Source organism: Cedecea sp. VD22, assembly GCF_037150195.1.
Classification (GTDB): domain Bacteria; phylum Pseudomonadota; class Gammaproteobacteria; order Enterobacterales; family Enterobacteriaceae; genus Cedecea.
On the sequence record NZ_JBBCPX010000006.1, the window covers coordinates 1 to 57671 of the forward strand.

General features: G+C 54.4%; 51 protein-coding genes and 10 tRNA genes (1 of these 61 running past the window's edge). 26 read left to right on the forward strand and 35 right to left on the reverse strand.

Features of this window, described 5'->3' with window-relative positions; genetic code table 11:
- Nucleotides 1-109: 109 nt before the first annotated feature.
- The 22 genes from WFK85_RS12910 to sdhC form a co-directional block, all read right to left on the reverse strand.
- Nucleotides 110-185: transfer RNA gene (locus WFK85_RS12910), tRNA-Lys, on the reverse strand.
- A 57-nt stretch (nt 186-242) separates the two neighbouring features.
- Nucleotides 243-318: transfer RNA gene (locus WFK85_RS12915), tRNA-Lys, on the reverse strand.
- Between the two features lie 46 nt (nt 319-364).
- Nucleotides 365-440 (reverse strand) — tRNA-Lys (locus WFK85_RS12920).
- A 164-nt stretch (nt 441-604) separates the two neighbouring features.
- Nucleotides 605-1390, reverse strand: coding sequence for a cell division protein CpoB (cpoB, locus tag WFK85_RS12925; protein ID WP_166994568.1), 786 nt, complete (start codon nt 1388-1390; stop codon nt 605-607).
- A 9-nt stretch (nt 1391-1399) separates the two neighbouring features.
- The gene (gene pal, locus WFK85_RS12930) at nt 1400-1921 is read right to left on the reverse strand and encodes a peptidoglycan-associated lipoprotein Pal (RefSeq protein ID WP_008456172.1); all 522 of its coding nucleotides are present in this window, start codon (nt 1919-1921) and stop codon (nt 1400-1402) included.
- Nucleotides 1922-1952: 31 nt separating this feature from the next.
- Nucleotides 1953-3245 (reverse strand): Tol-Pal system beta propeller repeat protein TolB, encoded by a 1293-nt coding sequence (gene tolB, locus WFK85_RS12935; RefSeq protein ID WP_008456170.1) that lies wholly within the window; start codon nt 3243-3245, stop codon nt 1953-1955.
- 131 nt (nt 3246-3376) lie between these two features.
- Complete coding sequence (gene tolA, locus WFK85_RS12940; protein WP_166875776.1) at nt 3377-4672, reverse strand: cell envelope integrity protein TolA; 1296 nt, start codon at nt 4670-4672, stop codon at nt 3377-3379.
- 32 nt (nt 4673-4704) lie between these two features.
- Nucleotides 4705-5130, reverse strand: coding sequence for a colicin uptake protein TolR (gene tolR, locus WFK85_RS12945; RefSeq protein WP_008456166.1), 426 nt, complete (start codon nt 5128-5130; stop codon nt 4705-4707).
- Between the two features lie 13 nt (nt 5131-5143).
- Nucleotides 5144-5830, reverse strand: coding sequence for a Tol-Pal system protein TolQ (gene tolQ, locus WFK85_RS12950; protein ID WP_008456164.1), 687 nt, complete (start codon nt 5828-5830; stop codon nt 5144-5146).
- Complete coding sequence (ybgC, locus tag WFK85_RS12955; protein ID WP_008456156.1) at nt 5827-6231, reverse strand: tol-pal system-associated acyl-CoA thioesterase; 405 nt, start codon at nt 6229-6231, stop codon at nt 5827-5829. The genes tolQ and ybgC overlap by 4 nt, the downstream gene beginning before the upstream one ends.
- A 148-nt stretch (nt 6232-6379) precedes the next feature.
- Nucleotides 6380-6673 (reverse strand): cyd operon protein YbgE, encoded by a 294-nt coding sequence (gene ybgE, locus WFK85_RS12960; RefSeq protein WP_008456154.1) that lies wholly within the window; start codon nt 6671-6673, stop codon nt 6380-6382.
- Nucleotides 6673-6786: a cytochrome bd-I oxidase subunit CydX gene (gene cydX / locus WFK85_RS12965; RefSeq protein ID WP_008456153.1), complete on the reverse strand. Its 114-nt coding sequence runs from the start codon at nt 6784-6786 to the stop codon at nt 6673-6675. The genes ybgE and cydX overlap by 1 nt, the downstream gene beginning before the upstream one ends.
- A gap of 13 nt (nt 6787-6799) precedes the next feature.
- Complete coding sequence (gene cydB / locus WFK85_RS12970; protein WP_008456151.1) at nt 6800-7939, reverse strand: cytochrome d ubiquinol oxidase subunit II; 1140 nt, start codon at nt 7937-7939, stop codon at nt 6800-6802.
- A gap of 15 nt (nt 7940-7954) precedes the next feature.
- Nucleotides 7955-9523 (reverse strand): cytochrome ubiquinol oxidase subunit I, encoded by a 1569-nt coding sequence (gene cydA, locus WFK85_RS12975; RefSeq protein ID WP_008456148.1) that lies wholly within the window; start codon nt 9521-9523, stop codon nt 7955-7957.
- 820 nt (nt 9524-10343) lie between these two features.
- Nucleotides 10344-11216 carry a succinate--CoA ligase subunit alpha gene (gene sucD / locus WFK85_RS12980; protein WP_008456147.1) on the reverse strand — a complete coding sequence of 291 codons (873 nt, stop codon included), beginning with the start codon at nt 11214-11216 and terminating at the stop codon, nt 10344-10346.
- Nucleotides 11216-12382 carry an ADP-forming succinate--CoA ligase subunit beta gene (gene sucC / locus WFK85_RS12985; RefSeq protein WP_008456146.1) on the reverse strand — a complete coding sequence of 389 codons (1167 nt, stop codon included), beginning with the start codon at nt 12380-12382 and terminating at the stop codon, nt 11216-11218. Before sucC ends, sucD begins: the two co-directional genes overlap by 1 nt.
- Nucleotides 12383-12480: 98 nt before the next feature.
- Nucleotides 12481-13707 carry a 2-oxoglutarate dehydrogenase complex dihydrolipoyllysine-residue succinyltransferase gene (odhB, locus tag WFK85_RS12990; RefSeq protein ID WP_336708442.1) on the reverse strand — a complete coding sequence of 409 codons (1227 nt, stop codon included), beginning with the start codon at nt 13705-13707 and terminating at the stop codon, nt 12481-12483.
- A 15-nt stretch (nt 13708-13722) separates the two neighbouring features.
- Nucleotides 13723-16530, reverse strand: a complete 2808-nt coding sequence (gene sucA / locus WFK85_RS12995; protein ID WP_166875785.1) for a 2-oxoglutarate dehydrogenase E1 component — start codon at nt 16528-16530, stop codon at nt 13723-13725.
- Nucleotides 16531-16791: 261 nt separating this feature from the next.
- Nucleotides 16792-17508 carry a succinate dehydrogenase iron-sulfur subunit SdhB gene (gene sdhB, locus WFK85_RS13000; RefSeq protein WP_085541216.1) on the reverse strand — a complete coding sequence of 239 codons (717 nt, stop codon included), beginning with the start codon at nt 17506-17508 and terminating at the stop codon, nt 16792-16794.
- A gap of 15 nt (nt 17509-17523) precedes the next feature.
- A complete protein-coding gene (gene sdhA / locus WFK85_RS13005; protein ID WP_008456142.1) occupies nt 17524-19290 on the reverse strand; it encodes a succinate dehydrogenase flavoprotein subunit in 1767 nt (588 codons plus the stop codon).
- A complete protein-coding gene (sdhD, locus tag WFK85_RS13010; RefSeq protein WP_008456141.1) occupies nt 19290-19637 on the reverse strand; it encodes a succinate dehydrogenase membrane anchor subunit in 348 nt (115 codons plus the stop codon). Before sdhD ends, sdhA begins: the two co-directional genes overlap by 1 nt.
- The gene (gene sdhC, locus WFK85_RS13015; protein ID WP_034808195.1) at nt 19631-20035 is read right to left on the reverse strand and encodes a succinate dehydrogenase cytochrome b556 subunit; all 405 of its coding nucleotides are present in this window, start codon (nt 20033-20035) and stop codon (nt 19631-19633) included. The genes sdhD and sdhC overlap by 7 nt, the downstream gene beginning before the upstream one ends.
- Before the next feature lie 645 nt (nt 20036-20680).
- On the opposite strand from sdhC, the gene WFK85_RS13020 reads away from it, so the two are divergent.
- Nucleotides 20681-21967, forward strand: a complete 1287-nt coding sequence (locus WFK85_RS13020; protein WP_008456139.1) for a citrate synthase — start codon at nt 20681-20683, stop codon at nt 21965-21967.
- A gap of 46 nt (nt 21968-22013) precedes the next feature.
- Here WFK85_RS13020 and nei read toward each other — a convergent pair whose 3' ends face one another.
- The 6 genes from nei to WFK85_RS13050 form a co-directional block, all read right to left on the reverse strand.
- A complete protein-coding gene (nei, locus tag WFK85_RS13025) occupies nt 22014-22805 on the reverse strand; it encodes an endonuclease VIII (protein WP_008456138.1) in 792 nt (263 codons plus the stop codon).
- A gap of 18 nt (nt 22806-22823) precedes the next feature.
- A complete protein-coding gene (gene pxpC / locus WFK85_RS13030; protein ID WP_336708439.1) occupies nt 22824-23756 on the reverse strand; it encodes a 5-oxoprolinase subunit PxpC in 933 nt (310 codons plus the stop codon).
- Nucleotides 23750-24406 (reverse strand): 5-oxoprolinase subunit PxpB, encoded by a 657-nt coding sequence (pxpB, locus tag WFK85_RS13035; RefSeq protein WP_336708437.1) that lies wholly within the window; start codon nt 24404-24406, stop codon nt 23750-23752. Before pxpB ends, pxpC begins: the two co-directional genes overlap by 7 nt.
- 13 nt (nt 24407-24419) lie before the next feature.
- Nucleotides 24420-25163 carry a type 2 GTP cyclohydrolase I gene (locus WFK85_RS13040; protein ID WP_166994592.1) on the reverse strand — a complete coding sequence of 248 codons (744 nt, stop codon included), beginning with the start codon at nt 25161-25163 and terminating at the stop codon, nt 24420-24422.
- Between the two features lie 15 nt (nt 25164-25178).
- Complete coding sequence (phrB, locus tag WFK85_RS13045) at nt 25179-26588, reverse strand: deoxyribodipyrimidine photo-lyase (RefSeq protein WP_166994555.1); 1410 nt, start codon at nt 26586-26588, stop codon at nt 25179-25181.
- A gap of 207 nt (nt 26589-26795) precedes the next feature.
- Entirely contained in the window at nt 26796-27002 is a 207-nt protein-coding gene (locus tag WFK85_RS13050; RefSeq protein ID WP_008456133.1) for a YbfA family protein, read from the reverse strand.
- Nucleotides 27003-27314: 312 nt separating this feature from the next.
- Between WFK85_RS13050 and kdpF the strand changes: the two genes are divergently transcribed.
- The 7 genes from kdpF to WFK85_RS13085 are packed head-to-tail and all read left to right on the forward strand — an operon-like array spanning nt 27315 to nt 35578.
- Nucleotides 27315-27404 (forward strand): K(+)-transporting ATPase subunit F, encoded by a 90-nt coding sequence (kdpF, locus tag WFK85_RS13055; RefSeq protein ID WP_008456132.1) that lies wholly within the window; start codon nt 27315-27317, stop codon nt 27402-27404.
- The gene (gene kdpA, locus WFK85_RS13060) at nt 27404-29089 is read left to right on the forward strand and encodes a potassium-transporting ATPase subunit KdpA (RefSeq protein ID WP_166994553.1); all 1686 of its coding nucleotides are present in this window, start codon (nt 27404-27406) and stop codon (nt 29087-29089) included. Before kdpF ends, kdpA begins: the two co-directional genes overlap by 1 nt.
- Nucleotides 29090-29102: 13 nt before the next feature.
- The gene (kdpB, locus tag WFK85_RS13065; protein ID WP_336708433.1) at nt 29103-31151 is read left to right on the forward strand and encodes a potassium-transporting ATPase subunit KdpB; all 2049 of its coding nucleotides are present in this window, start codon (nt 29103-29105) and stop codon (nt 31149-31151) included.
- A gap of 12 nt (nt 31152-31163) precedes the next feature.
- Entirely contained in the window at nt 31164-31739 is a 576-nt protein-coding gene (gene kdpC / locus WFK85_RS13070; RefSeq protein ID WP_166994551.1) for a potassium-transporting ATPase subunit KdpC, read from the forward strand.
- A gap of 12 nt (nt 31740-31751) precedes the next feature.
- The gene (gene kdpD, locus WFK85_RS13075; RefSeq protein ID WP_008456121.1) at nt 31752-34439 is read left to right on the forward strand and encodes a two-component system sensor histidine kinase KdpD; all 2688 of its coding nucleotides are present in this window, start codon (nt 31752-31754) and stop codon (nt 34437-34439) included.
- Nucleotides 34436-35113 carry a two-component system response regulator KdpE gene (kdpE, locus tag WFK85_RS13080; RefSeq protein ID WP_008456119.1) on the forward strand — a complete coding sequence of 226 codons (678 nt, stop codon included), beginning with the start codon at nt 34436-34438 and terminating at the stop codon, nt 35111-35113. Before kdpD ends, kdpE begins: the two co-directional genes overlap by 4 nt.
- A 36-nt stretch (nt 35114-35149) precedes the next feature.
- Nucleotides 35150-35578, forward strand: coding sequence for an EamA family transporter (locus WFK85_RS13085; protein WP_008456117.1), 429 nt, complete (start codon nt 35150-35152; stop codon nt 35576-35578).
- Between the two features lie 34 nt (nt 35579-35612).
- Here the strand turns inward: WFK85_RS13085 and pgm are convergent, their stop codons facing one another.
- On the reverse strand, nt 35613-37256 hold the full coding sequence (gene pgm, locus WFK85_RS13090; protein ID WP_336708429.1) for a phosphoglucomutase (alpha-D-glucose-1,6-bisphosphate-dependent): 1644 nt from the start codon (nt 37254-37256) through the stop codon (nt 35613-35615).
- Between the two features lie 27 nt (nt 37257-37283).
- Entirely contained in the window at nt 37284-37832 is a 549-nt protein-coding gene (seqA, locus tag WFK85_RS13095; RefSeq protein WP_166994547.1) for a replication initiation negative regulator SeqA, read from the reverse strand.
- 174 nt (nt 37833-38006) lie between these two features.
- On the opposite strand from seqA, the gene ybfF reads away from it, so the two are divergent.
- From ybfF to fur, 4 genes are all read left to right on the forward strand, one after another.
- Nucleotides 38007-38774, forward strand: coding sequence for an esterase (ybfF, locus tag WFK85_RS13100; protein ID WP_166994545.1), 768 nt, complete (start codon nt 38007-38009; stop codon nt 38772-38774).
- A gap of 141 nt (nt 38775-38915) precedes the next feature.
- A complete protein-coding gene (gene ybfE, locus WFK85_RS13105; protein ID WP_008456110.1) occupies nt 38916-39194 on the forward strand; it encodes a LexA regulated protein in 279 nt (92 codons plus the stop codon).
- 179 nt (nt 39195-39373) lie between these two features.
- Nucleotides 39374-39904, forward strand: a complete 531-nt coding sequence (fldA, locus tag WFK85_RS13110) for a flavodoxin FldA (protein WP_039291198.1) — start codon at nt 39374-39376, stop codon at nt 39902-39904.
- A 279-nt stretch (nt 39905-40183) separates the two neighbouring features.
- Nucleotides 40184-40630: a ferric iron uptake transcriptional regulator gene (fur, locus tag WFK85_RS13115; protein ID WP_008456106.1), complete on the forward strand. Its 447-nt coding sequence runs from the start codon at nt 40184-40186 to the stop codon at nt 40628-40630.
- Nucleotides 40631-40724: 94 nt separating this feature from the next.
- Here the strand turns inward: fur and chiQ are convergent, their stop codons facing one another.
- From chiQ to nagE, 4 genes are all read right to left on the reverse strand, one after another.
- Nucleotides 40725-41051, reverse strand: coding sequence for a ChiQ/YbfN family lipoprotein (chiQ, locus tag WFK85_RS13120; RefSeq protein WP_008456104.1), 327 nt, complete (start codon nt 41049-41051; stop codon nt 40725-40727).
- A gap of 47 nt (nt 41052-41098) precedes the next feature.
- Nucleotides 41099-42505, reverse strand: coding sequence for a chitoporin ChiP (gene chiP / locus WFK85_RS13125; protein WP_008456102.1), 1407 nt, complete (start codon nt 42503-42505; stop codon nt 41099-41101).
- A 464-nt stretch (nt 42506-42969) separates the two neighbouring features.
- Nucleotides 42970-44637 (reverse strand): glutamine--tRNA ligase, encoded by a 1668-nt coding sequence (glnS, locus tag WFK85_RS13130; RefSeq protein ID WP_273968824.1) that lies wholly within the window; start codon nt 44635-44637, stop codon nt 42970-42972.
- A gap of 177 nt (nt 44638-44814) precedes the next feature.
- Entirely contained in the window at nt 44815-46839 is a 2025-nt protein-coding gene (nagE, locus tag WFK85_RS13135; protein WP_336708424.1) for an N-acetylglucosamine-specific PTS transporter subunit IIBC, read from the reverse strand.
- A 334-nt stretch (nt 46840-47173) separates the two neighbouring features.
- On the opposite strand from nagE, the gene nagB reads away from it, so the two are divergent.
- The 12 genes from nagB (at nt 47174) to WFK85_RS13195 (ending at nt 54273) form a co-directional block, all read left to right on the forward strand.
- Complete coding sequence (nagB, locus tag WFK85_RS13140) at nt 47174-47974, forward strand: glucosamine-6-phosphate deaminase (RefSeq protein WP_008456097.1); 801 nt, start codon at nt 47174-47176, stop codon at nt 47972-47974.
- A 175-nt stretch (nt 47975-48149) separates the two neighbouring features.
- A complete protein-coding gene (gene nagA / locus WFK85_RS13145) occupies nt 48150-49298 on the forward strand; it encodes an N-acetylglucosamine-6-phosphate deacetylase (RefSeq protein ID WP_166994541.1) in 1149 nt (382 codons plus the stop codon).
- A 5-nt stretch (nt 49299-49303) separates the two neighbouring features.
- Nucleotides 49304-50524 (forward strand): DNA-binding transcriptional regulator NagC, encoded by a 1221-nt coding sequence (gene nagC / locus WFK85_RS13150; RefSeq protein ID WP_008456092.1) that lies wholly within the window; start codon nt 49304-49306, stop codon nt 50522-50524.
- A gap of 62 nt (nt 50525-50586) precedes the next feature.
- Nucleotides 50587-51342, forward strand: coding sequence for an HAD-IIA family hydrolase (locus WFK85_RS13155; RefSeq protein ID WP_008456091.1), 756 nt, complete (start codon nt 50587-50589; stop codon nt 51340-51342).
- A 307-nt stretch (nt 51343-51649) separates the two neighbouring features.
- Nucleotides 51650-53311 (forward strand): asparagine synthase B, encoded by a 1662-nt coding sequence (asnB, locus tag WFK85_RS13160; RefSeq protein ID WP_166994537.1) that lies wholly within the window; start codon nt 51650-51652, stop codon nt 53309-53311.
- Between the two features lie 252 nt (nt 53312-53563).
- Nucleotides 53564-53640: transfer RNA gene (locus WFK85_RS13165), tRNA-Met, on the forward strand.
- Nucleotides 53641-53650: 10 nt separating this feature from the next.
- Nucleotides 53651-53735: transfer RNA gene (locus tag WFK85_RS13170), tRNA-Leu, on the forward strand.
- Nucleotides 53736-53757: 22 nt separating this feature from the next.
- A tRNA-Gln gene (locus WFK85_RS13175) sits at nt 53758-53832 on the forward strand.
- Nucleotides 53833-53869: 37 nt separating this feature from the next.
- A tRNA-Gln gene (locus WFK85_RS13180) sits at nt 53870-53944 on the forward strand.
- A gap of 21 nt (nt 53945-53965) precedes the next feature.
- A tRNA-Met gene (locus tag WFK85_RS13185) sits at nt 53966-54042 on the forward strand.
- A gap of 45 nt (nt 54043-54087) precedes the next feature.
- Nucleotides 54088-54162: transfer RNA gene (locus tag WFK85_RS13190), tRNA-Gln, on the forward strand.
- Nucleotides 54163-54198: 36 nt separating this feature from the next.
- Nucleotides 54199-54273 (forward strand) — tRNA-Gln (locus WFK85_RS13195).
- An 88-nt stretch (nt 54274-54361) separates the two neighbouring features.
- Here WFK85_RS13195 and ubiF read toward each other — a convergent pair.
- On the reverse strand, nt 54362-55537 hold the full coding sequence (ubiF, locus tag WFK85_RS13200) for a 3-demethoxyubiquinol 3-hydroxylase (RefSeq protein ID WP_336708421.1): 1176 nt from the start codon (nt 55535-55537) through the stop codon (nt 54362-54364).
- A gap of 123 nt (nt 55538-55660) precedes the next feature.
- Between ubiF and miaB the strand changes: the two genes are divergently transcribed.
- Entirely contained in the window at nt 55661-57085 is a 1425-nt protein-coding gene (miaB, locus tag WFK85_RS13205; RefSeq protein ID WP_008456083.1) for a tRNA (N6-isopentenyl adenosine(37)-C2)-methylthiotransferase MiaB, read from the forward strand.
- A 210-nt stretch (nt 57086-57295) separates the two neighbouring features.
- Nucleotides 57296-57671, forward strand: partial view of a PhoH family protein gene (locus WFK85_RS13210; protein ID WP_008456082.1) — the beginning only. Its footprint extends 686 nt past the window's final position; the window shows 376 of its 1062 coding nt (coding positions 1-376); its start codon is at nt 57296-57298; its stop codon lies off the right edge, out of view.

Sequence of the window (57671 nt, forward strand, 5' to 3'; positions counted from 1 at the left end):
CGCAAGCGACGGGCAAAATCAAAAAGCGATTTTGTCGAACCTGCTGCAGGCTCGAACCCTGCCCGAATTCAGAATAGCAAAAAGGCGCCTTTAGGGCGCCTTTCTACACTGGTGGGTCGTGCAGGATTCGAACCTGCGACCAATTGATTAAAAGTCAACTGCTCTACCAACTGAGCTAACGACCCGCTGTATGCGGTTACTACTAACTTCTTTACTGCTTACTACTGCTTACTACTTTAAACTGGTGGGTCGTGCAGGATTCGAACCTGCGACCAATTGATTAAAAGTCAACTGCTCTACCAACTGAGCTAACGACCCACTGTGCGGTTTACTGCAAACTTCTTTACTGCTTACTACTTTAAAGTGGTGGGTCGTGCAGGATTCGAACCTGCGACCAATTGATTAAAAGTCAACTGCTCTACCAACTGAGCTAACGACCCACTTTTGCGTCACTTTGGGTTTGTTTAGTATCCCTTGGCAACGGCGGCATATATTACTGATTTAAGATTTTGACGCAACAATAATTTTGACGCAGATCGCTCAACTGCTTATGTTTCGCACGGCAAGACCAGAAAAGCGACGATATCTGGTCAGGCCGCACGCATTATTGCGCATTCAGACGTTTTTGAGCCTGCTTTGCACCGTCAGTATTGGGATACTGTTTAACGACCTGCTGGTAGACGGCTTTCGCTTTTGCAGCGTCGCCTTTGTCCTGCATGATCACGCCAACCTTAAACATGGCGTCCGGCGCTTTAGGGGATTTCGGGTAGTTTTTCACCACGGAGGCAAAATAAAACGCCGCATCGTCCTTTTTGCCTTTGTTGTAATTCAACTGACCCAGCCAGTAATTGGCGTTAGGCAGATAAGTTGAATCCGGATACTTCTTCACAAAGGACTGAAACGCATTGATAGCATCGTCCTGCCGCGATTTATCCTGCACCAGCGCGATAGCAGCGTTGTAATCGCTATTAGCATCACCGCCTTGCACTGGGGCAGCAGGCGCCGCGTTAGCGGCCCCTGCGTCCGGAGTGGCAGTCTGGGATGCACCGGCAGCAGGCTGTTGCCCTGCTCCCGCCGCAGCGCCGCTAAGGCTATCCATCTGCAGCAAAATTTGCTTTTGACGTTCCACAACCTGATTCAGCTGATACTGACTTTCCTGGATCTGACCACGCAGGGAATCAATGTCATTCTGGTTATCGGAGAGTTGCTGCTGGAGTTGGGTCAAAAGCTGACTGTGAGCGTTAGAAATACGCTCGAGTTGAGTGACACGGTCTTCGACCGAGCCTGAGCCGACACTACTGATTGGCGCCTGAGCAGTAGCGGCCCAGGGGGCCGCTATGCCAACCAGTAACGACAGACTCAACAAGTGATGTCTGAAGTTACTGCTCATGCGATTCTCTTAGTAAACCAGTACGGCACGACGGTTTTTAGCGTAAGCCGCTTCGTCATGACCCAGTACTGCAGGTTTTTCTTTACCGTAAGAAACGATGGAGATCTGGTCTGCAGAAACGCCTTTACCTTGCAGGTACATTTTAACAGCGTTAGCACGACGTTCGCCCAGTGCGATGTTGTACTCTGGGGTACCGCGCTCATCCGCATGACCTTCTACGGTCACTTTGTAAGACGGGTTGCTACGCAGGAAGTTAGCGTGTGCATCCAGCATTGCAGCGAATTCAGAGCTAACATCGTATTTGTCCAGACCGAAGTAAACGATGTTGTTCTGCTGCAGCTGTTGCATCTGCAGACGAGCCTGCTCTTCAGAAGACATGTTGCCGTGGCCGTTAGCGTCCATACCAGTGCCGGCACCCAGCATACCTTCACCGCTCTGACCATTGTTGGCGCTCTTGTTAGAAGAACACGCCGCGATAGCCATAACCGGCAGAGCAATCATCAGCCCTTTCAGCACTTTGTTCAGTTGCATTTCTTTGATCCTTTAATAATCAATATTGTTATCACAGATACGGCGACCAGGCAGGGAATTTGACCTGTCCATCAGTTGCCGGAAGACGCGCTTTGAAACGCCCATCTGTTGAAACCAAATTCAGCACGGATCCCATCCCCTGAGAAGAGCTGTAGATTACCATAGTGCCGTTAGGTGCCAGACTTGGCGTTTCATCCAGGAACGTTGACGATAAAGTTGTTACGCCACCCGCTACCAGATCCTGTTTGGCAATGTGCTGCTGACCGCTTGCGGAGCTGACCATTACCATAATTTTACCGTCGGCACTGACATCGGCATCCTGGTTCTGAGAACCTTCCCAGGACAGACGCTGCGGAGCACCGCCACTAATACTGACTTTATAAATCTGTGGACGACCCGCCTGGTCAGAGGTATAGGCCAGGGTTTGGTTGTCCGGGAACCAGGTCGGTTCGGTGTTGTTGCTGCGACCTTCAGTTACCTGACGAATCTGGCCAGAGCCCAGGTCCATCACGTACAGCTGCAGACTGCCGGTTTTAGACAGCGCGAACGCCAGCTTAGAACCGTCCGGAGAGAACGCCGGTGCACCGTTGTGCTGCGGGAACGAAGCAATCTGACGTACTGCACCGTTAGCCAGCGTCTGCACAACCAGCGCAGAACGGCCGCTTTCGAAGGTCACATAAGCCAGTTTACTGCCGTCCGGAGACCAGGCTGGAGACATCAGCGGCTGCGGAGAACGGTGTACCACAAACTGGTTGTAGCCATCGTAATCAGACACGCGAAGCTCATACGGGAACTGGCCGCCATTGGTCTGTACAACGTAAGCAATACGGGTACGGAATGCGCCTTTAATGCCGGTCAGCTTCTCAAACACTTCATCGCTGGCGGTATGGCCGGCATAGCGCAGCCACTGTTTGTTCACTTTATAGGAGTTCTGCGCCAGCACCGTGCCCGGTGCACCAGAGGTGTCAACCAGCTGGTAAGCCACGGTGTAACTGCCGTCGCCGTTTGGCGTAACCTGACCTACCACGACGGCGTCAATACCGAGCGCGGTCCAGGCAGCAGGCTGAACTTCCTGAGCAGAACCCGGCTGCTGTGGCAGGCGAGATCTGTCGAGCGGGTTGAATTTACCGCTGTTACGCAGGTCAGCGGCAACAATACCGCCGATATCTTCAGGCGCGGCGCCAGGGCCTGCCCAGGTGAACGGAACCACACCGATTGGACGAGCAGAATCCACGCCCTGGGTGATCTCGATACGAACTTCTGCGTGCAGCACTGCTGCCCACAGCATTAAGAAACTTAACGCTACACGAAATGCCTGCTTCATCATATCTCCCTTATCCGGGCGAAAAGCCCACGATAATTTAGCAGAATGTTAACAAACCCAAATACACAAAACTACCAAAACCCTGTAACTCAGCTTAGTGTGCTTTCCCCGTCGTGACGGGGAAAACCGCGTTAAGGCTTAAAGTCGATCGGTGCGTTCTTGAAGACTTCATAAACAGCTTCACTTGGCGGCTTCGGAATCTTCGCCAGACGCGCTGCCGCAACGGCAGCCTGACAAAGTGCTGGATCACCGCCTTCTGGCTTGATATCAAGCAGAAGGCCGTCTGGTGCCAACTTGATCCGCAGCGAACAGGTCTTACCGGCAAACGAAGGATCGTTATAGAACTTACTCTCGATCGCTGCCTTTATCTGACCAGCATAGCCGTTGATCTCCGCGCCACTAGCGCCGTTGTTCTTATTATTCCCTTTTCCAGCGGCAGCTGCGGCATTACCTTTCGCCCCACCGCCCGTTTTCGGTGCATTCTTACCTGAGCTTAAATCACCGAATAAATCGTCGACGCCCTGCGCTGCGGCCTTGTCAGAAGCAGCTTTCTCAGCAGCAGCCTTTTTCTTCGCGTCGGCGGCCGCTTTCTTATCTGCGGCGGCTTTCGCTGCGGCAGCCTTGTCAGCAGCGGCCTTCTCGGCAGCTTTTTCTGCCGCTGCCTTTTCTGCAGCAGCCTGTTTCGCAGCTTCAGCTTTTTCAGCAGCAGCCTGCTTAGCTGCTTCAGCGGCGGCTTTCTTCTCCGCATCCTGCGCAGCCTTCTTAGCGGCAGCATCTGCAGCTTTCTTCTCAGCATCCTGCTGAGCTTTTTTCGCTGCAGCAGCAGCGTCAGCGGCGGCTTTTTTCTCAGCGTCAGCTGCTTTCTTAGCAGCTTCTTCAGTGGCTTTCTTCTGAGCATCCGCAGCCGCTTTCTTCGCGGCTTCTTCCGCAGCTTTTGCCTGCGCGTCAGCCTGGGCTTTCGCCTGAGCGTCCGCTTTTGCCTTCGCCGCTGCGGCCGCAGCTTCGGCCTGTTTTTGCTGCTCTTGAGCCTGCTTCGCGGCCGCTTCAGCCTGTTTCTGCTGTTCGGCCTGCGCTTTTGCCTGCTCCTGGGCGGCTAAACGCTCCTTCTCCAGCTCTTTCAGGCGCTGTTGCTCCGCCGCCTGTTTTTGCTGAAGCTCTTCTGCCTGCTGCTGCGCCTGTTTTTCACGCTGTTCAGCGGCGCGCTTGCTGCTTGCCTGCTGCTGCTGTTGGCGATTGTAGTTTTCCACTACCGCACCCGGGTCAACCATCACCGCGTCAATAGAAGAACCACCGCCACCGCCAGCGGATGCATCAATGTGCTCATCAAACGAGCTCCAGATCAGGATGGCAATCAAAATGATATGCAGCACCACTGAAACGATGATCGCCCGTTTTAATTTAGCGTTCTCTTCGGTTGCCTTTGACACTCTCGGTTCCCAAACGGTTTAAGCGAAATGGATCAGATTGGCTGTGTCATCAAACCAACGGACTTCACGCCCGCCTGATGCAACAGATTCAGCGCCTTGATGATCTCGTCATACGGAACATCTTTTGCGCCGCCGATCAAAAAGACCGTTTTTGGATTCGCCTGCAGACGGCGCTGCGCTTCGGCAACAACCTGCTCTGACGGCAACTGATCCATGCGATCTTTTTCAACCACTACGCTGTACTGCCCTACCCCGGACACTTCAATAATGACCGGCGGTTCATCGTTACTGCTGACGGTCTGAGAATCTGTCGCATCCGGCAGATCCACCTCGACGCTCTGGGTGATGATCGGCGCTGTTGCCATAAAGATCAGCAGCAGCACCAGCAGCACGTCCAGCAATGGAACGATGTTAATTTCTGACTTCAGCTCACGACGACCACGTCCGCGTCTGGCCATGACTTACCCCTTGTTACTGCTTTTCGCTGCTGGTAAAAGCCTGACGGTGCAGGATAGCCGTGAACTCTTCCATGAAGTTGTCGTAATTCAATTCCAGTTTGTTCACGCGTTGGTTAAGGCGGTTGTACGCCATAACGGCCGGAATAGCAGCAAACAGACCAATCGCAGTCGCGATCAGCGCTTCGGCAATCCCTGGCGCAACCATCTGCAGCGTCGCCTGCTTCACCGCGCCCAGGGCGATAAACGCATGCATGATCCCCCACACCGTACCAAACAGGCCGATATACGGGCTGATGGAACCAACGGTGCCGAGGAAAGGAATATGGGTTTCCAGCGTTTCCAGCTCGCGGCTCATCGAGATACGCATCGCACGAGATGCCCCCTCAACCACAGCTTCTGGCGCATGGGTATTGGCGCGATGCAGTCGCGCGAACTCTTTAAAACCGGAATAGAAGATCTGCTCAGAACCGCTCAAGCTGTCGCGGCGGCCCTGGCTCTCCTGATACAGGCGAGACAGTTCGATACCGGACCAGAACTTGTCTTCAAACGCCTCAGCTTCACGGCTGGCGGCATTAAGGATACGCGTTCGCTGAATGATGATTGCCCATGATGCGATGGAAAAACCAATCAAAATCAACATGATAAATTTGACCAGAAGGCTTGCCTTCAGGAACAAATCAAGGATATTCATGTCAGTCACTGCTTGAACTCCGCGACAATAGACTTGGGAAGCGCACGAGGCTTCATTAGGTGTGGATCAACGCAAACAATCAGCACTTCAGCTTGGTTAAGCAACTGATTTTCAGCGTTGACTATTCGCTGCGTAAACACCATAGAAGTGCCGCGCATCGATGTAATTTCACTTTGGATTTCGAGTAAATCGTCGAGTCGGGCAGGCGCAAGATAATCAACCGTCATCCTGCGTACGACAAAGGCGACACGCTCCGCCAACAAGGAATGCTGATTAAAGTTGTGCTGGCGCAGCATCTCTGTGCGTGCTCTTTCATAAAAAGCAACATAACTGGCATGGTAAACCATACCACCGGCGTCTGTGTCTTCGTAGTAAACACGGACCGGCCATCGAAACAGCGTTGTACTCACTTTACATCCCGGTAATGCAATTAAACGCTGCTTACTATACGCAAGAGAATGAGGGTTTGGAATGGATTGTTTTAAACGTTAAGTAAATTTTTATGGGCTTGTTAAAGCCCATAATTTCTGCTTCAGGCGGGGGAATGTACGCAGACATTCAGAAGAAGAAAAACAGCAGGCCAGCGATGAGCACTAAATCGGCAACCAGCGGGCAGAAAATGCCCTGCCAGAGCACTTTGGTTGGGCGGAAACCCACGCCGTGAATGATCCCAGCACAAACGCCCCACATCAGCAGGAAGCCATGCCAAATCTCCAGCTCACTCGTTTTGGCGGCAAAACGAGACGGGTCCCAAAAAATACACCCAGCCAGCACCAGCGCCATCACTAAGGAAAGAGCCCGCAAGGGGCTCTTGTCCATTACCGCGTACAGTTTCGCGATAACGTATTCCATCAGTGCTCTTCTTTTCCGGCTTTGCTCGCCTCAACGTGCTCGAGAGCCAGCGCGGTAATAATCCCGAATGCACACGCCAGAAGCGTGCCCAGAATCCATGCAAAGTACCACATAATCAGCTCCTTATTAGTACAGAGAGGTGGAGTTGCTTTCGATGTGCTCTTTCGTGATACGACCGAACATTTTCCAGTAACACCAGGTGGTGTAGAGAAGAATGATTGGCACGAACACGATGGCAACATAGGTCATCACATTCAGCGTCAGCTGGCTGGATGTCGCATCCCACATGGTCAGGCTAGCGTTCATCATGGTGCTGGAAGGCATCACGAACGGGAACATCGCGATACCGGCCGTCAGGATCACACAGGCCAACGTCAGCGAAGAGAAGATAAACGCCAGAGCGCCTTTCTCCAGACGAGACATGAGGATGGTGAGCAGCGGCAGCACAACACCCAGAGCAGGAATCAACCACAGCGCTGGCGTATTGTTGAAGTTCACCAGCCAGGCACCCGCCTGACGCGCGACTTCTTTGGTCAGCGGGTTAGATGCAGCATGATGATCCAGAGCAGAAGTCACCACATAGCCATCAATGCCGTAGATCACCCAGACACCGGCCAGCGCGAAGCAAACCATCATCACCAGCGCAGCAATCTGAGCCGCCGCTTTAGCACGCAGATGTAACTCACCTACGGTACGCATCTGCAGATAGGTTGCGCCCTGGGCCACGATCATCGACACGCTAACAACGCCTGCCAACAGGCCAAACGGATTTAGCAGTTGGAAGAAGTTACCGGTGTAGTAAAGGCGCAGGTAGTCATCAACGTGGAACGGAACGCCCTGCAGCAGGTTGCCGAAAGCGACACCTATCACCAGAGGTGGTACGAAGCTACCAATGAAAATGCCCCAGTCCCACATGTTGCGCCAGCGGGTATCTTCGATCTTCGAGCGGTAGTCGAACCCTACCGGACGGAAGAACAAAGAAGCCAGCACCAGAATCATCGCGACATAGAAGCCGGAGAAGGCAGCGGCATAAACCATTGGCCAGGCAGCAAACAGAGCCCCGCCCGCGGTGATCAGCCAAACCTGGTTCCCGTCCCAGTGCGGCGCGATGGAGTTAACCATGATGCGGCGTTCAACGTCAGTACGGCCAATCACGCGCGACAGCATGCCCACGCCCATATCGAAGCCGTCGGTGACGGCAAAGCCAATCAGCAGAACGCCGACCAGCAGCCACCAGATAAAACGCAATACTTCATAATCGATCATTTGACGACTCCTGTCTTAGCGTGCCGGCTGAGAAGCCACGTTGGACTGCTCAAAGTGATAGCGCCCTGTTTTCAGACTGCTCGGCCCAAGGCGAGCAAATTTGAACATCAGGAACAGTTCCGCCACCATAAACAGCGTGTAAAGGCCGCAAATCAGTATCATGGAGAACAGCAGGTCGCCCACGCTCAATGACGAGTTTGCCACTGCCGTCGGCAGAACCTCACCCACCGCCCAAGGCTGACGCCCGTATTCCGCGACAAACCAGCCGGATTCGATAGCGATCCAAGGCAGTGGAATACCGTACAGCGCGGCACGCAGCAGCCATTTTTTCGAACCAATGGCGTTACGGGTCACGGTCCAGAAGGACACAGCGATAATGAACAGCATCAGGAAGCCACAGGCCACCATAATGCGGAACGCGAAGTACAGCGGTGCTACGCGAGGAATAGAGTCTTTGGTTGCTTTCTGAATCTGCTCTTCGGTCGCGTCAGTGACGTTTTCCGTGTAGCGCTTCAGCAACAGACCATAGCCCAGGTCTTTTTTCACGTAGTTGAAGCTATCACGCACGCTTTGATCGGTTGAACCACTGCGCAGTTGCTCCAGCAGGCTGTAAGCCTTCATCCCGTTACGGATACGCTCTTCGTGCTGCACCATCAGCTCTTTCAGGCCCGTGACCGGCTTATCTACCGAGCGGGTAGCAATGATGCCCAACGCGTAAGGAATTTGAATGGCGAAACGGTTTTCTTGTTTATCCTGGTCAGGAATACCAAACAGGGTAAACGCCGCCGGCGCTGGCTGAGTTTCCCATTCGGCTTCAATCGCGGCCAGTTTGGTTTTCTGCACGTCACCCATTTCGTAGCCAGACTCATCGCCCAGTACGATAACGGAGAGAATAGCGGCCATACCGAAGCTCGCGGCAATCGCGAAGGAACGCTTCGCAAAAGCGACATCGCGGCCTTTCAGCAGGTAGTAGGAGCTGATACCGAGCACGAACATCGCGCCACAAACATAGCCGGACGCTACGGTGTGTACGAATTTAACCTGCGCAACCGGGTTCAGGACCAGCTCGGCAAAGCTGACCATTTCCATACGCATGGTTTCGAAGTTGAAATCGGAAGCGATAGGGTTTTGCATCCAGCCGTTAGCGACCAGAATCCACAGCGCGGAGAGGTTGGAGCCCAATGCCACCAGCCAGGTGACGGCCATATGTTGAACTTTGCCGAGGCGATCCCAGCCAAAGAAGAACAGACCAACAAAGGTAGATTCGAGGAAGAATGCCATCAGGCCTTCGATCGCCAGCGGCGCACCGAAGATATCCCCTACATAGTGAGAATAGTAAGACCAGTTAGTCCCGAACTGGAACTCCATGGTCAAACCGGTTGCCACCCCCAGCGCAAAGTTGATTGCAAACAACTTGCCCCAGAATTTGGTCATATCTTTATAAATCTGCTTACCTGACAGCACATAGACCGTTTCCATGATGGCCAGCAAGAACGCCATACCTAGCGTCAGCGGCACAAACAGGAAGTGGTACATCGCGGTCAAGGCAAACTGTAAGCGCGACAGTTCGACAATATCAAACATCTTGACTCCTTGCTCTTCGCATGAAGACTTCGACTGTGGTTCACCGGGAGGTTCACCACAAGCATGCCCTAATACAAATACATTCGCTTCCAGTCCCCTTTTTCTCGCCCACTTTATTCAAATGTGAAATCAAAAGGTGAAAGGTTACAAACACGTTAATTAAATCAAAAATAACCCGTAATTATATTACCCTGCAATTCCCTTACAATAAACAGGTCTTTGCTTAATGTTTTTTACGTTTTACGACGGCGATCAATTTATAGCTAAAACACCGTTATTCAGCCAGTTTGATCTGCAGCAATTTTGCCCCTTTATACCCCGCAACGCCAGCTTTAAACATTGATCCAAAACAATTTACATTGGCAATGTTAATTATTTTTCAATAGAGAATTAATCGTGAATTTGTTGTTAATGATATGTTCCAACGCTTCGTTTGAGGTTAATTTCATGACGCTTATTCTCAACATAAAGCCGATATTTAAAGCTGAAGCTTAAATTTCTCCCATGCACGCCAGGTCATCTTTACACTATTTATCGGGCATCTTTTTCCGTAGTTTTGGCTCCCTCCTTTTAATATTCACAAATAATTCACTTTTGATATAAATTAAATTAACAAATCATTATTTTTTATAAGGTTACATCGAGAAAATATTGCAGAGAGAAATTATTCAGGAAAAGAATAAGTGCGTGGGCATGCGCGATACAACGTAAGAAGAGGCAGGGTTATCAAAGCCGAAACATAAAAAAAGGCCACCCAGGGTGGCCAACCATGTCGAACACTTATTATTACTGTTTCCCCCGCTTGCGCAGGGGCATCTGCTTACTGCGGCAGAATAGCTTTCAGCGCATCGCCAATGTCGGCGAGGCTGCGAACGGTTTTCACGCCAGCGGCTTCCAGAGCAGCGAATTTCTCATCCGCCGTCCCTTTCCCGCCCGCGATGATGGCGCCCGCGTGGCCCATACGCTTGCCTTTTGGCGCGGTAACGCCGGCAATGTAGCCCACAACAGGTTTGGTCACGTGCTCTTTGATATAGGCCGCAGCTTCTTCTTCTGCGCTCCCGCCGATTTCACCGATCATCACAATGGCTTCGGTTTTCGGGTCTGCCTGGAACATCTTCAGGATATCAATGAAGTTGGAGCCAGGAATCGGGTCACCGCCGATACCAACGCAGGTTGACTGGCCGAGGCCGATGTCAGTTGTCTGCTTAACGGCTTCATAGGTCAGCGTCCCGGAACGGGAAACGATGCCTACTTTGCCCGGCAGGTGAATGTGGCCCGGCATGATGCCGATTTTGCATTCACCTGGGGTGATAACGCCCGGGCAGTTTGGCCCGATCATGCGCACGCCAGCTTCATCCAGCGCCACTTTCACGGTCAGCATATCCAGCGTAGGGATACCTTCAGTGATGGTGATAATCAGCTTAATGCCCGCATCAATCGCTTCCAGGATGGAGTCTTTGCAGAACGGGGCTGGAACGTAAATCACGGAAGCAGTCGCGCCAGTAGCTTCAACGGCTTCACGCACGGTATTGAATACCGGCAGACCCAGATGTTCAGTACCGCCTTTGCCTGGCGTCACGCCGCCAACCATTTGCGTACCGTAGGCAATCGCCTGTTCGGAGTGGAAAGTCCCCTGGCTGCCGGTAAAGCCCTGGCAAATTACCTTGGTGTTTTTATCGATCAAAATGGACATTATTTCCCCTCCACGGCAGCAACAACCTGCTGTGCTGCGTCCGTCAGACTTTTCGCTGCAATGATGTTCAGGCCGCTATCTGCCAGTTTTTTCGCGCCCAGTTCGGCGTTGTTACCTTCCAGACGCACCACCACCGGCACGTTAACGCCCACTTCAGCTACCGCACCAATGATGCCGTCGGCAATCAGGTCACAGCGGACGATACCGCCGAAGATGTTCACCAGAACGGCTTTGACTTTGTCGTCGGACAGGATGATTTTGAACGCTTCGGTAACGCGCTCTTTGGTCGCACCGCCGCCCACGTCGAGGAAGTTAGCCGGCTCGCCGCCGTGCAGCTTAACGATGTCCATGGTGCCCATTGCCAGGCCCGCACCGTTAACCATACAGCCGATGTTGCCGTCCAGCGCCACGTAGTTCAGTTCCCACTGTGCAGCCTGAGCTTCACGCGGGTCTTCCTGAGACTGGTCGCGCATTTCACGCAGATCCGGCTGGCGGAAAAGCGCGTTGCCGTCAGCGCCCAGTTTGCCGTCGAGGCAGATCAGGTCGCCCTGCTTAGTGATCACCAGCGGGTTGATTTCGATCAGCGCCAGGTCGCGCTCGAGGAAGATAGTCGCCAGCCCCATAAAGATCTTGGTGAACTGCTGAACCTGTTTACCTTCCAAACCCAGTTTGAACGCCAGCTCACGTCCCTGGTAAGGCATTGGGCCCGCCAGCGGATCCAGCGCAACTTTGTGGATCAGGTGCGGCGTTTCTTCCGCTACTTTTTCGATTTCCACGCCGCCTTCGGTGGAGGCCATGAAGACCACGCGGCGAGAGCTACGGTCAACTACCGCGCCCAGATACAGCTCTTTGTCGATGTCGGTTGCAGCTTCAACCAGAATCTGGTGTACAGGCTGGCCAGTAGCGTCCGTTTGGTAAGTCACCAGACGTTTGCCCAGCCAGTGCTCGGCAAAAGCACGAATGTCTTCTTTGCTGTTAACCACTTTCACACCGCCCGCTTTACCGCGGCCACCGGCATGAACCTGACATTTCACCACCCAAGGACCCGCGCCAATTTTAGAGGCGGCTTCTTCCGCTTCACGCGGTGTGGTGCAGGCGTAACCGACGGGTGCCGGCAAACCATACCGAGCAAACAACTGTTTCGCCTGATATTCGTGTAAGTTCATGAGTTCTATCCATCCAGATAAAGAGCATTAATGCTCGGGGTAAGGTTAGATTTGGTTGTAGGGGCGGGTGTCATAGCACCCGCCAGAGTCTTGTTCGACTACACGTCCAGCAGCAGACGAGTTGGATCTTCCAGCAGCTCTTTAATGGCTACCAGATAACCCACGGACTCGCGGCCATCGATCAGACGGTGATCGTAAGAGAGCGCCAGGTACATCATCGGCAGGATCTCAACTTTACCGTCCACCGCCATTGGGCGGTCTTTGATGGCATGCATACCCAGGATCGCGCTCTGCGGTGGGTTGATGATTGGCGTAGACATCAGGGAGCCGAAGACGCCACCGTTGGTGATGGTGAAGTTACCGCCGGTCAGCTCTTCCACGGTCAGTTTGCCGTCACGGCCTTTCACCGCCAGCTCTTTGATGCGTTTTTCGATGTCAGCCATGCCCAGGGTATCAACGTCTTTCAGCACTGGGGTCACCAGGCCACGCGGGGTAGAAACCGCGATGCTGACATCGAAGTAGTTGTGGTAAACCACGTCTTCGCCGTCGATGGAAGCATTCACTTCCGGATAGCGTTTCAGCGCTTCAACAACCGCTTTAATGTAGAAGGACATGAAGCCCAGACGCACGCCGTGGCGTTTTTCAAACGCTTCACCGTACTGCTTACGCAGTGCCATGATTGGCTTCATGTTCACTTCGTTGAACGTAGTGAGCATGGCGGTAGAGTTTTTCGCTTCCAGCAGACGTTCGGCCACGCGCTTGCGCAGACGGGTCATCGGCACGCGTTTTTCGCTGCGGCCAGCCAGTGGCGCAACCGGCGCCTGAGTGGCTTCGGCGGCTTTCGCCTGCGCAGGTTGTTTCGCTTTCGCTTCGCTCAGGTGTTTTTCAACATCTTCACGAGTGAGACGGCCACCTACGCCGCTGCCTTTAATAGCGCTGGCGTCGAGGTCGTTCTCTGCGATCAGGCGGCGGATAGCCGGGCTGAGGGCATCATTGCTCTGCTCTTCCAGAGAAGCCTGCTGGCGCTGAGCCGGAGTAGACTCTTTGCTGTCAGCTTTTGCGGAGGTTTCTTTCCCGCCGCTGTTGCCTTCACGCAGACGGCCCAGAATCTGACGAGAGGTCACGGTCGTGCCTTCGTCTTCCAGTACCGCATCCAGAACGCCGTCCGCAGACGCGGGGACTTCCAGTACCACTTTGTCAGTTTCGATTTCAACCAGTACTTCGTCACGTTTGACGCTGTCGCCCGGTTTTTTATGCCAGGTTGCCACTGTCGCGTCGGCTACGGACTCAGGCAGGTCAGGAACTAGAATATCTACGCTACTCATTATTTATCCTTTAATTTATTCGACGTTCAGCGCGTCATTAACCAGATCTTGCTGTTGCTTCTGGTGAACGGACATATACCCTACCGCCGGAGAGGCGGAGGCCGGGCGACCTGCATAACGCAGAGCGGACCCAAACGGAATCACTTCGCGGAAGTGGTGCTGGCTGCAGTACCAGGCGCCCTGGTTCAGCGGCTCTTCCTGGCACCAGACGAAGTCGTGTACGTGTGCGAACGGCTTCAGCGCTTCCTGTACCGCCTGGTGCGGGAACGGATAGAGCTGCTCAATACGCACAATCGCCACATCCTTCTGCTCATTCTTACGGCGCTGCTCAAGCAGGTCGTAGTACACCTTACCGGAACACAGAACAACGCGCTTCACGCCTTTCGGATCCAGTTCGTCAATCTCACCAATTGCCGGCTGGAACGTGCCGTTGGCCAGTTCGTCGAGGCTGGATACCGCCAGCGGATGGCGCAGCAGAGATTTCGGTGACATGACGACCAGTGGACGGCGCATCCCGCGCAGCGCCTGACGACGCAGCATGTGATAAACCTGAGCCGGAGTCGACGGCACGCAAACCTGCATGTTCTGCTCGGCGCACAGCTGGAGGTAACGCTCCAGACGCGCGGAGGAGTGCTCTGGGCCCTGGCCTTCATAGCCGTGCGGCAGCAGCATGACCAGGCCACACATACGGCCCCATTTCTGCTCGCCGGAGCTGATGAACTGGTCAATCACAACCTGCGCCCCGTTGGCGAAGTCGCCAAACTGCGCTTCCCAAATGGTCAGGGTGCGAGGTTCTGCCGTGGCATAGCCGTACTCAAAGGCCAGAACCGCTTCTTCAGACAACACGGAATCCCAGACTTTGAAGATGCCCTGGCTGTTGTGGACGTGCGCCAGCGGCGTATAGGTTGAGCCGTTGGTTTGGTTGTGGATCACGGCGTGGCGGTGGAAGAAGGTCCCACGGCCAGCATCTTCACCAGACAGACGAACGGACACGCCTTCATCTACCAGCGTTGCATAAGCCAGGTTTTCCGCTGCACCCCAGTCGAACAGTTTGTTGCCGTTCGCCATGTCCTGACGGTCGCTGTAGATTTTCGCCACGCGGGACTGCATTTCTACGGCTTCCGGCACGGTGCTGATGCGCTTAGCCAGTTCCTGAACGCGCTTCATCTCAACCTTGTTCGGGTAGCTTTCGTCCCACTCGTGGTTGAGGTACGGCGACCAGGTAAAGGAGTGCATGTTCATCGGACGCCACTCTTGCACGACACATTCGCCGGCATCCAGCGCATCGCGGTACAGATTCACCATTTCGGTGGCATCTTCCAGCGTGGCCAGTTTGTCCTGCTCCAGCTTGTCAGCATAGATCTTACGCGGGGTCGGATGTTTTTTGATCTTCTGGTACATCACCGGCTGCGTTGCGCTTGGCTCGTCAGCTTCGTTATGGCCGTGGCGGCGGTAGCAAACCAGGTCGATAAACACATCACGCTTGAAGGTATTACGGAAGTCCAGCGCCAGACGGGTAACGAAAGCTACGGCTTCCGGGTCATCCGCATTAACGTGGAAAATCGGCGCCATGACCATCTTACCGATGTCGGTACAGTATGGCGTGGAGCGCGCATCCAGCGGGTTAGAGGTGGTGAAACCAATCTGGTTGTTGATCACGATACGCACGGTACCGCCCACTTCGTAACCACGCGCTTTGGACATGTTCAGGGTTTCCTGAACCACGCCCTGCCCGGCTACCGCGGCATCACCATGAATGGTGATAGGCAGTACCTGGTTGCTGCCTGGCTTATCCAGACGATCCAGACGCGCACGCACGGAACCGATAACCACCGGGCTAACGATTTCCAGGTGAGACGGGTTAAACGCCAGCGCCAGGTGAACCAGGCCGCCTTCGGTTTCAACATCGGAAGAGAAGCCCATGTGGTACTTCACGTCGCCGGTGCCGAGATGTTCTTTATGTTTGCCCGCAAATTCGTCAAACAGATCCTGCGGTTTTTTACCCAGCACGTTGATCAGCACGTTAAGACGACCGCGGTGCGCCATACCCAGCACCACTTCGCGCGTGCCGCTCTTACCGGCGTGGCGAATCATCTCTTTGAGCATCGGTACCAGCGCGTCGCCGCCTTCCAGCGAGAAGCGTTTCGCCCCAGGGAATTTAGCCCCCAGGTAGCGCTCCAGCCCTTCCGCCGCAGTCAGCTCGCTCAGGAAACGTTTTTTCTCTTCCTGAGTAAAGCTTGAACGCCCGGCTACCGATTCGATGCGCTGCTGGATCCAGCGTTTTTCTTCGGTATTGGTGATGTGCATGTATTCCGCACCGATCGACCCACCGTAGGTTTGCTTCAGCGCAGCGATCAGGTCGGCAAGCTTCATGGTCTCTTTGCCGATGGCAAACGATCCCACGTTGAAACTCTGCTGCAAATCTTCTTCGGTCAGGTTATGGAACGCCGGATCCAGATCGGCAACCGTTTCCTGCTGCCAAAGCCCGAGCGGATCGAGATTAGCAGCCTGATGGCCGCGGAAACGCCAGGCGTTGATCAACTGCAACACTTTTACCTGTTTGGCATCGGTGTCAGGATCGGTGACTGCGGTGGAGTAACGTGAGGCATCCTTCGCCAGACGACGGAAATAATCACGCGTTTTTGAATGGAATTGATCCGGTCTGGCTCCGGTGCCAGGTAACTGCTGGAACATCGTGCGCCAGTGCGCATCAACAGAGTCAGGATCGGTTAAGAAGTCTTCATAGAGCTGCTCTATGTAGGACTGGTTTGCGCCCGCCAGCCAGGAAGAGTCCAGCCAGGGCTTCATCGCGCCGTTCTGCATCGTGATCCCTTAAGCATTTTATGCTTATTTCGCCGTGGATAACTATAACGCACACCGTAGGGTATACAGGTATACGTTCCAGGGTTCACTTTCTTCGAGCCTGTTGCCGTGGAGGGCGGCCCGCGAAGGAACCTTTAGAAACTGTCTTAAGGGTTTCCCCTCACCCCTTCCCCTTATAAGAGAGGGAAGATCGTCGGCAGTTTTTAAAGATTTCCTGCAATTTGCACCCTCTCCCCTGCAAGGAGAGGGTACTTTTCTGACTTAAGCGCTTTTTTGCAACAGCATCGACTTAATATGGCCGATAGCTTTCGTCGGGTTCAGCCCCTTAGGACAAACGCTGACGCAGTTCATAATGCTGTGGCAGCGGAATACGCTGAAAGCATCGCTCAGGCCGTCCAGACGCGCGTCCGTTTCGGTGTCGCGGCTGTCGATCAGGAAGCGATACGCAGCCAGCAAACCGGCCGGGCCGATAAACTTGTCCGGGTTCCACCAGAACGACGGGCAAGAAGTCGAGCAGCAAGCGCAAAGAATGCACTCGTACAGACCATCCAGCTTTTCACGCTGTTCAGGCGACTGCAAATGCTCGCGAGCGGGTGGATTTTGCCCATTATTCAACAAGTAAGGCTTAATCTTCTCATATTGAGCATAGAATTGCCCCATGTCTACCACCAGATCGCGGATCACCGGCAGGCCAGGCAGAGGACGGATGACTATCTTCTGCTTACCGTTGCCGAGCGCCGAGATTGGCGTGATACAGGCCAGCCCGTTTTTGCCGTTCATGTTCAGGCCGTCGGAGCCACAAACGCCTTCACGGCAAGAGCGACGGAATGACAGACTAGGATCTTTTTCTTTCAGCTGCATTAAAGCGTCAAGCAGCATCATGTCGCGACCCTCTTCCGCTTCCAGGGTGTAATCCTGCATGCGCGGAGCGTCGTCTACATCCGGGTTATAACGATAAACTGAGAATTCGAGTTTCATTGTCCTGTCTCCGCATTAATAAGTACGAATCTTCGGCGGGAACGCCGGACGCAGTTTCGGTTCCATGTTCACGCTACGACGCGTCATGGATTCCGTCTCTGGCAGATACAGGGAATGGCACAGCCAGTTTTCGTCATCACGCTCCGGGAAGTCGAAGCGGCTATGCGCGCCACGGCTCTCGGTACGGAAGTTTGCCGACACCGCAGTGGCGTAAGCGGTTTCCATCAGGTTATCCAGCTCCAGGCACTCAACGCGCTGGGTGTTGAACTCGCTGGAAGTGTCGTCCAGACGGGCATTTTTCAGGCGCTCGCGGATTGCTTTCAGCTGCTCAAGCCCTTTGGCCATCGCGTCACCTTCGCGGAATACCGAGAAGTTGTGCTGCATACATTCCTGCAGCGCTTTGCGGATTTCCACCGGATCTTCACCGTTACGGTTGCCGTTCCAGCGGTTAAGGCGCTCAAGGGAGGCGTCGATTTCAGCGTCGGTTGCGTCAAGCAGATCGCCCTGCTCGGCAATGGATTCCTGCAGGTGCAGGCCAACAGCACGCCCGAACACCACCAGGTCAAGCAGGGAGTTGCCGCCCAGACGGTTCGCACCGTGTACGGAAACACAGGCAATTTCGCCCACGGCGAACAAACCAGGGATAACCACATCTTCGCCCTGCTCGTTCACGGTCAGCGCCTGGCCGGTCACTTTGGTCGGAATACCGCCCATCATATAGTGGCAGGTTGGGATAACCGGGATCGGCTCTTTCACCGGATCGACGTGGGCGAAGGTACGGGACAGTTCCAGAATGCCCGGCAGGCGGGATTCCAGCACTTCTTTACCCAGGTGGTCGAGTTTCAGTTTGGCGTGTGGCCCCCACGGACCATCACAGCCGCGGCCTTCACGGATTTCGATCATGATGGAACGCGCCACCACGTCACGACCCGCCAAGTCTTTCGCATTCGGGGCATAACGCTCCATGAAGCGTTCGCCGTGTTTGTTCAGCAGGTAACCGCCTTCACCACGGCAGCCTTCTGTGACCAGAACCCCTGCCCCGGCAATGCCGGTTGGGTGGAACTGCCACATTTCCATATCCTGCACCGGCACGCCAGCGCGGATAGCCATACCAACGCCGTCACCGGTATTGATGTGGGCGTTGGTGGTGGATTGATAAATACGGCCTGCGCCGCCGGTTGCCAGCACGGTTGCGCGGGCTTTGAAGTAAACGACTTCACCGGTTTCGATGCACAGTGCGGTACAGCCAACCACTGCGCCATCAGCGTTTTTCACCAGATCCAGCGCATACCACTCGGAGAAGATGGTGGTGTGGTTTTTCAGGTTCTGCTGATACAGCGTGTGCAGTAAAGCGTGGCCGGTACGGTCAGCTGCTGCCGCAGTACGCGCCGCCTGCTCGCCGCCGAAGTCTTTCGACTGGCCGCCGAACGGACGTTGATAAATGGTGCCGTTTTCCAGACGGGAGAAAGGCAGGCCCATGTGGTCCAGTTCCAGAATCGCTTCCGGGCCGGTTTTACACATATATTCGATGGCGTCCTGGTCACCGATATAATCGGAACCTTTTACCGTGTCATACATGTGCCATTCCCAGTTATCTTCATGGGTATTACCCAGCGCCACGGTGATACCACCCTGCGCAGATACGGTATGGGAACGAGTTGGGAACACTTTAGAAAGCAGCGCACAGGTCTGGCCGCTCTGGGAAATCTGTAGCGCCGCGCGCATACCTGCGCCGCCGGCACCAATCACTACAGCATCAAATTCTCTGACTGGCAGTTTCATTACACACCCCACACCACAACGAATCCATAAATGACGTAAACCAACAGCGCGACAACAATCAGCAGCTGTAAAGGAAGGCGAATCGCCAGTGGTTTAACGTAGTCGGTCAACACCTGCCACATGCCAATCCAGGCATGGATCAAAATAGAGAACAGTGCCAGCAGGGTGAAAACTTTGGTGAAGGCAGAGGCAAAGAAGCCGTGCCAGACGTCGTAGGTCAGCTCGCCGGTGACAGCGAAGAAGCCAATCATATAGATGATGTACAGGGTGAGTACGATGGCGGTAGCGCGAACCAGCACATAATCGTGCACGCCATTGCGACCCAATGCGGAGGCATTGCTTACCATACGAGGACTCCTGCAAGAATTGAAAGCACGACAGTAATAACAAAGGCGATATGTGCGGATCGTTTGCCCGCTACAAAGGTCTCTTCCAGATAGCCAAAGTCCATCAGCAGATGGCGAATACCCACCACCACGTGATAGGCCAGAGCCGTCAGAATGCCCCACATTATAAATTTAACGATAAAGCTGCTCATCACGGCGGACGCGGTCAGAAAACCTTCCGGGGAGGAGAGTGACAGTCCCAGCAACCAAAGCAGAATGCCGACCGCCACAAATGTGATCACGCCGGAAACGCGGTGGAGGATGGAAGCGATTGCAGTGACGGGGAACCGGATCGTTTTCAGATCCAGATTGACAGGTCGTTGTTTTTTCACGTTTCTTATCATGAATAGCGCCCACATGCTCTTCTTATTGTTTCCTTCCTCCGGATCTGCATTCGGGGTCAGACAGCGCTAACTTTCTATAACTGTGCGTCATGCAAAAAACAGCTACATCCAGAGGCCAGGGATCTGGCTACAACGCTGGGTGGCTCCCGGTAGCAGGGTGTTCCGGAGACCTGGCGGCAGTATAGGCTCTTCACAAAATCATTACAATTAACCCACATAATGTTTGAAGGGTTTTGCTCGGAACAGTGAGCAGGATCACGATAACAACATTATTTTAAATTTTAATCATCTGATTTGACAAAAGTTAAACATTCTTGTTACAAACAGGGCCAGAAAAGCCGTATAATTCGTAAAAGTTATAGGGTCAGCCTTTCACCTGAGTAATAGTTATGTAACAGTGGATGGGTATTGACCCGAGAGATCAGGACAGTTATTAGTGATATACAGGTTTGAATGATACTGATTGCTAAGACGCTGATTTGCTGTAGTTTCGCCCCCAAAGCGAGTGTTACCTGCAAGCGCCCATCGCTCTGTACCCTGGTTGTACTCCTCTAAACAGAGCCGCGAGCCAATTAAAAAACTGGTAACCAACCATTGTGGGTTCGAATGCAAATCGGACGCCCGGCAGTCTTATGAAATAAGGCGCTAAGGAGACCGTAAATGGCTGATACTAAAGCAAACCTCACCCTTAATGGTGACGATGCTCTCGAACTTGATGTGCTAAAGGGCACGCTAGGTCAGGATGTAATTGATATCCGTAGTCTTGGTTCTAAAGGTGTATTTACTTTTGACCCAGGTTTCACCTCTACCGCATCCTGCGAATCCAAAATCACTTATATCGACGGTGACGAAGGCATTCTGTTGCACCGCGGTTTCCCGATTGACCAACTGGCCACCGAATCCAGCTACCTGGAAGTGTGCTACATCCTGCTGAACGGCGAAAAACCGACGCAGGAGCAGTTCGACGAATTCAAAACTACCGTTACCCGCCACACCATGATTCACGAGCAGATCACCCGTCTGTTCCACGGCTTCCGTCGCGACTCACATCCGATGGCCGTGCTGTGCGGCGTAACCGGCGCGCTGGCGGCCTTCTACCACGACTCCCTTGACGTGAATAACCCACGTCACCGTGAAATCGCGGCATTCCGTCTGCTCTCCAAAATGCCAACCGTAGCGGCAATGTGTTACAAGTATTCGATTGGCCAGCCGTTTGTTTACCCACGCAACGACCTCTCCTACTCGGCTAACTTCCTGAACATGATGTTCTCCACGCCGTGCGAAGAGTACAAAGTTAACCCAATTCTGGAGCGAGCAATGGATCGTATTCTGATCCTGCACGCTGACCACGAGCAGAACGCATCGACGTCGACCGTGCGTACCGCAGGTTCTTCCGGCGCTAACCCATTTGCGTGTATCGCGGCGGGGATCGCTTCCCTGTGGGGACCGGCTCACGGCGGCGCGAACGAAGCTGCGCTGAAGATGCTGGAAGAAATCAGCACCGTGGAGCACATTCCAGAATTTATCCGTCGTGCCAAAGACAAGAACGACTCGTTCCGCCTGATGGGCTTCGGCCACCGCGTGTACAAAAACTACGACCCGCGCGCCACCGTGATGCGTGAAACCTGTCACGAAGTGCTGAAAGAGCTGAACCTGAAGGATAACAACCTGCTGGAAGTGGCGATGGAGCTGGAACACATCGCGCTGAACGACCCGTACTTCATCGAGAAGAAACTCTACCCGAACGTAGACTTCTACTCCGGCATCATCCTGAAGGCGATGGGCATTCCTTCCTCCATGTTTACCGTTATCTTCGCGATGGCGCGTACCGTGGGCTGGATTGCACACTGGAACGAAATGCACGACGACGGCATTAAAATTGCCCGTCCACGTCAGCTGTACACCGGCTACGACAAACGTGATTTCAAATCCGATCTCAAAAAGTAATATTTCTTACTTGATGAGTAAAAAACGCGCCCTGTGGCGCGTTTTTTTATTTCTGGCAGCGAGGGCACCAGTAAAACGGTCTTGAAGAGAAGTTGGTTCTTTCAATAATCCCTCCACATCGTTCGCACGGTTCACCCGCCCGGTGAAACACCCTAAAGCTGAAAACAGCCCCGTGATGTTTGTTCTCATCTCCCTGGCCTCGCGTCTGATAAGAAAGCCGTGGAATCGCCAGCAAAGCAGTCGCTAACCGCTCAATCTGCTCTTCGCTTAAATCCTCCGCGCGGTGCTGCGGCGCAAGTTCCGCTTCCCAAAGGATTTCCACTCGCAGGTAATTCCCCAAACCGGCAAGAAAAGCCTGGTCGAGCAGTAACCCGCTGAACTGCCGACGGCGAAACTTTGGCGACAGCAAACGTGCTTTGACCAGATCCACCGTCAGCGTTTCATCCAGCACATCCGGCCCCACGCGCTGCAAGAAAGGCTGTTGTTCAAGCTGCCCCTGGTCGAGGATTTCGATGTCCGAGGCGCTGTAAAGAAGAATGGCTTTTTTAGCCGTTTGCAGCCTGACACGCAGCACACGGTTCGTTTCTGCTACTTTACCTACGTCAGCCACTCGCCATACGCCGTAAAGCTGATTATGACTGTACAAGGTTAAGCCGTTGGAAAAATGCGTCAGCATTGCTTTTCCCCGGGTTTCGATACGACCGATGGTTTTCCCCACCAGCATCGCTTCAAACGGCTTAAGCTCTTCAAAAGCAAACCAGGCTTCGGTTAACGGCTCCCCGCCCACGGCGGCTTCCAGCTTGTCCGCCGCGCGGCGAATCTCCGGTCCTTCCGGCATACTAAACTCCCTGAAACGTTATGCTTCCTGTGCCAGTTGCCAGGCAATCTGCTCGAGATAAATAGCCTGTTCGCGGCGCGCTTTGAGCGCCTCCGCCAGCGTACACGGCACAAAATGAATGGGTTCCCCCAGCCTGACCTGAGCCAGATGATAAAGATCGGCCTCAATCACGCAGGCAATGCGAGGATAGCCCCCGGTTGTCTGGGCATCGTTCATTAACACAATCGGCTGGCCGTTATGCGGTACCTGAATCACGCCCGGCAGCAGGCCATGGGACAGCATTTCTCGCTGGGTCGTCCGCTCCAGCTCTGGCCCCTGAAGCCTGTAGCCCATCCGGTTACTCTGCGGGCTAATTTGCCAGGCCAATCGCCAGAAACTCTCCTGAGATGCCAGGCTGAATTCCTGATACTCCGGCCCGGTCACGGCGCGAATGCGATTTCCCCAAAGCAGTTGTTTTACGCCGCGGGGATGCTGAAATTTACGTTGAGGTTTACGCAAAGCTAAACGGTCACCATCCCGCAGCAAACGGCCATGATGACCGCCGATCCCGGCTTTAAGATCGGTGCTGTAAGACCCCATCACTTCCGGTACATCCAGGCCACCGTCGACGGCAAGGTAGCTGCGCATACCGTGCGTAGGTTTTTTCAGCGTCAGCCTTTGGCCTTTTTTGACAGGCAGTCGCCAGCCCGTCCACACGGCGTTGCCATCCAGCTCCGCATGGCAGCCTGCCCCGGTAAGCGCAAACCAGCCGCTACGCCCGAATTCAATCACGCACTGTCCAAGGGTGATTTCCAGCGCGGGGGCATCTGGCGCATTCCCAACCAGTAAATTGGCGACGGAGATGGCGGGGGTATCGAGCGCGCCGCAGCGGCTCACGCCCAAATGACGCTGCCCTTCCCGGCCCGTATCCTGCACGCTGGTTTGTATCCCGGCGCGAACAATATTCAGCATATGCCCCCCTGCTGCGGGACGAAACGCACGGTATCACCCGGCAACAATAAAGTGGGTGATGAGCCGTTGGGGTTAAACAAATCGAGTGAGGTGCGGCCGATGATTTGCCAACCTCCCGGCGTCACCAGCGGATAAATGCCGGTTTGACTGCCACCAATGCCTACAGAGCCAGCGGCAACCTGCAGCCGGGGTTCTGCCCGGCGGGGCGTAGCGAGGACTTCAGGCAGTCCCCCCAGATAAGCAAAGCCCGGCTGGAAGCCAAGGAAGTAGACGATGTACTCCGCTCCAGAATGCAGGGCGACTACCTGTTCGGGCGTTAAGTTATTGTGGCGAGCCACGACATCAAGATCGGGTCCCACCTCACCGCCGTATACGACCGGAATATCAATCTTACGAGGCGGAGGGATCACAGCCTCACTTTCTTCCCACCAGTGCTGGAGCCATTCAATGCCATCCAGCGCCAGACGCTGAGGATCTTTCAGCACCACGGTGATGTTATTCATGCCCGGAATGGCCTCGCTCACCTCGTCAGAGGCATTCAGGCGCTGCAGCAGTCCCCAAATGCGCTGCTGGCTGGCAAGCCTGACAGGAGGATCCAGCTCCAGAACCACCGCTTTTTCACCCAATAAATAACAGCCAGCTCGTTGCACAGCTCCTCCGGTATCAGGCAGGATTAGGGATATCGATAAAGATAACGTCGAGATCGGTTTCGCTGTTTAGCCAGTCGCTAAGCGCCTGGATCCCACCCCGCTCGGTGGCATGATGACCCGCGGCGTAGAAATGCAGCCCCTGTTCGCGGGCGGAATGAATCGTCTGCTCGGAAACTTCGCCGGTAATAAACGCATCCACCCCAAAGCGCGCCGCGCTATCGATAAAGCCCTGCCCACCGCCCGTGCACCACGCCACGCGGCGGATCTGATCCGGGCCGGTGTCTCCACACCACAGCGGCGTGCGGCCTAAGCGCATTTCAATCCAGGAAGCCAGCTCCACGCCGGAAAGCGGCGTCGGGAACTCGCCCCAGGGGACCAGCGGCTCAACTTCCCCTTTCGTTTCAATCCCCAGCAGCGCGCCAAGTTGGGCGTTATTCCCCAACTGCGGATGGGCATCAAGCGGCAAATGCCAGCCGTAAAGGTTGATGTCGTTCGCCAGCAGCGTTTTCAGGCGGTTGCGCTTCATGCCGCGGATCACCGGCGATTCATTTTTCCAGAAATAACCGTGGTGGACGATCACCGCATCGGCCTGCTGGCGCACAGCTTCGTCCAGCAGCGCCTGGCTGGCAGTAACCCCAGTGACAATCTTGCGGATCGCTTCCCGGCCTTCAACCTGCAGGCCATTCGGGGCGTAATCACTGATTGCCGAGCTGTTCAGCTTGTCATTAATCAGGCGTTCCAGTTCACTGTTTTTCATCATTATTCTCTTTGGTTATTTTCTTGCCGCTTCATAAGCCGCAAGCGTATTCAGTCGGGCCTGCCTATGGTCAACAATCGGGCGCGGGTAGTCCAGCGTTTGCTTTTGTTTATCAGCCCAGTCCCACGGCGAATGAATCTGTTTCCCTGGCACAGTTTTCAGTTCAGGTAGCCAGTGGCGAATAAAATCCCCTTCAGCATCGAAGCGTTCACCCTGAGTTGTCGGGTTAAAAATGCGGAAATAAGGCGCGGCGTCGGTGCCCGTAGAAGCCGCCCACTGCCAGCCGCCGTTGTTCGCCGCCAGATCTCCGTCAATCAGCTGCGACATAAAATAGCGCTCGCCCTGCCGCCAGTCGATCAGCAAATCCTTCACCAGAAAACTCGCCACGACCATGCGTAAACGGTTATGCATCCAGCCCGTTTGGTTCAGCTGCCGCATCGCCGCATCGACAATGGGGTAACCCGTTTTACCCTGCTGCCAGGCTTCAAGCCATGCATTATTTCCGCTCCAGCGAACTTTATCTGTCCAGGCAATAAACGGCTGGTGACGGCAAAGTTTCGGGTACGCAACCATCAGATGGCGGTAAAACTCGCGCCAGATGAGTTCGTTGAGCCAGGTAGCTCCGGCTTCGCCCTCCAGCGCTTTAGGGTGCTCTTTTAGCAGACGATGCAGGCACTGGCGCGGAGACAAAACGCCGGTGGCCAGATAAGGCGACAGCCGGCTGGTGCCTTCTATCGCCGGGAAATCACGTTGTTCCGGGTAGTCGGCAGCGGGCTGCAGGCAAAATTTACGCAGCATGCCAATGGCCTCCGGCTCACCCACGGGGAAGAGTTCGCGGTCAAACGCCTCACGGGGCATATCAAACGCAAAGCTTTCATTGAAGTCGCACTCTCCACGGGCTTTTGGCGCAGGCACGCATTCCGGCAGCCCTTCCTGCAAGCGCCGAATAAACGCCTTGCTGAACGGGGTAAAGACTTTGTACATCTCGTGGTTGCCGGTAGTGACGCTGCCCGGTGCAAGCAGCAGGCTGTCATCAAATCCCTGCACGGTAACGTCCACATCCAGAGCTTTTTCCAGCGCGGCGTCACGGGCACGCTCGTTAACTTCATACTGGTAGTTGTAAAAAAGCGCATCGACTTTTTGTTCAACGCAGAACGCTTTTATACACTCTATCGACGCGGCAAAATCCGCAGCCTGTTGGATATGAAGTTCAATCCCACGCCCGGCCAGGGCATGACCCAATGCCCGTAAATGCTCAAAGATAAATTCGGCCTGTTTGGGTGCCATGACGTGCTGCCGCCATTGTTCGGGCGTCACGACAAAAAATCCGATGACTTTTGCATCGGGATTACGGCAGGCGGCGTGTAAGGCGTAGTTATCGTGAATACGTAGATCGTTGCGGAACCAGACCAGATGGGTAGGCATAACTCTCCCTGGATTCATTACCTGACCGCCGCCATTGCGCGTTGGCGACGGTTCAATATTGGAAGTTATTTCGGACAGCAGAAGTATACCAATGCCAGGCTAAGCGACATCGCTGGCTGCCCGCGTCTCAGTTGTTAACTCAGTGTAGCAAGACGCAGTCAACAAAAAAGCTACCCGGAGGTAGCTTTCGTCAAATCGATTCAGCTTTTAGTAATAATCGAAGGCGGCGGCTTCAGATTGCGCCATCCACACCGGCTTGTCGCTGGTTTTGGACCAGACGCGGTGCAGGTAGCTGTAAAAACGCGCGCGATCTTTCCAGAACAGCATTACAGGCAGCGCCAGCACACCGGCAGCGACTGCAAAAGTGCGACGCAGGATGACCTGATGCGCAGGGTATTCTTTGTATAAAGACATAGGCTTCTCCTCATAATGTGTGACCGACACCGCATGTCGGAAAATCGAAACTTGTTATCTGGTCAAAATACTATCTCATTGTTTGAAAGTTTACTACTCCTCCGACCAGATAAATGCACTTTTTTGTGCGCTATTTATCTTTTCACCTGTAATTAAGTTACAAAATGGTTAAATAAATACTAACCATTAGTTAACTAATGGCTTTTGCCATTTTATACTTTTTTTACACCCCGCCCCCGGACTTTTACGACATCTTTTCACCCGAAATCCTATTCTGCCGCGAAATGCTTAACGCACCGTTGGAGGTGGATTGTGAGTGCAGGCGTCATAACCGGCATCGTGCTGGTCTTCTTGCTGTTGGGTTACCTGGTTTATGCCCTGATTAAAGCGGAGGCGTTTTAATGGCTGCGTCCGGATTTTTACTGATCGCCAGCTTCCTGCTGGTGCTCTTTGCCCTTGCGAAACCGCTGGGCGCCGTGCTGGCACGACTGATCGACGGCGAACCGCTGCCGATCGTGGGCCGCATTGAGCCCATTTTGTGGTCCCTGATGGGCAGCAAAGGTGAAGAAATGGACTGGAAACGCTATCTGATGGCGATTCTGGCATTTAACGTTTTTGGGCTGATCCTGCTGTTCGCGATGCTGCTGTTCCAGGACAGTTTGCCGCTTAACCCGCAGCATCTGCCGGGCCTCTCCTGGCATCTGGCGCTGAACACTGCCGTCAGTTTTGTCTCCAACACTAACTGGCAGTCTTACGGCGGCGAAACCACGCTGAGCTACTTCAGCCAGATGGTGGGCCTGACGGTACAAAACTTCGTTTCTGCCGCCACCGGCATTGCCGTAGTGTTTGCGCTGATCCGTGGTTTCTCTCGCCATTCCACCAGCACGCTGGGCAACGCCTGGGTCGATTTAACCCGCGTTACGCTGTACATCCTGCTGCCAATCTCGCTGGTGATGGCGCTGTTCTTTATCAGCCAGGGTTCGCTGCAGAACTTCTCTGCTTACCAGCCTTACACCACCATTGAAGGCGTTCAGCACCTGCTGCCGATGGGGCCGGTGGCTTCTCAGGAAGCGATTAAAATGCTGGGAACCAACGGCGGGGGCTTCTTCAACGCTAACTCCTCTCACCCGTTTGAGAACCCTACGGCGCTGACCAACTTCGTGCAGATGGTTTCCATCTTCCTGATCCCGGCCGCGCTCTGCTTCGCCTTTGGTGAAGCCGTGGGCGACCGCCGTCAGGGCCGCGCGCTGCTTTGGGCGATGACCATTATCTTCGTGGTCTGCGTGGTGGTAGTGATGTGGGCCGAGCTGCAGGGCAACCCGCACTTTATCCAGTTGGGCGCCAACAGCAGCATCAACATGGAAGGCAAAGAGAGCCGCTTCGGCATTCTGAATAGCAGCCTGTTCGCGGTGATTACTACCGCCGCATCCTGCGGGGCGGTCAACGCCATGCATGACTCCTTTACGGCGCTGGGCGGCATGGTGCCAATGTGGCTGATGCAGATTGGTGAAGTGGTCTTCGGCGGCGTAGGCGCTGGCCTGTACGGCATGCTGCTGTTCGTCCTGCTGGCCGTGTTTATCGCCGGGCTGATGATTGGGCGTACCCCGGAATACCTGGGTAAGAAAATTGACGTGCCGGAAATGAAGATGACTTCGCTGGCCATTCTTATCACCCCTGCCCTGGTGCTGCTCGGCACCGCGCTGGCGATGATGACGGATGCAGGCCGCAGCGGCATGGCAAACCCAGGGATCCACGGCTTCAGCGAGGTGCTGTATGCGATTTCTTCCGCCGCAAACAATAACGGTAGCGCCTTCGCCGGCCTGAGCACCAACACGCCGTTCTGGAACGTTCTGCTGGCTGTATGCATGTGGTTTGGTCGCTTTGGGGTGATTATCCCGGTAATGGCTATTGCCGGTTCCCTGGCCGCGAAAAAATCCCAGGCCGTCAGCATCGGTACGCTGCCAACGCACGGCCCGCTGTTTATCGGTTTACTGATTGGGACAGTGCTGCTGGTTGGCGCCCTGACCTTTATCCCCGCCCTCGCTTTAGGCCCGGTTGCGGAACACCTTTCTCTGGTTAATTTCTGATTACGAGGCTTCCATGAGTCGCAAGCAACAGGCGCTGTTTGAACCTGGTCTGATCCGTCAGGCGCTAATTGATTCTTTTAAAAAGCTCGCCCCGCAGGTGCAGTGGCGCAACCCGGTGATGTTTATCGTCTGGGTGGGGAGCATCATCACTACCCTGCTCGGGATAGCGATGTTCACCGGCCTGCAGCAGGGGGATGCCCTCTTCACGCTCGCCATCAGCCTGTGGCTGTGGTTTACCGTGCTGTTCGCCAACTTTGCTGAAGCGCTGGCAGAAGGCCGCAGCAAGGCCCAGGCGAACAGCCTGAAAGGGGTGAAAAAAACCAGCTGGGCACGCAAACTGCGCAGCCCACAGCATGATGCGCAGGTGGACCACATTCCGGCGGCCGATCTGCGTAAAGGCGACGTCGTGCTGGTGGAGGCCGGGGACATCATCCCTTGCGATGGCGAAGTCCTTGAGGGTGGCGCGTCGGTGGATGAAAGCGCCATCACCGGGGAATCCGCCCCGGTTATCCGTGAGTCCGGCGGCGACTTTGCCTCGGTGACCGGCGGGACGCGCATTCTGTCCGACTGGCTGGTCATCCAGTGCAGCGTTAACCCAGGGGAAACCTTCCTCGACCGCATGATTGCCATGGTGGAAAGCGCCCAGCGTCGTAAAACGCCGAACGAAATCGCCCTGACTATCCTGCTGGTAGCGCTGACAATCGTCCTGCTGCTGGCGACCGCAACCCTGTGGCCGTTCTCTGACTACGGCGGCCAGGCGGCTAGCGTAACCGTGCTGGTAGCCCTGCTGGTCTGCCTGATCCCAACCACCATCGGCGGCCTGCTTTCCGCCATCGGTGTGGCCGGGATGAGCCGTATGCTGGGTGCGAACGTGATCGCCACCAGCGGCCGGGCGGTAGAAGCTGCCGGGGATATCGACGTCCTGCTGCTGGATAAAACCGGCACCATCACGCTCGGTAACCGCCAGGCCTCCGCCTTCCTCCCTGCCCCTGGCGTGGATGAAAAAGAGCTGGCCGATGCCGCGCAGCTGGCCTCACTGGCGGATGAAACGCCAGAAGGCCGCAGTATCGTGGTGCTGGCAAAACAGCGCTTTAACCTGCGTGAACGCGACGTGCAGAACCTGCAGGCAACGTTTGTGCCGTTTACCGCGCAAACCCGTATGAGCGGCATCAATATTCAGGACCGCATGATCCGCAAAGGTTCTGTGGATGCCATCCGCCGCCACGTAGAAGTGAACAACGGCCACTTCCCGGCCCAGGTCGACACGCTGGTTGAAGGCGTGGCTCGCCAGGGCGGTACGCCGCTAGTGGTTGCCGAAGGCGCTAACGTGCTGGGCGTAATCGCGCTGAAAGACATCGTGAAAGGCGGCATTAAAGAGCGTTTCGCACAGCTGCGCCAGATGGGCATCAAAACGGTGATGATCACCGGGGATAACCGCCTGACCGCCGCGGCGATTGCCGCCGAAGCCGGGGTGGATGACTTCCTTTCTGAAGCCACACCGGAAGCCAAGCTGGCGCTGATTCGCCAGTATCAAGCCGAAGGACGTTTGGTGGCGATGACCGGCGACGGCACCAACGACGCCCCTGCCCTTGCGCAGGCAGACGTAGCGGTAGCCATGAACTCCGGGACTCAGGCAGCGAAGGAGGCCGGGAACATGGTTGACCTGGACTCTAACCCAACCAAGCTGATTGAAGTGGTCCACATCGGGAAGCAAATGCTGATGACTCGCGGGTCACTGACCACCTTCAGTATCGCTAACGACGTGGCGAAATACTTCGCCATTATCCCGGCGGCGTTTGCGGTGACTTACCCGCAGCTGAACGCGCTGAACGTGATGCACCTGCACTCCCCTGCTTCGGCCATCTTGAGCGCGGTGATCTTCAATGCGCTGATCATCATCTGCCTCATTCCGCTGGCGCTAAAAGGCATTAGTTACAAGCCGCTGAGCGCGGCTGCGATGCTGCGCCGCAACCTGTGGATCTATGGCCTGGGCGGTATCGTCGTGCCGTTTATTGGTATCAAAGTGATTGACGTGATCCTGACCGTACTCGGTCTGGTCTAAGAGGAAAAGAACATGGCTACGTTACGCCCCGCTTTATTACTGCTGATTATCCTGACGCTGATTACCGGAGGGGTTTATCCCCTCCTCGCCACGCTGCTGGGGCAATGGTGGTTCCCGGCTCAGGCCAACGGCTCGTTAATCGTTGAAGACGGCAAGGTTCGCGGTTCAGAGCTGATTGGTCAGGACTTCACTAACGCAAAATATTTCCAGGGTCGCCCCTCTGCCACCTCGGATAGCCCCTATAATCCAATGGCATCCGGCGGCAGCAACCTTGCGGCCAGCAACCCGGAGCTGGACAAAGAGGTTAAGGCTCGCGTTAGTGCGCTGCGTGCGGCTAACCCGGAGGCTAATCCAGCGGTACCCGTTGACTTAGTCACCACCTCCGCCAGCGGCCTGGACGGGCAGCTTTCTCCTGAGGCGACCGCGTGGCAAATCCCACGGGTAGCGAAAGCCAGAAATCTGCCAGTGGAGCAAATCGCTCGCCTGGTGGCGGAAAACACCACCACGCCGCTGGTGAATTTTATCGGCATGCCGGTAGTGAATATCGTTAAGCTGAACCTGGCGCTGGACCATCTCCAGGCGAAGTAAAAAGGACGTGTTATGACCGAGGAGCCGCTGCGCCCCAACCCCGATAAGCTGCTGGAGAAAGTCAACCGCCAGCCGCGTGGGAAACTGAAAATCTTCTTCGGCGCCTGTGCAGGCGTCGGGAAAACCTACGCGATGCTTCAGGAGGCGCAGCGCCTGCGGGCGCAGGGCCTCGATGTGCTGGTGGGCGTGGTGGAAACCCACGGCCGCCAGGAAACTGCCGAACTGTTAAAGGGGCTGACGATTCAGCCCCCTCGTCGTATTCACCACCGGGGGCGTCTGGTCCAGGAGTTTGACCTGGACGCCGCCCTCGCCCGCAACCCTGCCCTGATTCTGATGGACGAACTGGCGCACAGTAACGCGCCAGGCTCGCGCCACCCCAAACGCTGGCAGGACGTGGAAGAGCTGCTGGAAGCCGGGATCGACGTCCTGACCTCCGTTAACGTTCAGCATCTGGAAAGCCTGAATGACGTAGTAGGCGGAGTCACCGGGATTCAGGTACGCGAAACCGTCCCCGACCCTATTTTCGACGCCGCCGACGAAGTCGTGCTGGTTGACCTGCCGCCGGACGACCTCCGCCAGCGCCTGCACGAAGGCAAAGTTTATATCTCCGGCCAGGCCGAACGCGCCATCGAGCACTTCTTCCGTAAAGGCAACCTGATAGCGCTGCGAGAGCTGGCCTTGCGACGCACAGCCGACCGCGTTGACGATCAGATGCGCGCCTGGCGGGACAACCAGGGACAGGAAAAAGTCTGGCACACGCGGGACGCCATTCTGCTGTGCATCGGCCATAGCAACGGCAATGAAAAACTGGTTCGCACCGCCGCTCGCCTTGCCGCCAAGCTCGGCAGCGTCTGGCACGCCGTCTACGTCGAAACGCCGCAGCTTCACCGCCTGCCGGAACATCAGCGCCGGACCATTTTAAGCGCTCTGCGGCTCGCCCAGGAGCTGGGAGCCGAAACCGCCACGCTTGCCGATCCCAATGAAGAAAAAGCGGTGCTGCGCTACGCCCGCGAACACAATCTCGGCAAAATCATTATTGGCCGTCATACCACGCGCCGCTGGTGGCACCGTACGTCTTTCGCCGACCGGTTAGCCAAACGCGCTCCGGACCTCGATCTGGTGATTGTTGCGCTGGATGAAAAACCTCTCCCCTCCCCGACCAGAGCACCGGACACCAGAACGCTAAGCGAGAAATGGCGCATTCAACTGCGCGGCTGCGCCGTGGCGGTGGTGCTCTGTGCGTTTATTACCTTTATCGCCAATCAGTGGCTGGTGGCCTTTGATGCCGCCAACCTGGTGATGATCTACCTGCTTGGCGTGGTGATGGTCGCGCTGTTTTATGGCCGCTGGCCGTCCGTCCTCGCGACGGTCATCAACGTGATTAGCTTCGACCTGTTCTTTATTGCGCCGCGAGGCACGCTCGCCGTGTCGGATGTTCAGTATCTGCTGACCTTCGGCGTAATGCTCACCGTCGGGCTGGTGATCGGTAATCTGACCGCCGGAGTACGTTATCAGGCACGCATCGCCCGCTACCGGGAACAGCGCACCCGTCATCTGTATGAAATGTCTAAAGCACTGGCCGATGACCGCACGCCGCAGGACGTCGCCGCCACCAGCGTGCAGTTTATTAACAACACCTTCCAGGCCCGCAGCCTGCTGCTGCTGCCGGACGATCACGGGAAACTCAGCCGTATCGCAGCCGAAGGGGAACCCGCTCAGTGGGATGAAGCGATTGCCCGCTGGAGCTTTGATAAAGGCCAGCCCGCCGGTGCCGGAACGGACACGCTGCCGGGCGTGCCCTACCGCATCCTGCCGCTTAGCACCACGGAAAGGACCCTGGGTCTGCTGGTCGTTGAGCCGGAGAATCTGCGCCAGCTGATGATCCCCGAACAGCAGCGCCTGCTGGAAACCTTTACCCTGCTGGTGGCCACCGCGCTCGACAGGCTGCTGCTCACCGCCAGCGAAGAACAGGCCCGGCTTTCCAGCGAACGGGAGCAAATCCGCAACTCGCTGCTGGCCGCGCTTTCGCACGACCTGCGCACGCCGCTGACCGTGCTGTTTGGCCAGGCAGAAATCCTCACGCTGGATCTCGCCAGTGAAGGATCAAAACATGCCCCGCAGGCCAACGAAATCCGTCAGCATGTGCTGAACACCACCCGGCTGGTGAATAATCTGCTGGATATGGCCCGCATTCAGTCGGGCGGTTTTAATCTTCGTAAAGAGTGGCTGACGCTAGAGGAAGTCGTCGGCAGCGCGCTGAAGATGCTCGAACCAGGCCTCGGCGGCCGCCATATCGCCCTTAATTTGCCTGATCCGCTGATGCTGATTGAAGTCGACGGCCCGCTGTTCGAACGCGTGCTGATCAACCTGCTGGAGAATGCGGTGAAATATGCCGGTTATAAAGCCAACATCGGTATAAAAGCGACCTCGACAGCAGACAAGCTGGACCTGGAAGTTTGGGACAGCGGCCCGGGGGTTCCCGCTGGTAAAGAGCTGCTGATTTTTGATAAATTTGCCCGCGGTAACAAAGAGTCAGCTATTCCAGGCGTTGGGCTTGGGCTGGCTATCTGCCGGGCGATTGTTGAAGTTCACGGCGGCACAATTTATGCGCTTAACCGCCCGGAAGGCGGTGCCAGCTTCCACGTTGTGCTACCTTTATCGCCTCCCCCCGAACTCCCTGAAATGATTGAGGTGCTGTGACAACGGTTCTGATAATTGAGGATGAAAAAGAGATCCGCCGCTTTCTGCGCACCGCGCTGGAAGATGAATCGTTGCGCGTGTTTGATGCCGAAACCCTGCAGCGCGGCCTGATTGAAGCCGCCACCCGCAAGCCGGATCTGGTGATTCTGGATCTCGGCCTGCCGGATGGCGACGGCATCGATTTTATTCGTGACTTCCGCCAGTGGAGCCAGACGCCGGTCATCGTCCTGTCGGCCCGGAGTGACGAGCAGGCGAAGATTGCCGCCCTGGATGCTGGCGCAGACGATTTTCTCAGCAAGCCGTTTGGCATCGGTGAACTGCAGGCCAGGCTTCGCGTCGCCCTGCGCCGCCACGCCAGCACCGTTCAGCCCGATCCGGTTTATCAGTTTTCCGAAATTCGGGTCGACCTCGCCTCGCGCCGTATTACCCGCGGCGAAGAGGAAATTCACCTGACCCCCATTGAGTTCCGCCTGCTGGCAACCCTGCTGAATAATCACGGCAAAGTCCTGACCCAGCGCCAGTTGCTTAATCAGGTTTGGGGCCCGAATGCCGTGGAACACAGCCACTATCTGCGCATTTATATGGGCCACCTGCGCCAGAAGCTGGAGAGCGACCCCGCTCGCCCTCGCCATCTGCTCACCGAAACCGGGATCGGCTACCGTTTTATGCTCTGAAGGAGTAATCTCTGGCTCGTTCAAGAGGAGCCCGTTATGAGCGCATGGTTAGTCTACGCCCTGCTGTCTGCCGCTACGGCAGCGCTGGTCGCTATTTTTGGTAAAGTTGGTTTGCAGCATCTGGATGCCAATACCGCCACAGCCGTTCGCGCTGTGGTCATGGCGTTATTTTTAGTTGGGGTGGTCGTCGTTCAGGGAAAACTGAATCTTGTTAGTACGGTGTTTGCCGATAAAAAAGCGTTGCTGTTTATTTTGTTAAGCGGCGTGGCCGGGGCGCTGTCCTGGCTGTTCTATTTTATGGCGATCAAAAGTGGTGACGTGTCGAAGGTCGCCCCTATCGATAAGCTGAGCGTGGTGTTCGCGGTGATTCTGGCGGTGATTCTGTTTGGTGAGAAAGTGTCGCTGATTGCCGGGATAGGCGTAGCGCTTATCACCTGCGGCGCACTGATGGTGGCTTTGGGTTAAAAGAGAAAGGCTCCCTGGGGAGCCTTTTTGCATATTACTTCGCGCTTTTCAGCACTTCGCTGACAATCTCTACCGCTTCTTTCTCGATCTGCTCGCGGTGCTCTGCGCCGAGGAAGCTTTCACAGTAAATCTTGTAGGCGTCTTCGGTGCCGGACGGACGAGCGGCAAACCAGCCGTTCTTGGTCATCACCTTCAGGCCGCCAATGGAAGCGCCGTTGCCCGGAGCCGCCGTCAGACGCGCGGTGATCGGGTCACCTGCCAGCGTGTCTGCACTCACCATTTCAGGTGACAGCTTGGACAGCGCGGCTTTCTGTGCAGAAGTGGCTGGTGCCTGAATACGGTTATAGCTCGGTGCGCCAAAGCGCGCGGCTAACTCATCGTAATGCTGCTGCGGGTTTTTGCCCGTCACGGCGGTGATTTCGGCCGCCAGCAGGCACATGATGATACCGTCTTTGTCGGTCGACCATGGGGTGCCGTTGAAGCGCAGGAACGATGCCCCGGCGCTCTCTTCGCCCCCGAAGCCGAAGCTGCCGTCGAACAGGCCGTCAACGAACCACTTAAAGCCAACCGGGACTTCCACCAGCTTGCGGCCCAGATCTTCTACCACGCGGTCAATCATCGCGGAGGAAACCAGGGTTTTACCGACGGCCACATCTTTGCCCCACAGCGGACGGTGCTGGAACAGATAGTTAATAGCCACAGCCAGGTAATGGTTCGGGTTCATCAGGCCCGCTGGCGTGACGATGCCGTGGCGGTCGTAATCCGGGTCGTTGGCAAACGCCAGATCGAATTTGTCGCGCAGCGCCAGCAGGCCCGCCATCGCACATTCGGAGGAGCAGTCCATGCGAATTGCGCCGTCTTTATCCAGGTGCATAAAGCGGAAGGTCTGGTCGACCTGATCGTTCACGATGGTCAGATCGAGGTTGTAATGCTTCGCGATACGGTGCCAGTATTCGATCCCGGAACCGCCGAGAGGATCAACCCCCAGCTTCAGGCCCGCTTTTTGAATCGCGGCCATGTCGACGATATCCACCAGCCCTTCGATGAACGGCTGAATCAGATCCTGCGCCTGAACTTGACCGCTTTCCCACGCTTTATCCAGCGTAATGCGCTTCACGCCTTTCAGGCCGTCGGCCAGCAACGCGTTAGCGCGATCTTCAACGACTTTGGTGACGTTAGTATCAGCCGGGCCACCGTTTGGCGGGTTGTACTTGATGCCGCCGTCGTCCGGTGGGTTGTGGGATGGCGTGATAACAATCCCGTCCGCCTGAGGGCCGCCCTTTTGGTTATGCACCAGGATGGCGTTAGAAATTGCAGGCGTCGGCGTATAGCCGTTATCCTGCTGCACAATGACGTCCACGCCGTTAGCGGCCAGCACTTCCAGCACGGAGATAAACGCAGGTTCGGACAGCGCGTGGGTGTCTTTGCCCACATAGCATGGACCGGTGATCCCATTCTTTGCGCGTTCTTCAGCGATAGCTTGCGCAATCGCCAGAATATGAGGTTCGTTAAAGCTATGCCGTGCTGCACTGCCGCGGTGGCCGGAGGTCCCGAATTTCACCGCGTGTTCGCTATTCCCCACCACTGGCTTAAGCACGTAATACTGCGCCGTAAGCTGGGCTACGTTAATCAAGTCGCTCTGTTGTGCAGGTTGACCCGCACGATCGTGGTTAGCCATTGGCTCTTCCTTACTGACGCCAGGTTTTTAAATAGTGCCGCAAACCTTTTCAATCAGCTCCGCAGGGAACTGCATTGACTGCATGATGTGTTCGATCATGCTGCATTTACGACCAGTATTCGTATTGGTGATCACCCAGTATGGGGTGCCCGGAACATGTTTCGGCTTGGTTTGATTGCCGTTTGCCAGCAGAGTTTGCTCATCGCCAGCAAAATAGACGCGGGTGCGGCCATGCAGCGATTCAGTGGCTTCGCCAAAGGTTTTTGCATCCAGCATATACAGCGTGGACAGCACCATCATAAAGCGGTTTACGGCTTTATTCTGGGCAGCGTACTCGTCGGAAAGCAGCAGCTCACGAACGCCACGCACGCGATTACGAGCGGTGTTCGCAGGTTTTTCTTCAACAACGGGAGCCGCAGCGCGCTCAGGCGCAGCGGGCGTAGAAGTGGCTGCTGGTGTTTGCCCGGCGGTAAATTTAAGCATACGCCGTAAAATGTCTGACGCGCTCTCGCCGATGTGTTTTGTCTGGCTGGCAATATAGCGGTAAAGCTCGTCATCAACTTCGATTGTTTTCATCTTAATCCAGTGCGATATCTTTTCTGAATACAAGTCGTTGGGATTATAGGGTCAAATCCCAACAGCGAACAGGAGAGGCGACTCAAAGTCAGAGTAAACTGAATATTTGCCGCACGCCCGCGAGAATGCCAACATGATACCCTAACCAAACGAACCAAAATAAAGAACTTTGCCATGAAATTAAATGCTCGCCTGCAAACTGCGCAACAATTGAATAGCAATTCCCCTATCGTACTGATCCACGGCCTGTTCGGCAGCCTGGATAACCTGGGTGTCCTGGCACGAGATCTGGGTAAAGATCATGCGTTGCTGCAGATCGATCTGCGCAATCACGGGCTGTCACCGCGCAGTGATGATATGAGCTATGCCGCAATGGCCGGGGACGTTCTGGACACGCTGGACGAATACGGCATCGAGAAGGCCACATTTATTGGCCATTCCATGGGCGGCAAAGTGGTGATGGCGCTTACCGCAATCGCCCCTCAGCGTATTGATAAGCTTGTGATGATAGATATTGCGCCGGTTAACTATCAGGTTCGCCGTCACGACGAAATTTTCGCGGCTATTCGCGCGGTCACCGAAGCGGGCGTAAAAACTCGCCAGCAGGCGGCGCAAATCATGCGCGACCACGTAGCTGAGGAAGGCGTCATTCAGTTTCTGCTGAAATCCTTTGCTGACGGCGAGTGGAAGTTCAACGTGCCCGTGCTTTGGCAGCAATACGAAACTATCGTTGGCTGGCGGCCTGTTCCGGCCTGGCCATATCCTGCACTATTTATTCGCGGCGGGAATTCTCCATATGTTGATGAAAGCCACCGCGAGGCGCTGCTAAGTCAGTTCCCACAGGCCCGTGCTCACGTCATCGCTGGAACGGGTCATTGGGTTCATGCGGAAAAACCGGATGCCGTTCTACGGGCGATCCACCGATTTATCGACGCAGAGTAGAAAAACTGATTAAAAACAGACCGACCGGGCAGCTGAAGTCGCTAACGCGTTGGCGCGAATGGCGCGCTGATGTATGATGGCGCGCTTAATTGCACCGGCACCCTGCCCCTGCAGCCAGAATTTCCTGTCAGTATTCTAATCATGGCAAAAGAACAAACGGACCGTACTACATTAGATCTGTTCGCGGACGAGCGTCGCCCCGGGCGGCCGAAAACTAATCCGCTCTCGCGCGATGAGCAATTGCGTATCAATAAGCGCAATCAGCTGAAGCGCGATAAAGTGCGTGGTTTGAAGCGGGTTGAGCTAAAACTGAACAACGAGGCGGTCGATGCCCTCAACCAGCTGGCTGACGCCCGTAACATCAGCCGCAGCGAACTGATCGAAGAGATGCTGCTCGAGCAGCTTAAAAATCTCGGGTAACGCCTTCAGCCACCCTGCGGGTTATCTGAAATCTCAAAAGGGTGAGCAAAACCATGTTGCAGACTGTGCACCCGGGCGTGATAGCTGTTTCCGCTGCTGGAGCTGTTCTGCTATGATTGCCCTATACGTGGGCATTGAACGGCCAGCATACTATTAAGTTTCAAGAGGTTATTTTACTCATGGCAATCGTAGGCATTTTTTTCGGCAGCGACACCGGTAACACCGAAAATATCGCGAAAATGATTCAAAAACAGCTCGGTAAAGACGTTGCTGAGGTGCATGACATTGCTAAAAGCAGCAAAGAAGATCTCGAAGGTTTCGACATTCTCTTGCTCGGCATCCCGACCTGGTACTACGGCGAAGCCCAGTGCGACTGGGATGACTTCTTCCCTACGCTTGAAGAAGTCGATTTCAACGGTAAACTGGTGGCGCTGTTCGGCTGCGGCGACCAGGAAGACTACGCGGAATACTTCTGTGATGCGCTGGGCACCATTCGCGACATTATCGAACCGCGCGGCGCGGCGATTGTGGGCCACTGGCCAACCGCGGGCTACCACTTTGAAGCCTCCAAAGGCCTGGCGGATGACGACAATTTTGTCGGCCTGGCCATCGATGAAGATCGCCAGCCGGAACTGACCGCTGAGCGCGTTGAGAAGTGGGTTAAACAGGTTTCTGAAGAACTGAATCTGGCGGATATCATTAACGCCTGATTTCTCTGGCGCAAATACAGCATTTGCGCCATCTTGATAGCTTGTAGCAATGAAAATAATTGCTACAAGTTTGTAACTTTCTCGTACATCCCTGTACAATGTCTTCCTGATAGCTTGGCTGATAATTACTGTAAATGGCGACGCCGCCACGATTTTTCAGCCTTATTTTGCACCATACTTGCGGTTCCCATTTAGAAGTAGCAGTTCTATAATGAGACGCATTACTCTTTACGCTCACTGCAGTTTGAGCGAATCGTTAAGCAACAGGACACTTTCCGCATGACTGACAACAATACCGCATTAAAGAAGGCCGGCTTGAAAGTCACGCTTCCTCGATTAAAAATCCTCGAAGTGCTGCAAGAGCCGGTAAATCATCACGTCAGCGCGGAAGACTTATATAAACGTCTGATCGACATGGGCGAAGAAATCGGCCTGGCGACCGTCTATCGCGTGCTGAACCAGTTTGATGATGCAGGGATCGTGACCCGCCATAATTTTGAAGGCGGCAAGTCCGTTTTTGAGTTGACCCAGCAGCATCACCACGACCACCTGATCTGCCTCGACTGCGGTAAAGTGATCGAGTTCAGCGATGATTCTATTGAATCCCGCCAGCGTGAAATTGCCACTCGCCACGGCATCCGCCTGACTAACCACAGCCTCTATCTGTACGGACACTGTGCTGAAGGTGACTGCCGCGAAGACGACACGGCCCACGATCCTAAATAAGTAATCCGCATTAACAAACGCTGCTTCGGTGGCGTTTAAAAGCAAAAACCGGCAGGTTTCCCTTGCCGGTTTTTTTATTGACTGAAAAAGGCTATCAGCTGTTATTGGCGCGAATCTCCTGCCAAATCTTATCGCAGCGTACCTTCGCGGCTTCATCATTGCCGCTCTTTCTTGCCTGGATACATTTCTGGTAATCCAGCACGTTCACCGTTTCTTTCTCAACAAACGCTTTATGCTGTTTTTCCTGGCGCAGTACGTTCAGCACGCTCTGGCAGGCTTCAATTTTATCCGGATTGCCTTCCGCCGTATTGATACAGGCGCTATAGGCCTGCTTCAGGCGTGAATCTTCCGGAGGTGCAGGAGGTTGAACGCAGGCAGACAGCGTGAATACAGCGGCGGTAATCAGCAGAATCTTTTTCATGTTCGGTTCCTTATAAAAAAACGGGCGCTTGCGCGCCCGGTTTCACATCAGAAGATGGTGAACGGAGCAATCACGATGAATTTCACGTCACGCTCATCCTGGAAGATGTTGCCGTAACCACCGCCCCAGCTTGGGATGTCGGAGTGGTTGTCGTACTGAGTGAAGTGCAGTTTGAACAGCGTGCCTTTCGCACGGCCTTCCTGCACGGTATACATGGCGTCGAGGCTGTAAGAAGACTCTTTGATCTTGTTGGAAGCGAGATCCTGGCGGTTACCGGAAGCATCAAGCGCCCATGTAGATGGTTTTGCGTCCCATGCATAAACGTAAGAAGCACCCACTGCCCAACCCGGCAGGTTCCAGTTGCTCAGGTCATACATTGCACCGAAGAACACGGCTTTTTCACCGTTGGCGTTGAAGTCAGAGCGGTTATCCCACCACACATCCAGACGACCGTTGGAAGACGCGTAGGTTGGCGTCATACGCTGCAGGAAGTAACCCTGCTGGCCTTCTGCCTTCACCATGGTCCCTTCCAGACGCAGGTCGACCTGGCCAATTTTATAGCCAAATGTCAGCGCCTGGAGCCATGCGGTGCCATCGTAGATATCATTGATGGTGTTGTTCGCGGCTTTATCACGGGTGCCGTAGAACTGGTAGCTGGTGCTCAGCGGGCTGCCTGCAACGTCGAATTTGTAGCTGGCTTTAGCAAAGTACTGATCAACAAAGCCCTGAGCCTGACCGAATGCGGCTTCCAGAATCAGATCGTTTTTGAAGTCATACTTCGCGCCGATGGAGTGCAGATAGTCAACTTTGGTCTTTTTATCGTTCTGGTAGAACTTGTCGGTTTCAAGGTGCCATGGCGCCTTGTACTCGTTAGTCCACATGTAGGAGAAGCTCAGCGCACCGGCATCACCGTAGTCAAATGCAGCTCCCGCTTCAGCCCCCTGATAAGTACCAGGCATGAAGCTCCAGTGTGGTGCTAACAGCGTTTGACCGGTTGGCTGAATGTAACCTGCGCGAGCCCAAACCGGGCCGTATTTGAATTTGGCCGCCGCTTTATAAAGGCTGATGCCACCTTTATCGCCGGAGTAGTCTTCGTCGTAGGTTTTATTTTTAGAGGAGAATGCGATTTCGTTCGGGTGACCGCTGGCGCTGTCTTCGGCCATTTCAATGGCGGTGAAAGCGGCAATATCAAAACCAAACATATCGGCCGCATAGCCAGACTGGAAGTCGAGGTTGGCGTTCCAGGTTGAGTGCGACAGGTTAGTTTTGTACTTACCGTCGGAGACGTCTTTACGGTCACGTTCACGCTGCCAGTAATAGATGCCGCCGGTCAGCGTGGAGTCATCAACAAAGCCCGCGGCGCTAGCCTGCGGAGCCACGACAAAACCTGAAAGAGCGGTAACGCTTGCAATAGCAAGAGCAAGCGCACTACGTTTGCCACTAAACGTACGCATAGTTAAATTCCTCTTTGACGTAAAAATCATCGTCTGACGTGAAAAGCGCCAATGACGAAAAAAAGTAAAATTGCCTGACGGCTAAAAGCGGTTTTTGCCTAACACACCCGCATTACTGCTGCTCATAGACTATTTTTCGCGACGCGAATTATCAATGACTTTGTATCAGAGATTTCCTGGAGTATGACAGAGAGCACATAATCTATGTGCATTTGTAACAAAATTGCGCAGCAGATTATTAACCCTGATTACGATTGATTTTAAGAATAAAATTTCATTGAGAGCGCTTTCATTATAAGCATCAGGAGATTACGGGGAAGGCATGACTTCCTGTGAGGAAATTTTCACAGAAATGTGAATGAGAATTAATTCGCATCGCGAATGTGTATATAAGGTTAATGACTGGTAATCAAAAAGAAAAAACGCCGCATTTAGCGGCGTTTTCATCAGGCAATAAACGGCAATTATTCGCCGATTTTAGCCCAGGTATCACGCAGGCCAACGGTGCGGTTAAACACCAGTTTTTCCGCCGTCGCATAGCGGCTGTCCAGGCAGAAGTAACCTTCACGCTCGAACTGATATGCCTTACTTTTTTCCGCGTTCTGCAGACTAGGCTCAGCGAAGCCCTGGCGAATGACCAGGGAATCCGCATTAATGGTAGACAGGAAGTCTTCCGCAGCCCCTGGATTCGCGACGCTAAACAAGCGGTCGTACAGACGAATTTCAACCGGCAGCGCGTGTGCCGCGCTCACCCAATGAATAACACCCTTCACCTTGCGACCGTCCGCCGGATCCTTGCTCAGGGTTTCCGGATCGTAGGTGCAGTAAAGTTCGGTGATATTACCTTCTGCGTCTTTTTCTACGCGTTCGGCTTTGATCACATAGGCATTACGCAGGCGAACTTCTTTACCCAGCACCAGGCGCTTGTACTGCTTGTTTGCTTCTTCGCGGAAGTCAGCGCGATCGATATAGATCTCGCGGCTGAACGGCACTTCACGGCTACCCATTTCAGGTTTGTTAGGATGATTCGGCATGGTAACCGTCTCTTCTTCACCTTCAGGGTAGTTAGTGATAATAACTTTTACCGGATCCAGCACGGCCATTGCACGCGGCGCATTCTCGTTAAGATCGTCACGGATGCAGGATTCCAGAGAAGCCATTTCAACGGTGTTGTCCTGCTTGGTTACGCCAATGCGCTTACAGAACTCGCGAATGGATGCTGCGGTATAGCCGCGGCGACGCAGGCCGGAGATAGTCGGCATACGCGGGTCGTCCCAGCCTTCTACAATCTTCTCGGTCACCAGCAGGTTCAGCTTACGCTTGGACATGATGGCGTATTCGAGATTCAGGCGAGAAAATTCGTACTGACGCGGGTGAGCAGGAATGGTGATGTTATCCAGTACCCAATCATACAGACGGCGGTTGTCCTGGAACTCCAGGGTACACAGCGAGTGCGTAATGCCTTCCAGCGCATCGGAAATACAGTGGGTGAAGTCGTACATCGGGTAGATGCACCACTTGTTGCCGGTCTGGTGGTGATCGGCAAATTTAATGCGGTACAGCACCGGGTCGCGCATAACGATGAACGGCGAGGCCATATCGATTTTGGCACGCAGGCAGGCGGTACCCTCGGCAAACTCCCCGTTGCGCATTTTCTCGAACAGCGCGAGGTTTTCCTCAACGCTACGATCGCGGAACGGGCTATTTTTACCGGGCGCAGTCAGAGAGCCACGGTATTCACGAATTTGTTCCGGACTCAGCTCATCAACATACGCCAGTCCTTTATTTATCAGCTCAACGGCATAATTAAAAAGCTGGTCAAAATAGTCAGACGAATAACGTACGTTGCCGGACCAGTGGAAGCCCAGCCATTCAACGTCGTGCTTGATGGACTCTACGTATTCGATGTCTTCTTTTACCGGGTTTGTGTCATCGAAGCGCAGGTTGCATTGCCCCTGGTAATCCTGGGCGATGCCAAAGTTCAGGCAAATAGACTTGGCGTGACCAATATGCAGATAGCCATTTGGCTCAGGCGGAAAACGGGTGCAAATACTGGTGTGCTTACCGTTCGCCAGGTCTTCATCAATAATCTGACGAATAAAGTTAGTTGGGCGGGCTTCAGCCTCACTCATCGCGGGTTCCTCAAAGCGTGTACCTTAGTTAACGGCGTATGATCTAATAAGCGGCCTCGGGAAACAACCTTTAGTTGCATAAATTAGGGTTATCCATGTCGGCTAACGGCACGCAATAAAAAAGCGGCTGACGATTTACGTCAGCCGCTTAAGGCACAAATGCTTACTCAGGAGCGATTATTTGCCTTTAATCTCATACAGTGGCGTTTGGCCTGCAACCACCTGACCTTTAGCCTGGATAACCAGACCGCTGAAGTCGTCGATGTTGCTGCAAACTACCGGGCTAATCATGGAGCGCGCGTTGGCGTTCAGGAAATCGAGATCCATTTCCAGAATCGGCTGGCCGGCAACCACTTCGGCCCCTTCTTCCACCAGACGCGTGAAGCCTTTGCCACCCAGAGCAACGGTATCGATGCCCATGTGAACCACAATCTCTGCACCTTTTTCTGTTTCAAGGCAGAACGCGTGGTTGGTGTTGAAGATTTTCACGATGGTCCCGGCGGCAGGAGAAACCACGGTTTTGTCCGTTGGCTTAACGGCTACGCCATCACCGACTGCTTTGCTGGCGAAAGCTTCGTCAGGCACCTGATCCAGCTCAACCACGTCGCCAGTGACTGGAGAAACCAAAGCGGCAATAGTTGTACTGGTCGCGTTTGGAACCGCCTGTGGTTTAGCCGCAGGAGCCGGTGCCGCAGCAGCAACAGGCGCCGCTGCTTCTACAGTGCCAGCTGTTTTCATTGCGTTAGCAATTTTTTCTGCAGCAAAGCCAACGATGATTTGCACGCTGGTTTTGTTCAGGCGAATAACACCTGTCGCACCGAGACGCTTAGCCAGCGCTTCGTTAACAACGGAAGAGTCTTTCACGCTCAGGCGCAGACGAGTGATACAGGCATCAATACCGGTCAGGTTTGCAGAGCCACCTACCGCAGAGATGTACTGACGAGCCAGACCAGAAACGTCCTGGTTTGCATCACCGCTCACGTTCACGTCCTGACCATCAGCTTCGTCACCGGCTACAGCCAGTTCACGGCCTGGCGTCAGCAGGTTGAATTTGGTGATAGTGAAACGGAACACCACGTAGTAGAGAGCGAAGAACACCAGACCCTGAGGGATCAGCATCCACCAGTGGGTTGCCAGCGGGTTACGGGAAGAAAGCACCATATCCACCAGGCCCGCGGAGAAGCCAAAGCCCGCAATCCAGTGCATGCTTGCTGCGATAAATACGGAGATACCGGTCAGCACTGCGTGAATCACGTACAGTACCGGCGCAACGAACATGAAGGAGAACTCCAGCGGTTCGGTGATACCGGTGAAGAACGCAGCGAAAGCAGCGGCCATCATGATACCGGCAACTTTTGCTTTGTTTTCAGGACGTGCACAGTGGTAGATGGCCAGCGCTGCACCCGGCAGACCGAACATCATGATTGGGAAGAAGCCCGCCTGGTAGCGACCGGTGATACCGACAACCGCTTTACCTGCTTCGATGGACTGAGCGCCACCCAGGAAGTTAGGGATGTCGTTAATCCCTGCCACGTCAAACCAGAACACGGAGTTCAGAGCGTGGTGCAGGCCAACCGGGATCAGCAGACGGTTGAAGAAGGCGTAGATACCTGCGCCCGCAGAACCCAGCTTCTGAATGTGCTCCCCGAAGTTCACCAGACCGTCGAAGATCATCGGCCAGACGTACATCATGATGAAGGCAACAACAATCATCAGGAAGGAGGTGAGGATAGGAACCAAACGGCGACCGCTGAAGAACGAAAGCGCTTTCGGCAGCTCAACGCCGCTGAAGCGATTGTACAATTCCGCAGAGATAATACCGACCAGAATACCTACGAACTGGTTTTCAATTTTACCAAATGCCGCCGGAACCTGATCCACCGGAATTTTCTGGATCATAGCAACCGCTGCCGGTGAGCAGAGGGTGGTCAGAACCAGGAAGCCAACAAAGCCGGTCAGTGCCGCGGCACCGTCTTTGTCTTTGGACATACCGTAAGCGACGCCGATGGCGAACAACACGGACATGTGATCGATAATGGCGGAACCGGATTTAATGAAGAGCGCCGCTAACGCGTTGTCTCCACCCCAACTGACTGGGTCAATCCAGTAACCAACCCCCATTAATATTGCTGCTGCTGGCAGTGTAGCCACCGGCACCATAAGTGCCCGGCCCACGCGCTGTAGATAACCTAGAATACTCACTTTATTCCCCCTATGAGACCCCGTTAAGGCTCGCTCAAGCAGTGTTTTTATTGTCTTACTTACATTGAATACACGGCGACGATTCACATCACACGGTGAAGTGTGAAAAAAATTAATTCGTACCGCAAATTAAACGCACCTTTTTTGTGATATTTATCACCAAATATCGCTTCAACCCTCCCCCTTCACTGGCTATCTCCGAAAACTTATTTTATGATTCAAAAAATCAAGGCGGATTGATCCCTGTCGGTTCAGTATAAAAGTGGTTTACCCTTATGCTTATCGAGATCGATTCAGCTAACCCTATTTTTACTCTTAAACTACGAGGTGAATGATGAGACTGATTCCCCTGGCTACCCCGGCACAAGTCGGCAAATGGGCAGCTCGCCATATTGTAAATCGCATCAATGCATTCAAACCGACCGCGGACCGTCCTTTTGTTCTGGGTCTGCCAACCGGCGGCACGCCGCTGGAGGCTTACAAAGCTCTGGTTGAGATGCATAAAGCAGGCCAGGTTAGCTTTAAGAACGTCGTTACCTTCAACATGGATGAATACGTCGGCCTGCCGAAAGAACACCCGGAAAGTTATTATACTTTCATGCACCGCAACTTCTTTGATCACGTTGATATCCCTGCAGAAAATATCAACCTGCTGAACGGCAATGCGGAAGACGTTGATGCAGAGTGCCGCCGCTACGAAGAGAAAATTCGCTCCTACGGTAAAATTCACCTGTTCATGGGCGGCGTGGGTAACGACGGTCATATCGCGTTCAACGAACCAGCATCTTCTCTGGCTTCCCGAACCCGTATTAAAACCCTGACCCATGACACACGCGTGGCAAACTCCCGCTTCTTCGGCGGCGACGTGACTCAGGTACCTAAATACGCGCTGACCGTTGGCGTGGGCACCCTGCTGGATGCAGAAGAAGTGATGATCCTGGTGCTGGGTGGCGTCAAAGCGCTGGCGCTGCAGGCGGCCGTGGAAGGCAACGTTAACCATATGTGGACTATCACCTGCCTGCAGCTGCATCCGAAGGCGGTGATCGTGTGTGACGAGCCGTCCACCATGGAGCTGAAGGTGAAAACGTTGAAATATTTCAACGAGCTGGAAGCAGAAAACATTAAAGGCCTTTAAGGCCTGGTCGGCCACTGATGCGCCTCAAACGGCAACCGCTGAGGGCGTCAGTAGTTCTGGAAAATCAATGCATTGGTTTTCTAAAGTCAGTCATAAAGAGGAAGGTGTTTCGGCTTTTCCTCTTTATTAGCGATCTTACAGTCTTAAAGCACGACGTTATTACCGGGGGTAGGATATGTATGCATTAATCCACGGTCGGATTTATACCGGCCACGAAATTTTGGATGACCACGCGGTAGTTATTGCCGATGGCCTGATTGAGCGCGTTTGCCCTGTTGATGCACTGCCGGCAGGTATCGAAACGCGCGATGTGGGCGGAGCCGTCATTGCCCCCGGTTTTATTGATGTACAGCTGAACGGCTGCGGCGGCGTGCAGTTTAACGACACAGCAGAAGCCGTTTCCGTTGAAACGCTGGAAATCATGCAGAAAGCAAACGAACGCTCAGGCTGCACCAGCTACCTGCCAACGCTTATCACCACCAGCGACGAGCTGATGATGCAGGGCGTGAAAGTCATGCGCGACTATCTGGCGAAATACAGCCATCAGGCGCTGGGCTTGCACCTTGAAGGGCCGTGGCTCAACATCGTGAAAAAAGGGACGCACAACCCAGGCTTCGTCCGCAAGCCGGATGCGAAGCTGGTTGATTTCCTCTGCCAGAATGCCGATGTGATCACCAAAATCACCCTCGCACCTGAAATGGTTGAGCCAGAAGTCATTCAGAAACTGGTGGCAGCAGGCATCATCGTTTCTGCCGGTCATTCCAATGCAACGATTAAAGAAGCCAAAATTGGCTTCCGCGCAGGGATCACCTTCGCAACCCACCTTTTCAACGCGATGCCTTATATTACCGGCCGTGAACCTGGCCTTGCGGGCGCAATTTTTGATGAAGCCGACGTTTACTGTGGCATCATTGCTGATGGTTTACATGTGGATTATGCGAACATCCGCACCGCAAAACGTGTGAAGGGCGATAAACTGTGCCTGGTTACCGACGCAACCGCGCCGGCAGGTGCCAACATCGATCAGTTCATTTTTGCTGGCAAAACAATATACTACCGTGACGGTCTGTGCGTAGATGAGAACGGTACGCTGAGTGGGTCTGCATTGACCATGATTCAAGGCGTTCGCAATTTGGTGGAGCACGCGGCCATCGCACTGGATGAAGTTCTGCGAATGGCAACCCTCTACCCTGCTCGCGCCATGGGCGTGGATAAACACCTGGGCGCAATCGAAGCCGGTAAAGTGGCCAACCTCACCGTGTTTAACCGCGACTATAAAATTATCAAGACCATCGTTAATGGTAACGAGGTCGTAACTGAGTAAATAGCATGACGACTGGCGGACAAGCCCAAATTGGTAACGTTGACCTGGTAAAACAGCTGAATAGCGCGGCGGTCTACCGCCTGATTGATCAGCACGGTCCCATCTCGCGCATCCAGATTGCCGAACAAAGCCAGCTTGCGCCCGCCAGCGTCACAAAAATTACTCGCCAGCTTATTGAGCGCGGCCTGATAAAAGAAGTCGATCAGCAGGCCTCCACCGGCGGCCGCCGCGCTATCTCTATTACGACTGAAACACGTAACTTCCACGCTATTGGCGTGCGCCTCGGGCGCCACGACGCCACTATCACCCTGTTCGACCTGAGCGCGAAATCCATCGCCGAAGAGCACTATCCGCTGCCGGAACGCACACAGGAAACGCTCGAGCATGCGCTGCTTAACGCCATTAGCCACTTCATCGAAACCTGGCAGCGTAAAACCCGCGAACTTATCGCTATTTCCGTCATCCTGCCAGGGCTGGTTGACCCCGAAAGCGGCGTGATCCGCTACATGCCGCACATCGCCGTCAACAACTGGGCGCTGGTCGACAGCCTGGAAAAACGTTTCAAGGTGACCTGTTTTGTCGGCCATGATATTCGCAGCCTGGCGCTGGCCGAGCACTACTTCGGTGCAACCCACGACTGCGAAGACTCTATTTTGGTGCGAGTCCACCGCGGCACCGGGGCGGGAATTCTGTCAAACGGGCGGATTTTTATCGGCCGTAATGGGAACGTGGGTGAGATTGGCCACATTCAGGTCGATCCGCTGGGCGAGCGCTGCCACTGCGGTAATTTTGGCTGCCTGGAAACCATTGCCGCGAACGCCGCCATTGAAAAACGCGTCCGCCATTTGCTGGAGCAAGGCTACAACAGCCGCCTGACGCTGGATGATTGTAGTATTCAGGCCATCTGCAAAGCGGCCAATAAAGGCGATGCGCTGGCCTGTGAAGTGCTGGAACACGTTGGCCGCCATCTGGGGAAAGCCATCTCCATCGCCATTAACCTGTTTAACCCGCAAAAAGTTGTCCTTGCCGGCGAGATAATCGAAGCCGAAAAAGTGCTGCTGCCTGCCATCGAAGGCTGCATCAACACCCAGGTATTGAATGCCTTCCGTAAAAACTTGCCTATCGTCTGCTCAAAGCTGGACGACCGCTCGGCAATTGGCGCCTTTGCGCTGGTTAAGCGCTCAATGCTAAACGGCGTCTTGCTTCAGCATTTGCTGGAAAGTTAATGCTGCCCAGGCAGCATTTTACGCTATAGTTACCGACTTCATTCCGTGAGCCAGAGTTGTTAATGACCACCATCCAGAACGTAATTTGTGATATCGACGGCGTGCTGATGCACGACAACGTCGCCGTGCCGGGCGCTAATGAATTTCTGGCACGTATTCTTGAAAAAGAAATGCCGCTGGTGCTGCTAACCAACTACCCTTCCCAGACCAGCCAGGATCTTGCCAACCGCTTTGCCTCCGCGGGCATCGACGTGCCGGAGAGCGTGTTTTACACCTCGGCCATGGCCACGGCTGATTTCCTCCGTCGTCAGGAAGGTAAGAAAGCCTACGTCGTCGGTGAAGGGGCGCTGATTCACGAGCTCTATAAAGCTGGATTTACCATTACCGACATCAATCCCGACTTTGTCATCGTCGGTGAAACCCGCTCTTTTAACTGGGAGATGATGCATAAAGCCGCTTACTTTGTGGCAAACGGGGCGCGTTTTATTGCCACCAACCCTGACAGCCACGGCCACGGATTTAGTCCGGCCTGCGGCGCGCTTTGCGCTGGCATTGAGAAAATCTCCGGGCGCGAGCCGTTTTATGTCGGCAAACCAAGCCCGTGGATTATTCGCGCGGCGCTTAACAAAATGCAGGCGCATTCCGAGCAAACCGTTATCGTCGGCGATAACCTGCGGACGGATATTCTCGCGGGCTTCCAGGCCGGCCTTGAAACCATCCTTGTGCTGTCTGGCGTCTCCAGCCTGAACAACGTTGACGATATGCCCTTCAGGCCGAGCTGGATTTACCCCTCTGTGGCTGAAATCGATATCTTCTAATTCAGAATGCCGGCCCAGAGCCGGCATTTTTATATCGATAAAAAATCGCCGCGTAGCAGAAGCAAACCTCAGTGCAAATTGTTAAAAATTGACGATCCGTTAATTTTAACGCCCAAAACATCATCATTTTTCATCAATCAGCAATCCTCACTGCACTATTTATTAGCTGAAAGCTAAAAGCCTTGCATTCCCTTCAGCGATTGAGCATTTTAATTACTAAGCAACGCAGCAAAGCCGCAGTAAAAGCAAAAATCGGCAACGCAGCACCACAACTCAAATCGCTCAGGCAAGTGTACGGAGAAGTTATATGTGTTCTATCTTTGGCGTTCTGGATATCAAAACTGATGCAGTTGAATTGCGCAAAAAAGCGCTGGAATTATCGCGCCTGATGCGCCATCGTGGCCCGGACTGGTCGGGTGTTTACGCCAGCGATAAAGCGATTCTTGTGCACGAACGTCTGTCCATCGTTGACGTCAACGCGGGCGCTCAGCCGCTGTACAACACCGAAAAAACTCATGCCCTGGCGGTTAACGGCGAAATCTACAACCACCAGGCTCTGCGCGCCGAATACGGCGACCGCTATACCTTCCAGACCGGTTCAGACTGTGAAGTCATCCTGGCGCTGTATCAGGAAAAAGGCCCTGACTTCCTTGATGAGCTGCAGGGGATGTTCGCCTTCGCACTTTACGACAGCGAGAAAGACGCTTACCTGATTGGCCGTGACCACATCGGTATTATCCCGCTGTATATGGGCCACGATGAACACGGCAACCTGTACGTCGCTTCAGAAATGAAAGCCCTTGTGCCTGTTTGCCGCACCATCAAAGAGTTCCCGGCGGGCAGTTACCTGTGGAGCAAAGACGGCGAAATTCGCAGCTACTACCAGCGCGACTGGTTCAGCTACGAAGAAGTAAAAGACAACGTCACGGACAAAAACGCGCTGCGCCAGGCGCTGGAAGATTCCGTGAAGAGCCACCTGATGTCAGACGTGCCTTATGGTGTTCTGCTGTCCGGCGGACTGGACTCTTCCGTGATTTCCGCTATTACCAAGAAATTTGCCGCGCGTCGCGTAGAAGATGAAGAGCGCAGCGAAGCCTGGTGGCCGCAGTTGCACTCCTTCGCCGTCGGTCTGGAAGGTTCTCCTGACCTGAAAGCCGCGCAGGAAGTTGCTAACCACCTGGGCACGGTTCACCACGAGATCCACTTCACCGTGCAGGAAGGCCTGGATTCGATCCGGGATGTTATCTATCACATCGAAACTTACGATGTGACAACGATCCGCGCTTCAACACCGATGTACCTAATGTCGCGTAAGATTAAAGCGATGGGCATCAAAATGGTGTTGTCCGGGGAAGGCTCTGATGAGGTATTCGGCGGTTACCTGTACTTCCACAAAGCGCCAAATGCCAAAGAACTGCATGAAGAAACCGTGCGTAAACTGCAGGCTCTGCACATGTTTGACTGTGCCCGTGCGAACAAGGCGATGTCTGCCTGGGGCGTTGAAGCCCGCGTCCCGTTCCTGGATAAAAAATTCCTCGACGTGGCAATGCGCATCAACCCGCAGGACAAAATGTGCGGCAACGGCAAAATGGAGAAGCATGTCCTGCGCGAGTGCTTCGAATCCTACCTGCCTGCAAGCGTGGCGTGGCGCCAGAAAGAGCAGTTCTCTGACGGCGTGGGCTACAGCTGGATTGATACTCTGAAAGAAGTTGCCGCTGAGCAGATTAGCGACCAGCAGTTGGCTACCGCGGCCTATCGTTTCCCGTACAACACACCGGGCTCGAAAGAAGCCTATTTGTACCGCGAAATCTTTGAAGAGCTATTCCCGCTGCAAAGCGCGGCAGAATGCGTACCTGGCGGCCCGTCAGTGGCCTGTTCTTCCGCAAAAGCAATCGAATGGGATGAGTCGTTCAAAACCATGAACGATCCATCAGGACGCGCGGTAGGTGTGCACCAGGCCGCCTATTAATCGCTGATTTAGCTTAAAACAACGGGCCTTATGGCCCGTTGTCGTTTCTGTATTCCTGTCGAGGCTTTATCCCTGTTTTTAAGCGGAATTAAAAACAAAAACGTGCGTTATTGTCGATATTTCAAGCAAGCTGTTCGCAAGTCATTCAAACGAGCATTCTGAGCGGGTTTTCGGGAAAAAACTAGTTGACGCTGTAGAGTCAACTCAGCATAATGCGCCCCGCAACGCCGATAAGGTAGCGCGTAAAAAGATGGCTACGTAGCTCAGCTGGTTAGAGCACATCACTCATAATGATGGGGTCACAGGTTCGAATCCCGTCGTAGCCACCATCTTTTTTATGCGGGAGTGGCGAAATTGGTAGACGCACCAGATTTAGGTTCTGGCGCCGCAAGGTGTGCGAGTTCAAGTCTCGCCTCCCGCACCATTTATCTCTCGCGTTGCACGGATGGGGTATCGCCAAGCGGTAAGGCACCGGTTTTTGATACCGGCATTCCCTGGTTCGAATCCAGGTACCCCAGCCATTATTTTTCGATACATGCGGTTCACCGCGACGGTTATTGGGGTATCGCCAAGCGGTAAGGCACCGGTTTTTGATACCGGCATTCCCTGGTTCGAATCCAGGTACCCCAGCCATCGAAAAATATGATAGAGTTTGGCTACGTAGCTCAGCTGGTTAGAGCACATCACTCATAATGATGGGGTCACAGGTTCGAATCCCGTCGTAGCCACCATACAAAGGAATTATTGATTAACTTCGATAAATCCAAAAAAATTGTTGGGGTATCGCCAAGCGGTAAGGCTCTGGTTTCTGATACCAGCATTCCGAGGTTCGAATCCTCGTACCCCAGCCAATTTCAAAAGTCGTTCACTCTGTGAGCGCACCCTGTTGGGGTATCGCCAAGCGGTAAGGCTCTGGTTTCTGATACCAGCATTCCGAGGTTCGAATCCTCGTACCCCAGCCACACACTGAAAAGCCCGCGCAAGCGGGCTTTTTGCTATCTGGAATGTGGTCCTCATAAGCAGAGCGGGAAACCGCCCTGCTCGTCTTCATTATAATCCCAGGGCGTATTTCAGCGCTTTACGCTTCAGGCCACCGGCTCTTTCCGCCGCCATCAGCCCAATATTTCGCACCACGCGCAGCGGCCCCAGGTTGTTGCTGAATCCCGCATAGAACAGATCCATTCCACTCTGCATCAGGAAATTATCCGCCTGACGCCGCCTCTGATAACGTTTCAGGATAGCCTCGCTCGCCCAGGCTTCCGCATGGCTACGGGCACCGATCAGGACATCAAGCAAAGCATCCACGTCACGATATCCCAGATTAACGCCCTGCCCGGCCAAAGGATGAATCGTATGCGCTGCGTCCCCTATCAGCGCCAGCCCTGGCTGGACGTACTGCAAAGCGTGTCGACGAGTCAGCGGAAATGCCCCACTGGCAACCGGCGTAACCGCCCCGAGTCGCTGAGGGAAAGCGGCCGTAATCGCTTTTTGCAGCTGGGGCATGTTCATTCCCTGCAGCTGCCGAATACGTGCCGGGGTGTCATACCAAACCAGAGAGGCCCAGTTATCGAACAGCGGCAGGAAAGCGTGCGGCCCTGTCGGCGTGAAATGCTGCCAGGTGCTGTCCCCCGGTTCAAACTCGCATTTAACGGTAATCAGCATACAGGCCTGGCGATACTGCCAGGCATGTACGCCAATCCCCGCCCATTTTCTGACCTGGGAATTCGCGCCATCCGCGCCAATCACCATTTCAGCATTGAGTGAAGCGCCGTCATCAAACTCGAGCGTCCAACCTGCTGCCTGGCGATGGATTTGCCGCAGCCTCGCCGGGCAGCGTAAAGAGATATTCGGATGCGCCTCAAGCGCTTGCCAAAGCACGCGCTGCAGCACGTTATTCTCGACCATGAAGCCCAGCTCGGGTAAGCCCAGTTCTTCGGCATTAAAGCTAACGTGTGCGCTCTCCCATTCCCAGGTTTCCAGCCGGCGATAAGGATGTGCGCGCATCGCTAAAACGCTGTCCCAGACGCCAAGAGACTTGAGCAGGCCAACCGATGCGCTGCTGATGGCCGAAATGCGGACGTCAGGCTGGCTACCTGGAACAAAAGCCTCAGGGGCATGATGTTCAATCACCGCCACACGGAAACCATGCTGTGCCAGCCCCAGCGCTGCCGCCGCGCCGACCATACCGCCGCCAACAACGGCTACTTCAATTGGTTGATTTACCATAAGTCTCTTTCCTTCATTCATCTTTGCTGATTCTACTGGCTTTTCCCAGGCTGGTCACATCCATAGCAAAGCATTACACTATCCGGCTTAATTCCTGACTTCACCTTGAGCAATGGCAAGTCGATGACAAAAAAACTCCATATAAAAACCTGGGGCTGCCAGATGAACGAATACGATTCATCGAAGATGGCCGACCTGCTGGACAGCACCCACGGCTTTACGCTGACCGATAACGCGAATGAAGCGGACGTTCTGCTGCTGAACACTTGTTCTATTCGCGAAAAAGCCCAGGAAAAGGTGTTTCACCTGCTGGGGCGCTGGAAGCATATCAAAGCCAAACGTCCGGACGTGATCATTGGCGTCGGCGGCTGCGTTGCCTCTCAGGAAGGAAAAAAAATTCGCCAGCGGGCGCACTATGTAGATATCGTCTTTGGGCCACAAACCCTGCACCGCCTGCCGGAAATGATCAACCAGGTTCGCGGCACCCGCAGCCCGGTGGTGGACGTAAGCTTCCCGGAAATCGAAAAATTTGACCGCCTGCCGGAGCCAAAGGCCGACGGCCCGACCGCCTACGTCTCCATCATGGAAGGCTGCAACAAATATTGCACCTATTGCGTGGTGCCTTATACCCGTGGCGAAGAAGTGAGCCGCCCTTGCGACGATATTCTGTTTGAAATCGCTCAACTGGCAGAACAGGGTGTGCGTGAAGTTAACCTGCTGGGTCAAAACGTTAACGCATACCGCGGCGCAGCTTACGACGGCGGCATCTGCTCGTTTGCCGAGCTCCTGCGTCTGGTTGCCGCGATTGACGGTATCGACCGCATTCGCTTCACCACCAGCCACCCGATTGAATTTACCGATGACATTATCGAAGTCTACCGCGACACGCCGGAGCTGGTGAGTTTCCTGCACCTGCCGATTCAAAGCGGCGCCGACCGTGTGCTGAATATGATGGGGCGCACGCATACCGCGCTGGAGTATAAATCGACTATCCGCAAGCTGCGTGCAGCGCGCCCGGACATCCAGATCAGCTCAGACTTTATCGTCGGCTTCCCAGGCGAAACCAGCCAGGACTTCGAGCAAACCATGAAGCTGATTGCTGACGTCAACTTTGACACCAGCTTTAGCTTTATTTTCTCCGCTCGTCCGGGCACCCCGGCGGCCGATCTGGTTGATGACGTGCCGGAAGAAGAGAAAAAACAGCGCCTTTATATCCTGCAGGATCGTATTAACCAGCAGGTAATGGAATGGAGCCGTAAAATGCTGGGTACGGTACAGCGTATTCTGGTGGAAGGGACTTCGCGTAAAAGCATTATGCAGCTGTCCGGCCGTACCGAAAATAACCGTGTGGTGAACTTCGAAGGGACGCCGGATATGGTAGGGAAATTCGTGGATGTCGAAATCACCGAAGTCCTGACTAACTCCCTGCGCGCGAAGCTGGTGCGCACAGAAAGCGAAATGGGCCTGCGTATTGCTGAAACCCCGGCTTCCGTTATTGCTCGTACCCGCAAAGAGAATGACATTGGCGTCGGGACTTACCAGCCTTAATTCTCTCCACGGCCTGCCGGAGCGCTAATTCCACGTCCCGGCAGGCTGTCTCATTGTTTGCACTTGCATTCTGAAGGCATCACCCAAATATCAATTGTGACGCTTGCGCCATCACGCTGCGGGATAAATAATTTCCCTGTAGCCGAACCGTATTTTCGGCTACGCGAGACCGTTTACTCTAACTGGCCCCGAGTGACCAAGAGGATAAGTTTGAATATCGAAACACGTGAATTAACGCTGGAACCGGCGGATAACGCCCGTCTGCTTAGTCTGTGCGGCCCTTTTGATGACAACATCAAACAGCTGGAACGCCGACTGGGGATTGAAATCAACCGCCGTGACAATCACTTCAGGCTCACCGGTCGTGAGCTTTCCGTTAACGCCGCGGCGGATATTCTGCGACATCTGTACGTAGACACCGCGCCAATGCGCGGCCAAAGCCAGGATATCGACCCGGAACAAATTCATCTGGCTATTAAAGAAAGCCGGGTGCTGGAGCAAACGGCCGACAGCGTGCCGGATTACGGTAAAGCTATCCATATTAAAACTAAGCGTGGCGTCATTAAGCCGCGTACGCCTAATCAGG

Bases quoted from the DNA above. Each gene is read 5' to 3' on its own strand.
- cpoB (WP_166994568.1), bottom strand. From the start codon at position 1,390: ATGAGCAGTAACTTCAGACATCACTTGTTGAGTCTGTCGTTACTGGTT.
- pal (WP_008456172.1), bottom strand. From the start codon at position 1,921: ATGCAACTGAACAAAGTGCTGAAAGGGCTGATGATTGCTCTGCCGGTT.
- tolB (WP_008456170.1), bottom strand. From the start codon at position 3,245: ATGAAGCAGGCATTTCGTGTAGCGTTAAGTTTCTTAATGCTGTGGGCA.
- tolR (WP_008456166.1), bottom strand. From the start codon at position 5,130: ATGGCCAGACGCGGACGTGGTCGTCGTGAGCTGAAGTCAGAAATTAAC.
- ybgE (WP_008456154.1), bottom strand. From the start codon at position 6,673: ATGGAATACGTTATCGCGAAACTGTACGCGGTAATGGACAAGAGCCCC.
- cydX (WP_008456153.1), bottom strand. From the start codon at position 6,786: ATGTGGTACTTTGCATGGATTCTGGGCACGCTTCTGGCGTGTGCATTC.
- cydB (WP_008456151.1), bottom strand. From the start codon at position 7,939: ATGATCGATTATGAAGTATTGCGTTTTATCTGGTGGCTGCTGGTCGGC.
- cydA (WP_008456148.1), bottom strand. From the start codon at position 9,523: ATGTTTGATATTGTCGAACTGTCGCGCTTACAGTTTGCCTTGACCGCG.
- sucD (WP_008456147.1), bottom strand. From the start codon at position 11,216: ATGTCCATTTTGATCGATAAAAACACCAAGGTAATTTGCCAGGGCTTT.
- sucC (WP_008456146.1), bottom strand. From the start codon at position 12,382: ATGAACTTACACGAATATCAGGCGAAACAGTTGTTTGCTCGGTATGGT.
- odhB (WP_336708442.1), bottom strand. From the start codon at position 13,707: ATGAGTAGCGTAGATATTCTAGTTCCTGACCTGCCTGAGTCCGTAGCC.
- sucA (WP_166875785.1), bottom strand. From the start codon at position 16,530: ATGCAGAACGGCGCGATGAAGCCCTGGCTGGACTCTTCCTGGCTGGCG.
- sdhB (WP_085541216.1), bottom strand. From the start codon at position 17,508: ATGAAACTCGAATTCTCAGTTTATCGTTATAACCCGGATGTAGACGAC.
- sdhA (WP_008456142.1), bottom strand. From the start codon at position 19,290: ATGAAACTGCCAGTCAGAGAATTTGATGCTGTAGTGATTGGTGCCGGC.
- sdhD (WP_008456141.1), bottom strand. From the start codon at position 19,637: ATGGTAAGCAATGCCTCCGCATTGGGTCGCAATGGCGTGCACGATTAT.
- sdhC (WP_034808195.1), bottom strand. From the start codon at position 20,035: ATGTGGGCGCTATTCATGATAAGAAACGTGAAAAAACAACGACCTGTC.
- WFK85_RS13020 (WP_008456139.1), top strand. From the start codon at position 20,681: ATGGCTGATACTAAAGCAAACCTCACCCTTAATGGTGACGATGCTCTC.
- nei (WP_008456138.1), bottom strand. From the start codon at position 22,805: ATGCCGGAAGGACCGGAGATTCGCCGCGCGGCGGACAAGCTGGAAGCC.
- pxpC (WP_336708439.1), bottom strand. From the start codon at position 23,756: ATGCTGAATATTGTTCGCGCCGGGATACAAACCAGCGTGCAGGATACG.
- WFK85_RS13040 (WP_166994592.1), bottom strand. From the start codon at position 25,163: ATGAAAAACAGTGAACTGGAACGCCTGATTAATGACAAGCTGAACAGC.
- phrB (WP_166994555.1), bottom strand. From the start codon at position 26,588: ATGCCTACCCATCTGGTCTGGTTCCGCAACGATCTACGTATTCACGAT.
- WFK85_RS13050 (WP_008456133.1), bottom strand. From the start codon at position 27,002: ATGTCTTTATACAAAGAATACCCTGCGCATCAGGTCATCCTGCGTCGC.
- kdpA (WP_166994553.1), top strand. From the start codon at position 27,404: ATGGCTGCGTCCGGATTTTTACTGATCGCCAGCTTCCTGCTGGTGCTC.
- kdpB (WP_336708433.1), top strand. From the start codon at position 29,103: ATGAGTCGCAAGCAACAGGCGCTGTTTGAACCTGGTCTGATCCGTCAG.
- kdpC (WP_166994551.1), top strand. From the start codon at position 31,164: ATGGCTACGTTACGCCCCGCTTTATTACTGCTGATTATCCTGACGCTG.
- kdpD (WP_008456121.1), top strand. From the start codon at position 31,752: ATGACCGAGGAGCCGCTGCGCCCCAACCCCGATAAGCTGCTGGAGAAA.
- WFK85_RS13085 (WP_008456117.1), top strand. From the start codon at position 35,150: ATGAGCGCATGGTTAGTCTACGCCCTGCTGTCTGCCGCTACGGCAGCG.
- pgm (WP_336708429.1), bottom strand. From the start codon at position 37,256: ATGGCTAACCACGATCGTGCGGGTCAACCTGCACAACAGAGCGACTTG.
- seqA (WP_166994547.1), bottom strand. From the start codon at position 37,832: ATGAAAACAATCGAAGTTGATGACGAGCTTTACCGCTATATTGCCAGC.
- ybfF (WP_166994545.1), top strand. From the start codon at position 38,007: ATGAAATTAAATGCTCGCCTGCAAACTGCGCAACAATTGAATAGCAAT.
- ybfE (WP_008456110.1), top strand. From the start codon at position 38,916: ATGGCAAAAGAACAAACGGACCGTACTACATTAGATCTGTTCGCGGAC.
- fldA (WP_039291198.1), top strand. From the start codon at position 39,374: ATGGCAATCGTAGGCATTTTTTTCGGCAGCGACACCGGTAACACCGAA.
- fur (WP_008456106.1), top strand. From the start codon at position 40,184: ATGACTGACAACAATACCGCATTAAAGAAGGCCGGCTTGAAAGTCACG.
- chiQ (WP_008456104.1), bottom strand. From the start codon at position 41,051: ATGAAAAAGATTCTGCTGATTACCGCCGCTGTATTCACGCTGTCTGCC.
- chiP (WP_008456102.1), bottom strand. From the start codon at position 42,505: ATGCGTACGTTTAGTGGCAAACGTAGTGCGCTTGCTCTTGCTATTGCA.
- glnS (WP_273968824.1), bottom strand. From the start codon at position 44,637: ATGAGTGAGGCTGAAGCCCGCCCAACTAACTTTATTCGTCAGATTATT.
- nagB (WP_008456097.1), top strand. From the start codon at position 47,174: ATGAGACTGATTCCCCTGGCTACCCCGGCACAAGTCGGCAAATGGGCA.
- nagA (WP_166994541.1), top strand. From the start codon at position 48,150: ATGTATGCATTAATCCACGGTCGGATTTATACCGGCCACGAAATTTTG.
- nagC (WP_008456092.1), top strand. From the start codon at position 49,304: ATGACGACTGGCGGACAAGCCCAAATTGGTAACGTTGACCTGGTAAAA.
- WFK85_RS13155 (WP_008456091.1), top strand. From the start codon at position 50,587: ATGACCACCATCCAGAACGTAATTTGTGATATCGACGGCGTGCTGATG.
- asnB (WP_166994537.1), top strand. From the start codon at position 51,650: ATGTGTTCTATCTTTGGCGTTCTGGATATCAAAACTGATGCAGTTGAA.
- ubiF (WP_336708421.1), bottom strand. From the start codon at position 55,537: ATGGTAAATCAACCAATTGAAGTAGCCGTTGTTGGCGGCGGTATGGTC.
- miaB (WP_008456083.1), top strand. From the start codon at position 55,661: ATGACAAAAAAACTCCATATAAAAACCTGGGGCTGCCAGATGAACGAA.